The 57,671-nt window shown below is 72.9% G+C and carries 42 protein-coding genes (2 of these 42 cut by a window edge); 22 read left to right on the plus strand and 20 right to left on the minus strand.

The window, feature by feature from the left end; translation table 11 throughout:
* Positions 1-149, plus strand: the end of a protein-coding gene (locus AB0O07_RS08760; RefSeq protein WP_365629164.1) for an MFS transporter. It extends 1,063 nt beyond the left edge of the window; 149 of the gene's 1,212 nt are visible here — the last part of the coding sequence; its start codon lies off the left edge, out of view; its stop codon occupies positions 147-149.
* A 10-nt stretch (positions 150-159) separates the two neighbouring features.
* Here the strand turns inward: AB0O07_RS08760 and AB0O07_RS08765 are convergent, their stop codons facing one another.
* The 3 genes from AB0O07_RS08765 to AB0O07_RS08775 all read right to left on the minus strand — a co-directional run bounded on the left by AB0O07_RS08765 (position 160) and on the right by AB0O07_RS08775 (position 4,583).
* Positions 160-1,221, minus strand: coding sequence for a glutathione S-transferase C-terminal domain-containing protein (locus AB0O07_RS08765; RefSeq protein ID WP_365629167.1), 1,062 nt, complete (start codon positions 1,219-1,221; stop codon positions 160-162).
* Positions 1,222-1,321: 100 nt separating this feature from the next.
* Positions 1,322-2,836 (minus strand): MFS transporter, encoded by a 1,515-nt coding sequence (locus tag AB0O07_RS08770; RefSeq protein WP_365629170.1) that lies wholly within the window; start codon positions 2,834-2,836, stop codon positions 1,322-1,324.
* Between the two features lie 115 nt (positions 2,837-2,951).
* Positions 2,952-4,583: a M4 family metallopeptidase gene (locus AB0O07_RS08775; protein WP_365629173.1), complete on the minus strand. Its 1,632-nt coding sequence runs from the start codon at positions 4,581-4,583 to the stop codon at positions 2,952-2,954.
* A 344-nt stretch (positions 4,584-4,927) separates the two neighbouring features.
* Here AB0O07_RS08775 and AB0O07_RS08780 point away from each other — a divergent pair, with 344 nt between their 5' ends.
* Both AB0O07_RS08780 and AB0O07_RS08785 read left to right on the plus strand, forming a co-directional pair.
* Positions 4,928-7,654, plus strand: coding sequence for a LuxR family transcriptional regulator (locus AB0O07_RS08780; RefSeq protein ID WP_365629176.1), 2,727 nt, complete (start codon positions 4,928-4,930; stop codon positions 7,652-7,654).
* A gap of 106 nt (positions 7,655-7,760) precedes the next feature.
* On the plus strand, positions 7,761-8,198 hold the full coding sequence (locus AB0O07_RS08785; RefSeq protein WP_365629179.1) for a Dabb family protein: 438 nt from the start codon (positions 7,761-7,763) through the stop codon (positions 8,196-8,198).
* Between the two features lie 94 nt (positions 8,199-8,292).
* On the opposite strand, the gene AB0O07_RS08790 is transcribed toward AB0O07_RS08785, so the two are convergent.
* Positions 8,293-10,965, minus strand: a complete 2,673-nt coding sequence (locus AB0O07_RS08790; RefSeq protein WP_365629182.1) for a glycoside hydrolase family 48 protein — start codon at positions 10,963-10,965, stop codon at positions 8,293-8,295.
* A 259-nt stretch (positions 10,966-11,224) separates the two neighbouring features.
* Between AB0O07_RS08790 and AB0O07_RS08795 the strand changes: the two genes are divergently transcribed.
* The 6 genes from AB0O07_RS08795 to AB0O07_RS08820 all read left to right on the plus strand — a co-directional run bounded on the left by AB0O07_RS08795 (position 11,225) and on the right by AB0O07_RS08820 (position 21,065).
* Entirely contained in the window at positions 11,225-12,409 is a 1,185-nt protein-coding gene (locus tag AB0O07_RS08795; RefSeq protein ID WP_365629185.1) for a cellulase family glycosylhydrolase, read from the plus strand.
* A complete protein-coding gene (locus tag AB0O07_RS08800; protein WP_365629188.1) occupies positions 12,406-13,773 on the plus strand; it encodes a glycoside hydrolase family 6 protein in 1,368 nt (455 codons plus the stop codon). Before AB0O07_RS08795 ends, AB0O07_RS08800 begins: the two co-directional genes overlap by 4 nt.
* Before the next feature lie 213 nt (positions 13,774-13,986).
* Positions 13,987-16,731, plus strand: coding sequence for a class III lanthionine synthetase LanKC (gene lanKC / locus AB0O07_RS08805; RefSeq protein ID WP_365629191.1), 2,745 nt, complete (start codon positions 13,987-13,989; stop codon positions 16,729-16,731).
* Positions 16,728-16,856 (plus strand): SapB/AmfS family lanthipeptide, encoded by a 129-nt coding sequence (locus AB0O07_RS08810; RefSeq protein ID WP_365629194.1) that lies wholly within the window; start codon positions 16,728-16,730, stop codon positions 16,854-16,856. The genes lanKC and AB0O07_RS08810 overlap by 4 nt, the downstream gene beginning before the upstream one ends.
* 139 nt (positions 16,857-16,995) lie before the next feature.
* The gene (locus AB0O07_RS08815) at positions 16,996-18,822 is read left to right on the plus strand and encodes an ABC transporter ATP-binding protein (RefSeq protein WP_365629197.1); all 1,827 of its coding nucleotides are present in this window, start codon (positions 16,996-16,998) and stop codon (positions 18,820-18,822) included.
* A gap of 302 nt (positions 18,823-19,124) precedes the next feature.
* On the plus strand, positions 19,125-21,065 hold the full coding sequence (locus AB0O07_RS08820; RefSeq protein WP_365629200.1) for an ABC transporter ATP-binding protein: 1,941 nt from the start codon (positions 19,125-19,127) through the stop codon (positions 21,063-21,065).
* A gap of 43 nt (positions 21,066-21,108) precedes the next feature.
* Here AB0O07_RS08820 and AB0O07_RS08825 read toward each other — a convergent pair whose 3' ends face one another.
* On the minus strand, positions 21,109-21,714 hold the full coding sequence (locus AB0O07_RS08825) for a response regulator transcription factor (protein ID WP_365629202.1): 606 nt from the start codon (positions 21,712-21,714) through the stop codon (positions 21,109-21,111).
* Positions 21,715-21,977: 263 nt separating this feature from the next.
* On the opposite strand from AB0O07_RS08825, the gene htpX reads away from it, so the two are divergent.
* Positions 21,978-22,883 carry a zinc metalloprotease HtpX gene (htpX, locus tag AB0O07_RS08830; protein WP_365629205.1) on the plus strand — a complete coding sequence of 302 codons (906 nt, stop codon included), beginning with the start codon at positions 21,978-21,980 and terminating at the stop codon, positions 22,881-22,883.
* Positions 22,884-22,982: 99 nt separating this feature from the next.
* Positions 22,983-23,573 carry a hypothetical protein gene (locus tag AB0O07_RS08835; RefSeq protein WP_365629208.1) on the plus strand — a complete coding sequence of 197 codons (591 nt, stop codon included), beginning with the start codon at positions 22,983-22,985 and terminating at the stop codon, positions 23,571-23,573.
* A gap of 29 nt (positions 23,574-23,602) precedes the next feature.
* Here AB0O07_RS08835 and AB0O07_RS08840 read toward each other — a convergent pair whose 3' ends face one another.
* Positions 23,603-24,460, minus strand: coding sequence for an SMP-30/gluconolactonase/LRE family protein (locus AB0O07_RS08840; RefSeq protein WP_365629211.1), 858 nt, complete (start codon positions 24,458-24,460; stop codon positions 23,603-23,605).
* 176 nt (positions 24,461-24,636) lie between these two features.
* On the opposite strand from AB0O07_RS08840, the gene AB0O07_RS08845 reads away from it, so the two are divergent.
* The gene (locus AB0O07_RS08845; protein ID WP_365629214.1) at positions 24,637-25,140 is read left to right on the plus strand and encodes a levansucrase; all 504 of its coding nucleotides are present in this window, start codon (positions 24,637-24,639) and stop codon (positions 25,138-25,140) included.
* Positions 25,141-25,270: 130 nt separating this feature from the next.
* Here the strand turns inward: AB0O07_RS08845 and AB0O07_RS08850 are convergent, their stop codons facing one another.
* Entirely contained in the window at positions 25,271-26,263 is a 993-nt protein-coding gene (locus AB0O07_RS08850; protein ID WP_365630285.1) for a LacI family DNA-binding transcriptional regulator, read from the minus strand.
* A gap of 347 nt (positions 26,264-26,610) precedes the next feature.
* Here AB0O07_RS08850 and AB0O07_RS08855 point away from each other — a divergent pair, with 347 nt between their 5' ends.
* The 5 genes from AB0O07_RS08855 to AB0O07_RS08875 all read left to right on the plus strand — a co-directional run bounded on the left by AB0O07_RS08855 (position 26,611) and on the right by AB0O07_RS08875 (position 34,303).
* Positions 26,611-27,534, plus strand: a complete 924-nt coding sequence (locus AB0O07_RS08855) for a sugar ABC transporter permease (protein ID WP_365629217.1) — start codon at positions 26,611-26,613, stop codon at positions 27,532-27,534.
* A 2-nt stretch (positions 27,535-27,536) separates the two neighbouring features.
* Entirely contained in the window at positions 27,537-28,487 is a 951-nt protein-coding gene (locus tag AB0O07_RS08860; RefSeq protein ID WP_365629220.1) for a carbohydrate ABC transporter permease, read from the plus strand.
* Positions 28,488-28,572: 85 nt separating this feature from the next.
* On the plus strand, positions 28,573-29,910 hold the full coding sequence (locus AB0O07_RS08865) for a sugar ABC transporter substrate-binding protein (protein WP_365629223.1): 1,338 nt from the start codon (positions 28,573-28,575) through the stop codon (positions 29,908-29,910).
* A gap of 126 nt (positions 29,911-30,036) precedes the next feature.
* Positions 30,037-32,094, plus strand: a complete 2,058-nt coding sequence (locus AB0O07_RS08870; RefSeq protein WP_365629225.1) for a beta-galactosidase — start codon at positions 30,037-30,039, stop codon at positions 32,092-32,094.
* Between the two features lie 172 nt (positions 32,095-32,266).
* The gene (locus AB0O07_RS08875) at positions 32,267-34,303 is read left to right on the plus strand and encodes a glycoside hydrolase (RefSeq protein WP_365629228.1); all 2,037 of its coding nucleotides are present in this window, start codon (positions 32,267-32,269) and stop codon (positions 34,301-34,303) included.
* Positions 34,304-34,406: 103 nt separating this feature from the next.
* Here AB0O07_RS08875 and AB0O07_RS08880 read toward each other — a convergent pair whose 3' ends face one another.
* The 5 genes from AB0O07_RS08880 to AB0O07_RS08900 all read right to left on the minus strand — a co-directional run bounded on the left by AB0O07_RS08880 (position 34,407) and on the right by AB0O07_RS08900 (position 41,345).
* Positions 34,407-36,881, minus strand: a complete 2,475-nt coding sequence (locus AB0O07_RS08880) for a CBM35 domain-containing protein (protein WP_365630288.1) — start codon at positions 36,879-36,881, stop codon at positions 34,407-34,409.
* A 138-nt stretch (positions 36,882-37,019) separates the two neighbouring features.
* The gene (locus AB0O07_RS08885; RefSeq protein ID WP_365629231.1) at positions 37,020-37,859 is read right to left on the minus strand and encodes a carbohydrate ABC transporter permease; all 840 of its coding nucleotides are present in this window, start codon (positions 37,857-37,859) and stop codon (positions 37,020-37,022) included.
* The gene (locus tag AB0O07_RS08890; protein WP_365629234.1) at positions 37,856-38,782 is read right to left on the minus strand and encodes a sugar ABC transporter permease; all 927 of its coding nucleotides are present in this window, start codon (positions 38,780-38,782) and stop codon (positions 37,856-37,858) included. The genes AB0O07_RS08885 and AB0O07_RS08890 overlap by 4 nt, the downstream gene beginning before the upstream one ends.
* A gap of 102 nt (positions 38,783-38,884) precedes the next feature.
* A complete protein-coding gene (locus tag AB0O07_RS08895) occupies positions 38,885-40,234 on the minus strand; it encodes an ABC transporter substrate-binding protein (protein ID WP_365629237.1) in 1,350 nt (449 codons plus the stop codon).
* A 46-nt stretch (positions 40,235-40,280) separates the two neighbouring features.
* Positions 40,281-41,345 (minus strand): LacI family DNA-binding transcriptional regulator, encoded by a 1,065-nt coding sequence (locus AB0O07_RS08900; protein WP_365629240.1) that lies wholly within the window; start codon positions 41,343-41,345, stop codon positions 40,281-40,283.
* A gap of 115 nt (positions 41,346-41,460) precedes the next feature.
* Here AB0O07_RS08900 and AB0O07_RS08905 point away from each other — a divergent pair, with 115 nt between their 5' ends.
* Positions 41,461-43,620: a glycoside hydrolase family 36 protein gene (locus AB0O07_RS08905; protein ID WP_365629243.1), complete on the plus strand. Its 2,160-nt coding sequence runs from the start codon at positions 41,461-41,463 to the stop codon at positions 43,618-43,620.
* A 124-nt stretch (positions 43,621-43,744) separates the two neighbouring features.
* Here AB0O07_RS08905 and AB0O07_RS08910 read toward each other — a convergent pair whose 3' ends face one another.
* The 4 genes from AB0O07_RS08910 to AB0O07_RS08925 all read right to left on the minus strand — a co-directional run bounded on the left by AB0O07_RS08910 (position 43,745) and on the right by AB0O07_RS08925 (position 47,362).
* Complete coding sequence (locus tag AB0O07_RS08910; RefSeq protein WP_365629246.1) at positions 43,745-44,626, minus strand: serine protease; 882 nt, start codon at positions 44,624-44,626, stop codon at positions 43,745-43,747.
* A 174-nt stretch (positions 44,627-44,800) separates the two neighbouring features.
* Complete coding sequence (locus AB0O07_RS08915; RefSeq protein WP_365629249.1) at positions 44,801-45,058, minus strand: hypothetical protein; 258 nt, start codon at positions 45,056-45,058, stop codon at positions 44,801-44,803.
* Between the two features lie 73 nt (positions 45,059-45,131).
* The gene (locus AB0O07_RS08920) at positions 45,132-45,863 is read right to left on the minus strand and encodes a histidine phosphatase family protein (protein ID WP_365629252.1); all 732 of its coding nucleotides are present in this window, start codon (positions 45,861-45,863) and stop codon (positions 45,132-45,134) included.
* On the minus strand, positions 45,860-47,362 hold the full coding sequence (locus AB0O07_RS08925) for an FGGY family carbohydrate kinase (protein ID WP_365630291.1): 1,503 nt from the start codon (positions 47,360-47,362) through the stop codon (positions 45,860-45,862). The genes AB0O07_RS08920 and AB0O07_RS08925 overlap by 4 nt, the downstream gene beginning before the upstream one ends.
* Before the next feature lie 361 nt (positions 47,363-47,723).
* On the opposite strand from AB0O07_RS08925, the gene AB0O07_RS08930 reads away from it, so the two are divergent.
* The 3 genes from AB0O07_RS08930 (at position 47,724) to AB0O07_RS08940 (ending at position 51,219) form a co-directional block, all read left to right on the plus strand.
* Positions 47,724-48,518, plus strand: coding sequence for a DeoR/GlpR family DNA-binding transcription regulator (locus tag AB0O07_RS08930; protein ID WP_365629256.1), 795 nt, complete (start codon positions 47,724-47,726; stop codon positions 48,516-48,518).
* A gap of 68 nt (positions 48,519-48,586) precedes the next feature.
* Positions 48,587-49,603 carry a 2-hydroxyacid dehydrogenase gene (locus AB0O07_RS08935; RefSeq protein WP_365629259.1) on the plus strand — a complete coding sequence of 339 codons (1,017 nt, stop codon included), beginning with the start codon at positions 48,587-48,589 and terminating at the stop codon, positions 49,601-49,603.
* Between the two features lie 164 nt (positions 49,604-49,767).
* Positions 49,768-51,219, plus strand: coding sequence for an FGGY family carbohydrate kinase (locus AB0O07_RS08940; protein ID WP_365629262.1), 1,452 nt, complete (start codon positions 49,768-49,770; stop codon positions 51,217-51,219).
* A gap of 41 nt (positions 51,220-51,260) precedes the next feature.
* On the opposite strand, the gene AB0O07_RS08945 is transcribed toward AB0O07_RS08940, so the two are convergent.
* Genes AB0O07_RS08945 through AB0O07_RS08960 form a run of 4 tightly spaced genes read right to left on the minus strand, consistent with a single transcriptional unit; the run spans position 51,261 to position 57,158 of the window.
* Positions 51,261-52,115 carry a carbohydrate ABC transporter permease gene (locus AB0O07_RS08945; RefSeq protein WP_365629265.1) on the minus strand — a complete coding sequence of 285 codons (855 nt, stop codon included), beginning with the start codon at positions 52,113-52,115 and terminating at the stop codon, positions 51,261-51,263.
* Positions 52,112-52,999: a sugar ABC transporter permease gene (locus tag AB0O07_RS08950; RefSeq protein ID WP_365629268.1), complete on the minus strand. Its 888-nt coding sequence runs from the start codon at positions 52,997-52,999 to the stop codon at positions 52,112-52,114. Before AB0O07_RS08950 ends, AB0O07_RS08945 begins: the two co-directional genes overlap by 4 nt.
* Entirely contained in the window at positions 52,996-54,309 is a 1,314-nt protein-coding gene (locus tag AB0O07_RS08955; RefSeq protein WP_365629271.1) for an extracellular solute-binding protein, read from the minus strand. Before AB0O07_RS08955 ends, AB0O07_RS08950 begins: the two co-directional genes overlap by 4 nt.
* Positions 54,306-57,158, minus strand: a complete 2,853-nt coding sequence (locus AB0O07_RS08960) for a family 78 glycoside hydrolase catalytic domain (RefSeq protein WP_365629274.1) — start codon at positions 57,156-57,158, stop codon at positions 54,306-54,308. The genes AB0O07_RS08955 and AB0O07_RS08960 overlap by 4 nt, the downstream gene beginning before the upstream one ends.
* A gap of 394 nt (positions 57,159-57,552) precedes the next feature.
* On the opposite strand from AB0O07_RS08960, the gene AB0O07_RS08965 reads away from it, so the two are divergent.
* A protein-coding gene (locus tag AB0O07_RS08965) for an alkaline phosphatase D family protein (RefSeq protein ID WP_365629277.1) crosses the window boundary here: on the plus strand, positions 57,553-57,671 show its beginning. 1,480 nt of this gene lie beyond the right edge of the window; only the first 119 of its 1,599 coding nucleotides appear in the window; the start codon lies at positions 57,553-57,555; the stop codon falls past the right edge of the window.

Raw genomic sequence — 57,671 nt, forward strand, 5'->3', positions numbered from 1 at the left:
TGGGCGCGCTGACGCTGGTGCTGGGGCTCCGGGGCGCGGGGCTGATGTTCGCGGCGTGTGTGGTGGTGCTGTCGGGGTGCGTCGGGGCGTACGTACTGCGTCATCCGCCCGGCGCGGAGGGGTCCGGCGGGGAGGGGCGACGGGGCTGAGGGCGTACGGTCAGGGGCGGCCCGCCGGCGGGATCTCCTCGTCCGGGGGGACCGGGCCCGGCGGGGTGCCGTCGCCGAAGGGCCGGCCGCCCAGTTCCTCGCGGTGGTGCGGGGTCGTCCAGCCGGAGGGGTCGGGGCCGAGCGGGACGATCCCGGTCGGGTTGATCCCGGAGTGCACCAGGTAGTAGTGGCGTTTGATGTGGTCGAAGTCGACGGTGTCGCCGAAGCCGGGCGTCTGGTAGAGGTCCCTGGCGTAGGCCCAGAGCACCGGGGACTCGGTCAGTTTCGAGCGGTTGCACTTGAAGTGCCCGTGGTAGACGGCGTCGAAGCGGACGAGCGTGGTGAAGAGCCGGATGTCGGCCTCGGTGAGGGTCTCCCCCACCAGGTAGCGGCGGGCCGTGAGCCGCTCGGAGAGCAGGTCGAGCCGGTGGAAGAGGGTGCGGTACGCCTCGTCGTACTCGCTCTGCGAGGCGGCGAACCCGGCCCGGTAGACCCCGTTGTTGACGTCCCGGTAGACGCCCTCCATGACCTCGTCGATCTCCGCGCGCAGCGGTTCGGGGTAGAGGTCGGGGGCGCCGGGGCGGTGCAGCGCCGTCCACTCGGTGGCGAGGTCGAGGGTGATGCGCTGGAAGTCGTTGGTGACGAGCCGGCCGCTGGGGATGTCCACGACGGCGGGGACGCTGACGCCGCCCGGATAGCCGTGCTCGCGGGCGTCGTACGCCTCGGCGAGGTAGCGGATGCCGAGGACGGGGTCCCGGCCGCCGGGGTCGAGGGTGAAGCGCCAGCTCCGGTCGTCCTGGATCGGGTCGGCGACGGCGAGGGAGAGGGCGTCCTCCAGGCCGAGGAGGCGGCGCGCGACGAGGGCGCGGCTCGCCCAGGGGCAGGCGCGGCTGACGACGAGTCGGTAGCGGCCCGGTTCGACGGGCCAGCCGTCGGCGCCGTCCGCGGTGATCCGGTCGGCGAAGTGGCTCCGGGAGCGCTGGAAGGGCTTCTTGCCGTACGCGGCGTTCCCCTCGGGGCGTGCGGGGCCTTCCGGTCCCTCGGATCCCTGGGGCTCGGTGGGCGGCGTCATCGCTGGTTCCTCTCTCCGGTCGGCGGCGGGGGTACGGGGGCGAGGGCGCCCACGGGTCCGGGCATACCGGCGTGCGGGCGGTACGGCCGTAGGGGCCCGGCTACGGCGGGGCGGGGGGCACGGGGGCGCGCCGGCGCTCGTCGTGGCGGGCCACCGCGATGTCGGCGAGCGCGACCACCAGCGCGGCGAGGGTGAACCCGGCGGCGACCACCAGTCCGTGGTCGAAGGCCCTGGCCCAGCCGTCCTCCGTCACCTGGGCGAAGAAGACGTCGCCGACGACGGCGATGCCGAGCGCGGACCCCACCCGCTGGGCGGTCTGGAGGGTGCCGCCCGCGCTGCCCGCCATGGGCACCGGGACACAGGCGAGGGTGAGGGTCTGGTTGGGCGAGATGACCAGGCCGCTGCCGATCCCGGCGAGCAGCAGCGGCGCCGCCATCGCCCAGCCGGCGTTCCGCCCCGGCACCAGGTGGACGGCGACGGCGGTGAGGACGAGTCCGGCGGTCACCAGGGTCAGCCCGACGGCCACGAGGGGCCGGCCGAAGCGCCCCACCAGCCGTCCGCCGAGGGCGGCCGCCGCCCCCGAGCCGAGGGCGAAGGAGGTGATGGCGAGGCCCGCCTGGAGGGCGGTGTAGTGGAGTCCGCTCTGGAGGTAGAGCGTGCTGATGAAGAAGACGGTGGTGAACCCGGCGAAGTAGAGCAGGATCAGCGCGCAGCCGAGCCGGAAGGAGCGGATCCGGAAGAGCGAGAGGTCCAGGACCGGTTGGGTGCCGCGGCGCGGGCAGCGCGCCTCCCACCGTACGAAACCGGCGAGGAGCGCCGCGGCGGCCACCATCAGCAGCCACTTCGTGCCGCCGTGCCACTGCTCCGACTGGACGAGGGGCAGCAGCAGGGCGAGGATCCCGGAGCCGAGCAGCAGGACGCCGACGGGGTCGAGGTCGCGGAGGGTCACCGGACCGGCCGACGGGGTGTCGGGGAGCAGCCGGTGGGCGAGGACCAGGCAGACGGCGCCGATCGGGAGGTTGACGTAGAAGACCCACCGCCAGCCCTCCTCGGCTCCGGCCGCCTGGATGATCAGGCCGCCCAGCAGGGGCCCGACGGCGGTGGAGATACCCACGACGGTGCCGAACATGCCGAAGGCCCGGCCGCGTTCCCGGCCGGAGAAGAGCTGCTGGATGAGGGCGGAGATCTGGGGCGAGAGCACCCCGCCGCCGATCCCCTGCACCAGCCGTCCGAGGACCAGCCAGAGGCTGGACTGGGCGGCTCCGCAGAGCGCGGAGGCGAGGATGAAGAGGGCGAGCCCCCAGAGGAACACCAGGCGTCTGCCCCGGGCGTCGCCGAGCCGGCCGCCGGGGATCAGCAGCAGGCCGAAGGAGAGGGCGTAACCGGAGACCACCCACTGGAGGTCGGAGACCGGGGTGCGCAGCCCCTCGCGGATGGAGGGCAGCGCGACGTTGACGATGGAGACGTCCAGCAGCACGATGAACCCGGCCACCAGGCAGACCGCCAGCGCCTGCCACCGCCGGGGGTCCGGCGCGGCGGGACCGGGCGGCGCGGCGGGCGCGGCGGGGTGCCCCGCACCCTGTTCCCCCGGTCCGGGTCCCTTTTGTCCGGCCATGGTCCGCACCCTACGGCGAAGGGGCACGGTCCGCGCGCGCGAAGTGCGCGGACCGTGCCCCGGGTGGTGGACGCGACCGTACGGGTGTACGCCCGTACGGGCTAAGGCCGGGCCGTCAGTTGACGTTGATGGCGGACCAGGTGGCGGCGACCGCCTGGTACTCGGTGCTGCTCGTGCCGTACAGGTCGCCTGCGGCGCTGAGGGTGGCGGTGCGCGCCCGCGCGTAGTTGGTGGTGGACGTCATGTAGGTGGTGAGGGCCTTGTACCAGATCTTGATGGCCTTGTCGCGGCCGATGCCGGCGAGGGTGGCGCCGTTGTAGGTGGGGCTGTTGTAGCTCACCCCGTTGATGGTCTTCGCGCCGCTGCCCTCGGCGAGCAGGTAGAAGAAGTGGTTGGCGGGGCCCGACGAGTAGTGGACGTCGACGCTGCCGAGCGAGGAGGACCAGTAGTCCTTGGAGGCGCCGTCCTTGCTCGGCTTGTCCATGTAGCGGAGCGGGGTGCCGTTGCCGTTGATGTTGATCTGCTCGCCGACCAGGTAGTTGCCGGGGACGCTCGGGTTGGCGGCGTAGAACTCGACGGCGGCGGCGAAGATGTCGGAGGTGGCCTCGTTGAGGCCGCCGGACTCACCGCTGTAGTTGAGGTTGGCCGTGGCCGAGGTGACGCCGTGGGTCATCTCGTGGGCGGCGACGTCGAGGGAGGTGAGCGGGTTGCTGTTGCCGGAGCCGTCACCGTACGTCATGCAGAAGCAGGAGTCGCTCCAGAACGCGTTGACGTAGCTGTTGCCGTAGTGGGCGCGGGAGTACGAGGCGACGCCGTTGTTCTTGATGCCGTTGCGGCCCAGGACGTTCTTGTAGAAGTCCCAGGTGGTGGCGGCGCCGTAGTGGACGTCGACCCCGGCGGTGAGCCGGCCGCCCGCCCAGGTGTCGCTGGAGTTGGTGAAGAGGGTGCCGGTGCCGGAGGTGCCCTGGTTCAGGTCGTACGTCTTGTGGCCGCCGCGCCCGGCGTCGGTGAGGTTGTAGCTGCTGCCGCTCTGGGTGGTGCCGAGGGTGACGGTGCCGTTGTACTTGCCGGTGCCGGTGCCGGTCTCGATGGCCTCGTCGCGGAAGAGCTCGGCGCCGGTGGCCGCGTCGGTGACGACGTGCAGCTCGCTCGGGGTGCCGTCGGGCTGGAAGCCGTGGACGACGGTCTCCCAGGCGAGCACGGGGGTGCCGGAGGCCGCCCAGATCACCTTGCGGGGCGCGCTCTCGGCCGCCGCCTCGGTGGTCTTCTCGGCGGAGGCGGCCTTCAGGGCCTTGGTCCTGGCGGCGGATGCGGCCACGGCGGCGTCGGTGGTGGCCACGGCTATCCGGGCCGAGGTGGCCTTGGTGACCTGCTGCTTCCCGGAGGGGGCCGCGTGGACGACGAGGTCGCCGCCGAGCACGGGCAGCCCCTCGTAGGTCCGCTCGTACCGGGTGTGGACGGTGCCGTCGGCGTCCTTGACGACGTCCTTGACGATCAGCTTCTCGGCGGCACCGAGCCCCAGGGACCTGGCCTGGCCGGCGGTCTCCGCCTGCGCGGTCTTGATGGCCTCGACGCGCTGGGCGGGCGTCAGCTCCAGGGCGAGGGCGCCGCGCTCCCGGGTGGGGTCGGTCTTGGCGGCGGCGGTGCCGGACTGGAAGGCGACGGCGACCATGGCGGCGGAGGCGACGAGCGCGGTGACGCGCAGGGCCTTGCGGGAGGTGCGGGGGGTGGACGCTACGAGTCTCACTCAGTCTCCAAGGGTGGCGGACCGCCGCGTGGGCGGCCCTCTGGGGGGAAGCGGCGGCCCGGGTGCGGCCGACGCCCGAAGAAGGTGCTGAGAGGCGTACGGGTGTCACGGAACGACCCACCGCCGGGTCTACGCGCGGTGAGCCGTCCAGAGAGTGACATCGACAGGACTCGTTCCGACAGATCAGAAACCAGGATTTGACCTTCTGTTGTCAAAACAGAGCGCCATAAATACATCAAACGGTCCTAAAACAAAGCGACTTGAGGGGCGCAAGGAGGGAAGTCCCTGGCCGGAAGGTGCGGTCGCGGTGCCGGCCACCCCTGTCGGTCACTTACCGTTAGCGTATGCCGACACCTGTTAGTCCGACCGAACCGCTCGTCGGCAGAGACGAGTTGCTGCGGCGCGTCGACGAGCTGACCGGCGCCGCGTCGGCGGGGCGGGGCGGCGCGCTGGTGCTGGAAGGCGAGGCGGGCATCGGCAAGAGCGCCCTGCTGGACCACGCCCACCACGCGGCGCGCGGGTTCCGGGTGGTCCGGGCGTCCGGGGCGGAGTTCGAGCAGGAACTGCCGTACTCCGCGCTGCACCAGCTCTGCGTGCCCCTGCTGGAGCACCTCGCCGAGCTGCCGGCCCGGCAGCGTGACGCCCTGCGGGTGGCCTTCGGGCTGGCCGAGGGCGGACCCGACCCGTTCCTCATCGGGCTGGCGGCCCTGGGACTGGCGACGGCGGCGGCCCGGGAGCGGCCCTTGCTCTGTCTGGTCGATGACGCGCAGTGGGTCGACACCGCTTCCGCGCGGGCGATGGTCTTCCTGGCCCGCCGGGTCGCCGTCGACCCGGTGGCGATGCTCTTCGCGGCGCGGCCGGCGTATCCGGCGACCGGACTCGGCGAGCTGCCGACGGCGGCGGTCCGCGGGCTGAGCGACGAGGACGCCAGGGTGCTGCTGGCGCGGCGGAGCCCGTTCCCCCTCGACGACCAGGTCAGGGAGCGGCTGGTGGCCGAGGCCCAGGGGAACCCGCTGGCGCTGCTGGAGCTGGACCGCGCCGGTGGCTTCGTCCCGCCGGACCTGGCCTCGGTGCCGACCCGGATCGAGCACGGCTTCCGGTCCTGCCTGACCGGTCTCTCCGCCGGGGCGCGGTCCCTGCTGACCTTGGCGAGCGCCGACCCGACCGGCGACCCCGGCCTGCTCTGGCCGGCCGCGCGCCGGCTGAACCTCACCGTGGTACCGGCCGGCGCGGAGGCGGAGGCGACGGGGCTGGTCGCGTTCGGTACCCGTATCCGGTTCTGTCACCCGTTGGCGCGTTCGGCGGTCTACCGGGCCGCCGACCCGGCCCAGCGCCGCGCGGCGCACGCCGCTCTGGAGCAGGTCACCGACCCGGTCACGGCGCCCGACCGGCGGGCCTGGCACCGCGCCCAGGCCTGCTCAGGACCGGACGACGAGGTCGCGGGCGAGTTGGAGCGGTGCGCGGAGCGGGCCCGGGCGCGCGGGGGTGTGGCAGCCGCGGCGGCCTTCCTCGAACGCTCGGTGGCGCTGTCGCTGGATCCCGCACGCCGGGTCGAACGGACGCTGCGCGCCGCCGAGGCCGGTTTCGAAGCGGGGGCGTCCGGCAAGGCGGCCACGCTGCTCGCGGCCCTGGACACCGCCCTGCTGGACGAGGTCCAGCGGGCCGATGCCGACCTGCTGCGGGGCCGCATCGCCTTCACCCGGCCCGGCGACGGCTCGGGACCGGCGCTGATGGTGCGCGCCGCCGGGCGGCTGGCGGCGCCGCATCCGGGCCGGGCGCGTGACTCCTTCCTCGATGCCGTCGAGATGAGCCTGGTGGTCGGGCGCGGCGGTGCCGTCATCGACCAGGTGCTCACCGCCGCCCGGTCCACGGCGCCGGCGGCCGGCCCGCCGGATGTCCTCGACGGTTTGATGGTGCTGGCCACCGGCGCGTACGAGACCGCGCTCCCGCTGCTGCGCCACGCCCTCCACGACAGCGGCACCGCGTTCTGGACGCGGCGTCCCGCGCTCGCCACGATGATCGCCTTCGAGCTGTGGTCCATGGACACCAATGCCGAGATCGCCGCCTGGCTGGTGAAGGCGGGCCGCGCGTCGGGCTCGCCGCTGCTGCTCCGGCTCGGCCTCGCGCAGAAGGCGGTCGACGCCACCCTCACCGGTGACCTCGGGGAGGCGATCGCGGCCACCGCGGAGGAGGAGGCGATCGCCGACGCGGCCGGCGCGCCCCCGCTGCTCCATCACCGGCTCCATCTCGCCGCGCACCGCGGCCGAGGCGACGAGTTCCGCCGGCTGCGCGAGGCGGCCGGACGCGAGGCGGCCGGAGAGGACCCGGCCACCGGAGATCCGGGGCAGGTGATGAACCTGCACTGGACGACGGCGTTGCTCAACAACGGGCTGGCCGACTACCCGGCGGCGCTCGCGGCGGCTCGCGGCGCCACCGAGCACGGCGATCTGTTCCTCACCGGAGCGGCCCTGCCGGAGCTGGTCGAAGCCGCGGTCCGCTGCGGCGACCGCGTCACCGCGGCGCGGGCGGCGGACTCCCTGGCCGAGCGCACCTCGGCCGCCGGAACCGTCGCCGGCCGAGGCGTCGCGGCCTACTCACGGGGGCTGGTGACCGGCGTCGAGGACCATTACCGGGAAGCCGTCGATCTGCTCGCCGAGAGCTCGCTCCTCCCCTATCTGGCCCGGGCGCACCTCCTGTACGGCGAATGGCTGCGGCGCGAAGGCCGCCGGCGTGACTGCCGTGAGCACCTGCGTACCGCCCACGACATGCTGTCCAGGACGGGGGCGGAGGCCTTTGCCCGGCGGGCCGCCGGTGAGCTGCGCGCCACCGGGGAGAAGGTCCGGGCCCCGTCCGGGCAGACGTACGACAAGCTGACCATGCAGGAGGTCGCGGTGGCCCGCCTGGTGGCCTCGGGCGCCACCTCGAACGAAGTCGCCGTCCAGCTCCATGTCAGCAAACGCACCGTCGACGCCCACCTGCGCCACATCTTCCGCAAGCTCGCCATCACCTCGCGCAGGCAGCTCAAGGACCACCCCGGCCTCGTCGCGCGGGAACGGCCCGACAGCCCCTGAGCCTGCTGCCCGCCCAGGGGCCAGGGGGTGTGCCGAGATGCCGTCGGCGGCGGATAGGCACCTCATGCCGATGCGGCGGGAGACCGGTCCGGGGCACAGTCGGCTCATGACCGCGCTCGGCACCATGCCGCCGGCATACCTGTCACCACCTGCGAAGGGGAGCACGATGATCTACCACGGCATCCGTCTGAAGGCCCGGGAGGGCGTGACGCAGGAGCAGTTGGAGGAGGCTGTGGAGAGCATGCGCAACCAGGGCCGGGTCATCCCCGCCGTGAAGCAGTTCGTCGTCGGCCGCGACTTCGGAGGCGACTACGACTATGCCGCCATGTTCGTCATCGAGGACCTCGACAGCTACTGGGAGTACCTGACGCACCCGGCGCACGCCCACACCGACCGGATCGGTATGCCCCTGGTCGCGAAGTACGACTCGTACGACATCACCGACGACGAGGACCCGGAGATGGGCGCGAAGATCGCCGACCTGCACCGGCGGCGGTACGAGAACGACCCGGAGCTGGCCGCGCTCGTGGGTCAGCAGCAGTAGACCCGTCCTGCCCTGGTCCCCGGCGCGTGGGCCGGGGACCAGGGCAGGGTGAGGGAGCGTCACGCCCCGCGGGGCCCGCGGGGCGCCCGGGGTCTCATTCGAAGAGGTCCCCGTAGGCGCCCAGGGCCAGCGCTATGTCGGCCTCGGCCCAGAAGCGGTGGTAGGTGAAGACCGGGGCGGCGCCGCCGCGCAGATACGCCTCCACCTTCGGCCAGTCGGGGTCGTTCCGGTAGAAGGAGCGGAGCGAGGTGAAGGTGGCCGAGGAGTCGATCCGGTCGCCGTTGGGCATGGCGCCGGTCCAGCCGCTCGGGACGTACACCGGGTCGGCGAAGCGGCTGTAGTCCGCGCGGGTCTCGGGGACGGCGATGCCCAGGGCGTCCTGGTGGTGGTCCCACATGCCGTCCAGAAGCGCCTTGGCGGTGGTGCGCGCCGCCGTGTGGCCGGACTTCGCCGCGTAGTACGAGAGGGTCTTGGCGTACGCGGCGGCCACGCCCACGTCGTCCGTGTAGTCGGCGACGGTGACATGGAGCCCGGAGTTGGCGCCGGGGGAGGCGGAGTTCCAGGTGTCCGGCTTGCCGGACCACTGGAGCGTGGAGGGGATCCGGTACGTTCCGTCGGCGTTGACGGTGGTCCGGGAGAGCGCCCAGGTGACCCACTTGTCGAGGACCGTCTTGGCCGCGCTGTCGCCCGTACGGTGGTAGTACTCGGCGACCCGCTCCATGGACCAGGCCTGGAAGCCGAACCACTGGTTGGACGGCGGATCGTGGTAGACGGGGGCCTCGTCGTAGTACATGCCGTAGAACGTCGGGGTGCCGGCCGGCGGTGTCGCGTACCGGCCCTGCCAGCTGTTGGTGGCGCCGCCCGCGATGCCGCCCTCGGCGGACTGGAGCCAGCGGTAGAACTCCACCTGGCGGCGGAGGCTGGTGGCCCAGTCCTGCTGCCCGGTGGCCGACTTGGGCCGGAGGTCGGCGTACGAGCTGAGCGCCCAGGCCGCCATCGGGTTCTGGTAGCCGCTGTGGCTGAAGCTGGAGCCGATCCGCCAGGCCCAGCCGGCCGAGGCGTCGGTGGCGCCGCCCCAGGCGTAGTACCAGGAGAGCAGGTAGTGCGAGCTGTCCTTGCCGCTGCCGCCCGGGCAGGTGGTCTCCCCCACGCAATTGCCGACGCGCTTGAAGTACTTGTCGTACATGGCGTAGCGGAGGTAGTCGCCCATCTTCGCGGCCTTGGCGACATTGGCCGCGACCTCGCCGCCCTTGCCCTGCTCCTTGGCCCACTCCGAGGCCCAGTAGGCGGCCTGGACGACGCGGGCGTCCGCGTCGGGGGCGTTGGTGAACTTCCACTGCTTCGCGTAGGAGGCGTCCTTGGTGAAGAGGTCCAGATAGCCGTTGGGGCCGCCATAGGTGAAGGCGTCGCAGGTGGGCTGCGGGACCGTCTCCCAGACCGACTCCTGGGGGCCGCGCTGGAAGGTGTTGATGTACGAGGGGCCCGGTGTCCCGGGGCCCGCCTCGCACCTGCCGGGGGCGTTGCCGTAGCCGTAGACGTTGTCGACGTCCTGGAGCCAGTGCATGCCGTAGAGGTCGTCGGTGCCGTACGCGCTCTTCAGCTCGCCCGCGATCGGGTCGCTGCCGACCGGGACGCCCCCGTTGAGCTGGGAGGGGTACTGCGCGGGCTCGTCGTGCTCGGGCGCGTAGGTGGCGGGCTTCGACGCGGAGTAGAAGCTGTTGGTCGGCTGGTCGGCGTGGGTGGGGATCATGTACTTCTCCATGATGTCCCACGCGCCGTTGAACCTGGACCAGTCGCCGGTGACCTTGCCGTACATCGCCTGGAGCCAGATGAGATAGCTGTACGCCTCGGAGGTGGTCTCATGGCCGTGGTCGGGCGCCTCGACGATCAGGGTCTCGACCGAGTGGTACGGGATGCCCTGGGGCGAGAAGTACCCGGCGGAGGGTGCGGTGATCTTGGCGTACAGCTCCAGGAACCGGTCGTCGTACGTGGCCGCCGCGCCGAGCCGGGCCACGGTCACCTCCGCCGGGGCCTGTCCTGCGGCGCGCGCGGTGAAGGTGGTGACGCCGGTGCCGCTGGGCCCGGCGGTGAGGGTCACCCGCTGCGGGATGGCCCAGTCGGCCGGGGTGAAGGTGAGGGCGGCGCCCGAGGTGACGCTCAGTCCGGAGCTGCCCCCGGTACGGGCCACGGTGACCCGGACGTCGGTGCTCGGCCGGGTGGCGAGCCGGACCGCGAGGGTGCCGGTACGCCCCTGGCGCACCCCGGCCTGGCCGGGCGTGGCGATGACCGTGGGTCCTTCGGTGACCCGTACCCCGACCGGGGTGGACTCGGCGGTGGCGCCCTTCGCGTCGTACACCTTGGCGTAGAGCGAGAGGTCGCCGGCGTGGATGTCCCGGAGGTCGAGGGTGTACGGCGCCGAGGTGGCGGTGCCCAGCAGTCTGGTGTCGTCGTAGAACTCGACCTTGCCGACGCGGGCGCCGTCGGCGGCCACCGCGGTGGCGGCGAGCGGCACCGTGTCGCCCTCGGCGAAGACCGCGCCGGGGGCCGGACTGGTCAGTACGGCGAGGGGCGGGTGGTGGGCTGCGGCGCGGGCGGGGGCGGTGTCGACCGCGGTCAGGCTCAGCGGCAGGAGGAGGGCGGCGGTCAGGGCGATGACGGTCCTGCGGAGGCCGCGCGGCCCCCGGACGGGGCGGCGGGGGCCGGGGGCCCTGCCGGGTGGGGCGGACGCGCCTGGTGGTGAGCCTCGTGAGCCGAGCATGCGGAGCATGGAGGGATCCTCCTCGCGGTCCGTGCGGGTGGGGGGTTGAGGTACGAACCAGTGGGAGCGCTCCCATAGCGTCAAGGCGGAGCGTGGACCTGTCAAGACTTTGAACACGACATGGGTTTAAGCGAGTTGACGGATAAAAGAATCCAACGGAGCTGTTGACTCACGCCACTTCGGCGCTACCGTCGAACAGAACCAGTGGGAGCGCTTCCATCAGTCATACGCCGTGTCAGGCGGCGTATGGGCAGCGAGGAGTCGCTCCATGCGAGCACCACCGCGCCTCTGCGCACTGCTGGCCGCCGCGGCCCTGGTCGTCGCGGGGACAGCTTTCGCTCCGCGGTCGACCGCGTCGGGAGCCGCGGCCGACTGCGCCGTCGAGTACCGCACCACCCCGTCACAGGCCGAGGAGTGTCCGGCGGAGCCGCTCGCCGCCGCGCCGCCGGAGCTCAAGGTCTCGGGGAACAAGCTCGTCGATCAGAACGGCACGACACGCCGGATGCTCGGTGTGAACCGCTCGGGCGGCGAGTTCGCGTGCATCCAGGGCTACGGCATCTTCGACGGGCCCGTGGACGACGCGTCCGTCCAGGCGATCGCCGACTGGAAGGTGAACACCGTACGGGTGCCGCTGAACGAGGAGTGCTGGCTCGGGCTGCCGCATGTGAACCCGGCGTACTCCGGGGCCACCTACATCGCGGCGGTCCGGGCGTTCGTCTCCCGTCTGGAGGCGCACGGCATCACCCCCGTCGTCGAACTGCACTGGAGCCACGGCCGGTACACGGGCGGCGACAGCCACTGCCCGGACACCGCGTACGCGACCTGCCAGAAGCCGATGCCGAACGCCCAGTACACCCCGGCGTTCTGGTCCTCGGTCGCGGACACCTTCAAGAACGACCGGGCGGTGGTCTTCGACCTCTTCAACGAGCCGTTCCCGGACCGCGCCACCGGTGATCTCACCGCGGCGTGGCGGTGCTGGCGCGACGGCGGCACCTGCCCCGGGATCGACTACCCGGTGGCGGGGATGCAGACGCTGCTGGACTCCGTACGGGCGACGGGCGCCCGGAACCTGGTGCTGGTCCCCGGGCTCGCGTACGCCAACGACCTCCGCCAGTGGCTGACGTACCGGCCGAGCGACCCGGCGGGCAACACGGCCGCCGCGTGGCACACGTACAACTTCAACACCTGTTCGAACGTGAGCTGCTGGGACGAGCAGCTCGCGCCGGTCCTGGCCCAGGTGCCCCTGGTGGCGGGCGAGATCGGCGAGAACACCTGTGCGCACGGGTTCATCGACCAGGTCATGGCCTGGCTCGACGCCCGGGGCGCCTCGTACCTCGGCTGGACCTGGAACACCTGGGACTGTTCCTCGGGTCCGGCTCTGATCAGCGACTACACCGGCACGCCGACCTCCTTCGGCGTGGGACTCCGTGACCATCTGAAAGGACTCTCATGAGCCGCACCCACACCCCCCGCCGCCGGGCGCGCTTGGCGCTGCTCGCCGCGCTGGCGCTGGTCGCCTCGGCGGCCGGCACGGCGACCGCGCTGGAGGGCCCCTCCGCCGCCCTGGCCAAGGTCGACAACCCGTACGCGGGCGCCGGGGTCTATGTGAACCCCGAGTGGTCCGCGAAGGCCGCCGCCGAGCCGGGCGGCTCCCGGGTCGCCAACCAGCCGACCGGCGTCTGGCTGGACCGGATCGCCGCCATCAACGGCGTGAACGGCGGGATGGGGCTGCGCGCCCATCTCGACGAGGCGCTGCGGCAGTCCGGGGGCAACCCGTTCGTCATCCAGCTCGTGATCTACAACCTGCCGGGGCGGGACTGTGCCGCGCTCGCCTCCAACGGGGAGCTGGGCCCGACGGAGATCGGCCGCTACCAGTCGCAGTACATCGACCCGATCGCCGCGATCCTCGCCGACTCCAAGTACGCCAGTCTGCGGATCGTGACGACGGTCGAGATCGACTCGCTGCCCAACCTCGTCACCAACGTCCAGCCCCGGCCGACCGCCACCCCCCAGTGCGATGTGATGAAGGCGAACGGCAACTACATCAAGGGCGTCGGCTACGCGCTCAACAAGCTGGGCGCCATCGACAACGTCTACAACTACGTGGACGCCGGGCACCACGGCTGGATCGGCTGGGACGACAACTTCGGCGCCTCCGCGCAGATCTTCAAGCAGGCCGCGACCGCCGAGGGGAGCACGGTCGACAAGGTCGCCGGTTTCATCGTCAACACCGCCAACTACGGGGCGACGACGGAGACCCACTTCTCCATCAACGACAACATCGCCGGCAAGTCGGTCCGCGAGTCGGCGTGGGTGGACTGGAACCGCTATGTCGACGAGCAGTCGTTCGCCCAGTCGTTCCGGCAGGAGCTGATCAACCAGGGCTTCCCGTCGAACATCGGCATGCTGATCGACACCTCGCGCAACGGCTGGGGCGGCACGGCGCGCCCCTCCGGACCGGGGCCGCAGACCACGGTGGACACCTATGTGGACGGCGGGCGGTACGACCGCAGGATCCACCTGGGCAACTGGTGCAACCAGTCCGGGGCGGGCCTCGGCGAGCGGCCGAAGGCGTCCCCGGCGGCCGGGATCGACGCGTACGTCTGGATGAAGCCCCCGGGGGAGTCGGACGGGGCGAGCCGGGAGATCCCGAACGACCAGGGCAAGGGGTTCGACCGGATGTGCGACCCGACGTACGGCGGCAACCCGCGCAACAACAACCACATGTCGGGCGCCCTGCCGAACGCGCCGCTCTCGGGTGACTGGTTCTCCGCGCAGTTCCAGGAGCTGCTGAAGAACGCGTACCCGGCGCTGTAACTCCCGCGATTCCCGGGTGTGTTCACGGGAGGACCGGCGGCCCCGAGGAGGGGCCGCCGGTCCTCTGGCGTGCCTGCCGCCGCGCTCCCGCCGCTCCCTCGTTTCCGCCGGTAACACCATGCGGATCCCACACCGTGAAGGTGACATCGGTGACTGTCTCGGCTTTCGTCCGCCGTGACACGGTGGGCGCTGTCGCCGTCCGAGGGAGTCCGTGTGAATCAGGGGTACGCCGTGTTCTGCGATGCGGACCGGCAGTTCTACGACGCACCGCACCGGCTCGCCACGTCGGCCCCCGAGAGCGCGTACGCGGCGGCGCTGCGCCCCGTCCCGGCCGGGTGGCAGCGCCACCGCAGCGGGGACTGGCTGGCGCTGCGCCCGCTCGACGCCCGGCTCCCCGCCCAGGGGTGGAAGATCCATGTGTCGGCCTGTCTCGCCAACGCCGAGTCCGTTCTCGACCGGGTCGCCGACTACTGCCTCGCCCGGCGTATCGCCTTCAAGTTCGTGCCGAGCCGGTATCTGCTGCACACCCGCAACGCCAAGTACGCGGACCGCTCGGCCAGCGGCAAGTTCATCACCGTCTACCCGGCCGACGACGACCAGTGCCGTACCCTCGCCGAGGAACTGGACACGCTGCTGGCCGGCGAGCCGGGCCCGTACATCCTGAGCGACCTGCGCTGGGGCGCCGGGCCGGTCCATCTGCGGTACGGCAGCTTCACCCAGCGGCACTGCTACGACGCGGAGGGCGTGCTGCGCCCCGCCGTCGAGAACGCCGAGGGCAGACTTGTCCCGGACCCGCGCGGCCCCGCCTTCCGGGTCCCCGAGTGGGTCACGCCGCCCGCGTTCCTGGCGCCCCATCTGGCGGCGCGCGCCGCGACGACCGTCACCGACCTCCCGTACACCGTGGAGCGGGCGCTGCACTTCTCCAACGGCGGCGGCGTGTACGTGGGGAGGGAGCGCGCCACCGGTGAGCGGGTGGTCCTGAAGGAGGCGAGACCGCACGCGGGTCTGGCGGCCGACGGGGCGGACGCCGTCACCCGGCTCCGGCGCGAACAGGAGGCCCTGGAGCGGCTCTCGGGGCTCGGGTGCGTCCCCGGGGTGCGCGGCGGCTTCGTCGCCGGCGACCACCACTTCCTCGTCCTCGACCATGTCGAGGGCAAGCCCCTCAACACCTTCTTCGCCCGCAGACACCCGCTGATCGACGCCGACCCGGGACCGGAGCGGCTCGCCGAGTACACCGCGTGGGCGGTGCGGATGTACGGCCTGGTCGAGGCGGCCGTGGCGGCGGTGCACGGCCGCGGGGTGGTCTTCAACGACCTGCACCTCTTCAACATCATGGTCTCCGAGGACGAGAACTCGGTGGTCCTGCTGGACTTCGAGGCCGCGGCGCCGGCCGCCGACGGTGCCCGCCAGACCGTGGCCAACCCCGGTTTCGTCGCCCCCGCCGACCGGCGCGGCTTCGATGTGGACCGGTATGCGCTGGCCTGTCTGCGGCTGGCTCTCTTCACCCCGCTGACCAGCCTCTTCGCCCTGGACCGTGGCAAGGCGCGCCATCTGGCGGAGGTGGTGGCCCGTCAGTTCCCGGTGGAGCGGGCGTTCCTGGACGAGGCGGTGGCGGAGATCGTGCGCGATCCGGGGGGTGGCGGTACGGGGGTCGGTGTCCCGGAGGCGGGTGTACCGGAGGCGGGTGGTCCGGAGGCGGGTGCTCCGGTGCGGCCCGGGGGCGCCTCGCTGCCGTACCGTCCGGGCACCGGGGGCGCGCCGGAGCCGTATCTTCCGGTGGAGCCGGGCGACTGGCCGCGCAGCCGGGACTCGATGGTGCGGGCCGTGCTCGCCTCCGCGACCCCGGAGCGCGAGGACCGGTGCTTCCCCGGCGACATCGCGCAGTTCGCCACGGCGGGCGGCGGACTCTCCTTCGGCTACGGCACGGCCGGGGTGCTCTACGCGCTCGACGCCGCCGGGGCCGGGCGGTGCGCGATGGCCGAGGAGTGGCTGCTGGCCCGGACCAAGGAGCCCGCCTCGGGCACCCCGCTCGGCTTCTACGACGGGCTGGCCGGGCTCGCCTGGACGCTGGAGCGCCTGGGCCACCGCGACCGGGCCATGGAGCTGGCCGAGCGGGTGCTCGACCAGCCGTGGCACGAACTCCCCGCCGATCTGCACGGCGGCGCCGCCGGGGTGGGCCTCGCCTTCGACGCGCTGGCGGCGGCCACCGGCGAGCCGAGGCTGCGCGAGGCCGCCCTGCGGTGCGCGGAGGTGTCGGCGCGTACGGTGTCGGGCGGGCTCTCCCGGGCCGGGCTGCTGTACGGAGCCTCCGGCCCCGCCCTGCTCTTCGTACGGCTCCATGAACGCACCGGCGACCCGGCCCTGCTCGACCTGGCGGCGGACGCGCTCCGCCGCGATCTCGCCCGGTGCACCCACGGCGCGGGCGGCACGCTCCAGGTCGACGAGGGATGGCGCACCATGCCGTATCTCGGCGCGGGCAGTGTCGGCATCGGGATGGTGCTCGACGACTGTCTGGCCCACCGGCCCGACGAGGCGTTCGCGCGGGCGCGCGACGAGATCGTACGGGCGGCGCAGGCGCTGTTCTACGCGCAGCCCGGGCTCTTCCGGGGCGCCGCCGGGATGGTGCTGCACCTCAGCCGTACCCCCGCGGCCGGGCCGGGGACCGGGCCCGCCGCCGTACGGCGCCAGGTCGGCGCGCTGGCCTGGCACGCCCTCACCTACCAGGGTCATCTGGCCTTTCCCGGCGAGCAGATGATGCGGCTCTCCATGGACCTGGCGACCGGCACCGCCGGCTGCCTCCTGGCGCTGGCCGCCGCCTTCTCGCCCACCCCCGACGGAGCGGCGCACCTGCCGTTCCTCCCGCCCCTTCGGGCGGCCCCTCAGCCGGCTCCTCCCGGAGCCGTACCCAGCACGACGTCCTCAGGACGACGTCCCCATGAAGGAGAGGAACGACCATGAACCTGTTCGACTTGCAGTCGCTGGAGATCCCCAAGGAAGAGGCGACCGGCGACGTGGCCACGGGCAGCCGGGCCAGCCTGCTGCTCTGCGGTGACAGCAGCCTGAGCGTCACCACCTGTAACTGACGTCCCGTCCCGTGGACGTCTCCCTTCCGGCCCGGCCACGCACGGCCGGGCCGGAAGGCCCCAGGGTCCCGGGCGGTCCGCCGCCCGGGACCCGCCCCATGTGCCGCGCCGGGCCGCCGGCGGTGAGGAGGACGCCGCTGTGCGGCAGACCGGCTCCGTACCCCCGACGCCCCCGACGCCCCCGACTTCACCGACACCCCCGGCATCACCGACACGCCCGGCGCCCGCGACGGCGCTGACCGGTTCCGCGCTGCTGTGGGGCGCCGCGCGGCACTGCGCGGGCGGTACGGCGGCGGTCCTGGTCTGCTCGGCCGCTTCCGCCGGTGCCGCGCTCGCGCTGCCCGCCGTCGTCGGCGCCACCCTCGACGTCCTGCTCTCGGGCGAGCCCAGGGCCGGTCACGGGCCCGGCGGCTGGCTCGCCCTCTGCGCGCTGGTGGTCGCCGCCGAGGTGGTCCTCGACGCCCTGGTCGCCCTGGCCGGCGGCGCCACGAGCGCCCGGGCGACCGGCTGGCTCCGCGGGCGCGCGCTGACCGGGCTGCTCGCCGCCTCGCCGGAGGAGGGCGGGCGGCTGCCGCCGGGCGATGTGGCGACCCGGCTCTCCGCCAACGCGACCGAGGCCGGTACGGCGCCGGTGAGCGCGGCGGGCCTCGCCGCCTCGCTGCTCGCGCCGGCCGGTGCGCTCGGCGCGCTCTTCCTGATCGACCGGTGGACCGCGCTGGCCTTTCTGGCGGGCGTCCCCCTGCTTCTGCTGCTGCTGCGCGCCTTCGCCCGGGGCTCCTCCGACAGCGTGGCGCGGTACCAGCGGGTCCAGGCGGACATCGCGTCCCGGCTGCTGGAGGCGCTGGGCGGGGCGCGCACCATCGCCGCCGCCGGGACAACCGCCGCCGAGCGCGCCCGGATCCTCGCGCCTCTGCCCGAACTCGGCGTGCAGGGGCGGCGGATGTGGGCGGTGCACGGCCGGGCGGTCGCCCACAGCGGGGTGCTGCTGCCGCTGCTGACCACCGGGGTGGTGGCGGTCGGCGGGGTCCGGCTCGCCTCGGGCGCGCTGAGCGTCGGGGAGCTGCTGGCGGTGTCGCGGTACGCGGCGCTCGCCGCCGGGGTGGGCGCGGCGGCCGGGGTGCTGGGCGCGCTGGTACGGGCCGGGGCGGCGGCCCGGCGGACGGCCGGCCTGGTGGCGCTCCCCGCCCTGGAGCACGGTACGGAGCGGCTGCCGGAGGGCGGGCCCGGCGCGCTCGCCCTGCGCGGGGTCCGGGTCGTACGGGACGGCAGGGCGCTGCTGGACGGGGTGGACCTGGAGCTGCCCGGCGGGGTCTCGGCCGCCGTGGTGGGGCGGTCCGGGGCGGGCAAGTCGACGCTGGCCGCGGTGGCGGGCCGGCTCACCGCGCCGGACGCGGGCGTGGTCCTGCTGGACGGGGTACGGCTGGAGCGCGTCGACCGTACGGAGCTGCGCCGCGAGGTCGGCTACGCCTTCGAACGTCCCGTCCTCTCCGGCGCGACCATCGGCGAGGCGCTGGCCCGGGGCGTCGACCGGGCCCCGGCGGACGCGGTGCTGGCGGCGGCGCGGGCGGCGGGCGCGGACGCCTTCGTACGGCTGCTGCCGCACGGCTACGACACCCCGCGCACGGAGGCGCCGCTCTCCGGCGGGGAGCTCCAGCGGCTGGGCCTGGCCCGGGCGTTCGCGCACGCGGGCCGGCTGCTGATCCTGGACGACGCGACCTCCAGCCTGGACACGGTGACCGAGCACCAGGTGGCGCGGGCGCTGGCCACGGAGGTACGGGCGTCCACCCGGCTGATCGTCGCCCACCGCCTCTCCTCGGCGGCCCGCGCCGACCTGGTGGTCTGGCTGGAGTCGGGCCGGGTCCGCGCGGTCGCCCCCCACCCGGAGCTGTGGCGCTCCCCGGAGTACCGCGCCCTCTTCACCACCCCGCCGCCCACCGAGGGCACCGGGTCCGGGGCACGGGGGTGACGGCCACGGGGGTACGGGAGGACGGCCCCCCGGCGCGGGGCTCGGGCGGGGGGCGGCACGCGCGGCGCGACGGCCGGCGCCGGGGGCTGCGCCTCGCCCCGCGCCTGCGGGGCCGCCGGGCCGGGTCCGGACGGGGCCCCGGGAGCCGGGGCGGGCGGAAGGCCGTGGCGGTACGGGGCTCCGGGGACCGGGAGGGGCAGACGGGCCGGGAGGGACAGACGAGCCGGAAGAGACAGACGAGCCGGGAGAGCCGGGCGCGGCGAGAGGAACGAGCGAAGGCGCGGGGACGGGGGCGGGGGGCCGTGCGACGGGTGGTGCCGCTGGGGTGGCGCTTCCTGACGGCCAGGAAGGGGGTGCTGGTCCGGCTGGCCGGCTGGTCGGTGCTGGAGTCCGCGGGGACCTTTCTCGGCGGTTACTGTCTGGCGCGCGGACTCGACCAGGGGTTCCTCGCGGGACGCACCGGTACCGGGCTGGGGTGGCTGGCCGTCGCCGGGGTGGCGATCCTGCTCGGGGGGCCGGTGGTGCGGGGCGTGTTCGCCCAGCTCGCCTCGTTGGTGGAGCCGTTGCGGGACGGGCTGGTCCGCCGGGCGGTGGGCCGTTCGCTCGAAGCGGCGGTGGCGGGTCCGGCCCGGGTGGACGGCACCGCGGTCTCCCGGCTCACCCATCAGACCGAGATCGTCCGGGACAGCTTCGCCGGGCTGGTGCTCACCGCCCGGTCGTTCGTCTTCACCGCGGTGGGCGCGCTCGCCGGACTCCTCGCCCTCGCCCCGGAGTTCCTGCTGATCGTGGTCCCCCCGCTGGCGCTGGGGCTCGGTCTCTTTCTCGCCACCCTGGTCCCGATGGCCGGCGCCCAGCGGGCCTTCCTCGACCTGGACGAGGCGGTCGCGGACCGGGCGGGCGCCCTCGGCGCGGGGCTGCGGGACATCACCGCGTGCGGTACGCGGGCGGCGGAGGCCGAGCGTACGGAGCGGCTGATCGAGGCCGCCGCCCGGGCCTCCCGGGTCCTGGCCCGCTGGGCGGCCTTCCGCACCCTGGCGCTGGGCGTGGCCGGGCAGGTCCCGGTGTTCCTGCTGCTGGCGGCCACGCCCTGGCTGGTCGGCCGGGGGGTGACGGCGGGGGCGCTGATGGGCGCGCTGGCCTATCTGGTCCAGTCGCTGCTGCCCGCGCTGCACACGCTGATGACGGCGCTCGGCGCGGCGGGCACCCGGCTGCTGGTGGTGCTGGACCGGTTCGTGGCGGACCCGGACCCGGATACCCGGCCGAATGCGGGTACGGGCACGGGCACGGAGGGGCCCGGGGCGCCTCGGATCTCGGATGGCGCGCGGGGCGGGGGCGACGCGCGGGACGCGGGAGATGTGCGGGGCGCGGGAGTCCGTGCCGGAGGGCCAGGTGCCGCCACGCCCGCGCCCGGCGCGGCTCCCGGCGCGGCTCCCGGCGGCGCGCCCCGCCCCGTACCCCTGCCGCGCCGCACTCCCCCGGCACCCTCGGCGTCTCCCCCGCGCCCCGCGCCCCCCGCGCCCGCCGCCGAGGTGCGGGGGGTGACCGTCGCGTACGGGCCCGGCGCGCCGCCCGTGCTGGACGGGCTCGACCTCACCGTCGGGGCGGGCGAGCACCTCGCCGTCGTGGGGCCGAGCGGGATCGGCAAGTCGACGCTGGCCGGGGTGGTCGCGGGCATGCTCACGCCCGGGCGGGGGGCCGTGGCGCTCTCCGGGGTGCCCGTGGCGGGGCGCGGGGCGCGGGAGCTCGCCGCGCTGCGGGTGCTGGTCCCGCAGGAGGCGTACGTGTTCACCGGGACCGTCCGGGAGAACCTGCGCCAGGCCCGCCCCGACGTGTCGCCGTACGCACTCGTCCGCGCGGTGGAGGCGCTGGGCGCGGACGCGCTGGTCGGCCGGCTCGGCGGACTGGACGCGACGGTGCGGCCCGGCGGGCTCTCCCAGGGGGAGCGTCAGTTGCTCGCCCTCTGCCGGGCGTATGTCTCCGCGGCCCCGCTGCTGATCCTGGACGAGGCGACCTGCCATCTGGATCCGGCGGCCGAGGCGCGGGCCGAGGAGGCGCTGGCGGCGCGGCCCGGCGCGCTGGTCGTGGTCGCGCACCGGCTGTCGTCGGCGCGCCGCGCCGACCGGGTCCTCGTGCTGGACGGTACGCGGCCGGAGTGCGGGACCCATGAGGAGCTGCTCTCCCGGTCGGCCCTCTACCGCGATCTCACGGGCCACTGGGCGACGGACGGAGCGGCGGGCCCCTGACGGAAGCCCGGGGGCCTCCGGGGGGGCGGAGGGCCCCTGAGTCTCAGAGCCACCCGGCGCCCTGGGAAATCCGGACCGCGTCCATCCGGTTTCTGCCGCCGGTCTTCCGTATCGCGGCGGCCAGATAGTTCCGTATCGTGCCCTGGGAGAGATGGAGCGATCTCGCGATGTCCTCGATCGGGGCTCCTTCCGCCGCCATCGACAGAACGCTGAGTTCCCTCGGGGTGAGCGGTATCTTCCCGGCCTGGAGAAAATCGAAGGCGAGCGATTCGTCGATGAATCGCTCACCGCGTGCGACGTTGTGGATGGCATCCATCAAAAGTCCCGGCTCCCCGTCCTTGTTGACGTATCCCAGCGCTCCCGCGTCGAAAGCCTTGCGGAGAGATCCGGGTCTCCGGACCGCGGCGAGAACCAGGAGCGCCGGTTCATACCCCAGGTCATCGCGGGTGGCGCCGGCTCTCTCCCGGTACTCCGAGGAATCCAGGGAGTCGATATCGGCCACATAGACATGCGGGGGAACACCGTACGGACCCCGTAATGCGGTACGTCCGGACGCCGCCGAAACATCGAACATTTTTTCGGTGCGCAACAACGCCACCAGCGCCGAACGGAACAACCCCACCCCGTGCACCACATGAACCCGGATCATGGCGCCACCTCCCTAGTCCCACCGTCTACCCAATGAAATGATGGTCATTTATTAGCGCCGCATACAGGCCATTGCGCAGATCAATCCCGTGAGAAGGACTCGACTCGTAGCACGGGGGGCACTTTCCCTCGCGGCACGAGCCCCCCTCGTACCGCAGTGCGCCACCGCGCGCCCCCCTCGGTCGAACATCCATACACCCCCCTTACTCCGTTTCACGACGATGGGAGGAAAATGGCAGGAGAGCAGAGAGAGTGGAGGCGACGATGGCACGTAACCGTTACGCCCCGGACCGCGGTCTGACCACACGCATGGTGACCACCATGTTCCTGATCGGGCTGCTCTACGTGGTCCTGGTCGGCGTGCTGGTCGGCGCGGCGAGCAACGCCTGGCCGGTCATCCTGATCTTCGTCGGCGGCCTCTTCGTCGTCCAGTTCTGGTTCAGCGACAAGATCGCCGCGTTCAGCATGGGCGCCCGCGAGGTCACCCCGGAGGAGGCGCCGGAGCTGCACGGCGCCATCGACCGGATCTGCGCGCTGGCCGACATGGAGAAGCCGCGGGTCGCGATCGCCGACAGCGACATCCCCAACGCCTTCGCCACCGGCAGGAACGAGAAGACCGCACTGGTCTGCGCCACCACCGGGCTGCTCCGCCGGCTGGAGCCCGAGGAGCTGGAGGGCGTCCTCGCGCACGAGATGTCCCATGTCGCGCACCGCGATGTCGCCGTCATGACCATCGCCTCGTTCATCGGCGTGCTGGCCGGCCTCATCACCCGGATGGCGCTCTACAGCGGACTGAGCAGAAACGCCCGCAACGCCGGTCCCGCCGGGCTGCTGATCCTGATCGTCCCGCTGGTCAGCGCGGTCGTCTATGTGATCGGCTTCCTGCTGACCCGGCTTCTCTCCCGCTACCGCGAGCTCTCCGCCGACCGCGCCGCCGCGCTGCTCACCGGCCGCCCCTCGGCGCTCGCCTCCGCGCTGACCAAGGTGAGCGGCCAGATGTCCCGGATCCCGACCGAGGACCTGCGCAAGGCCCAGCCGTTCAACGCCTTCTTCTTCGTCCCCGCCCTCGCCTCGAAGGAGAGCCTGGGACAGCTCCTCTCCTCGCACCCGACGCTCGAACAGCGGCTGGAGCAGCTCGCCCGGATCTCCGCCGACCTCGCCCGCCCGTAACGCAGCTCCGGCGTCCCCTCGCTCTGCCCCCTTCCGTACGGAACCGATCCTTCCGTACGGAACCGACCCCTCTACCCCCTCTGTGAGGAACCGAACCCCGTGGGCCTTCTCGACACCATCCTCGGCCGCTCCAAGCCCGTACGCCCCGACCTCGACCAGCTCTTCTCCCTGCCGTCAGCGGCCCTCACCCTCCAGGCCGGTGCCGGGTTCACCCCCACGGGACGGGGCTCCGTCTGCTTCGCGGGCGTCGAGGGCGGCGGCTTCAGCCGGATCCGGAGCGAGGTGGCGGAGCTGCTCGACGCGGACAGCGAGCGCGCGCGGGCCGGTACGCCGGTGACCTTCAGCGAGGACACGTACGGCTACACCTGGCTGCTCGCCCAGCGCCCGCCGGAGGACACCGCCGGGCTCGTCAACGACCTGCACGCGGTCAACACCCTGCTCCAGGACGGCGGGTTCGGCCCCCATCTGCTCTGCTCGCTGCTCGGCTTCGAGGACGCCGAGCACCGCCCGCTCGCCCTCGTCTACCTCTACAAGCGCGGCACCTTCTACCCCTTCGCCCCGCTGCCCGGCGCCGGCGAGAAGCGCGACAACCAGCGCGAGCTCCAGGTCAGGGCGGTTCTCGGGGACGATCTGCGGATCGAGCGGGATCTCGCCCGCTGGTTCCCGGTCTGGGGCGCCCCCGGCCTCTGAGCGCCCCGTACGGTACGGCTCCGGCCGGGTCAGCCCGCGTACGGCAGCGGGGCGCGCCCGGCGACCCCCGGCTCCACGGTGAAGACCGCGCCCGCCGCCGGGTCCGCGCCCTCCGGGAGGTCCTGACGGGAGGTGGTGATGTAGAGCCGCCGGTAGTCGTCCCCGCCGAAGGCACAGGCGCTGACCTGGCGCGCGTCGACCTCGACCACCGCGTCCAGGGTGCCGTCGGCCGCGTACCGGCGGACCGCCGAGCCGCCCCAGAGCGCCACCCAGACGCCGCCCTCCGCGTCGAGCGCGATGCCGTCGGGCGCGCCGTCGGCCGGATCGACGGTGACCCAGGGCTCGGGGGTGGTGAAGCGGCCGGTCTCCGGGTCGAGGCGGATCTTCGCCACGCACTGGGTGGGTGTGTCGACGTAGTACGCGAAGGTGCCGTCCGCCGCCCAGACCAGCCCGTTGGAGATGGTCACCCCGGAGTGGACGACGGAGACCTCGCCGCCGGGGGCGAGCCGGTACACGGTGCCGGCGCCGGGGCGGGTGTCGTACGCCATCGAGCCGCAGTAGAAGTTGCCGGCCGGGTCGCAGCCGCCCTCGTTCATCCGGATCCCGGCGTCCTGCCACAGCTCCTCGCCCCGGGTGACGGTGCCGTCCGCCGCGATCAGCGCGAAGCCGCGCTCGACCGCAGCGACCACTCCCCCGGCGCGCCGGGGGCGCCAGGCGGCGGCGACCTCGCCGAGGTGCTGGCGCGCGTAGCCGCCCGCGCCGTCGGTGTCGAAGGTGAGCAGGTCACCCGCGAGCATGTCGACCACTCTGAGCTGCCCGGTGTACGGGTCCCAGCCGGGCCCCTCACCGTGGTACGTCACGACCCCGGTCCACTGCCGCGCGCGCATGCCCGCCCCTCTCGCCGTCGGCCCGCCGGAAGTCGGTCTCCCGGTGGATCTCCGCATGCTAGAGCTTCCGGGCGGGACGCCGCTCCGGATCCGGGGACCCCTCGGGGGGCCGGGGACCGGGGGCCCCAAGGGGACCCCCGAGCGGGGGGCCGTCGCGGACCTGACAAGATCCCGGGATGACCACCGAACAGGCTTCGGCCTATCTGAACGGCCTCGCCGAGCGGCTGGCCGCGGACGGGTGCACCACCTACCAGGACAACTGGTCGGGCGCGCCCGTGCTCGTCGGGCGGCGCGCGGACTTCCGGCTCCGCTGGATGGCCACCAAACTCCATCTCTTCACCATCGCCACGGCGGTCCCGGTGGTCGGCATCTCGACCATCGCCGGGTTCACCACCCAGAGCCTGCGGTACGCGCGGGAGAAGAAGGGCGGGCTCCCGGTCGGCCTCCAGAACGGGGTGGGCGTCTTCCCCGTCCTCGTCGCCGAGCAGGTCGATCCGGCCGCGCTCGCCTGGGCCGAGGAGAAGCAGCGCAACGACTTCGCCTGTATGGCGCGGCCGGTGGTGGTGGACCTGTCGACCGGCCGGACCGCGACCTTCCGCCGGCGGAACTTCATCGGCGGCGGGTACGCGGGCCACTTCATCAGGAAGGGCAGCGCCTACTTCCCCGAACTCGGGGGCTGAACGCCCGGGGCCCGGCGCCCTGTCGGGGCCGGATGGTCCCCGTACGGCGGTACGGGGACCATCCGGTCGCAAGGGGACCCTTCCCGGTCGTACGGGACCCTTCCCGCCCGTACGGGAGGCCCCGGCCCCGTCAGACGCCCGCCGGTGGGGCCGCCGTGCTGTGGCGGACCACCAGGCGGGTGGGGACCAGGGTGGTCCCGCGCTCCTCCCCCTGACCGCTGATCTGGCGGAGCGCGCCCTCCACGCACCGCCGGCCCACTTCCGCGAAGTCCTGGCGGACGGTGGTCAGCGGCGGTACGTACGAGCCCGCGTCCGGGATGTCGTCGAAGCCGACCACGCTGACCTGCCCGGGGACCGCGCGGCCCGCCTCGTGCAGCGCGCGCAGCAGGCCCAGCGCCATCTGGTCGTTGGCCGCGAAGACCGCCGTGCACCCGGGCTCCCGGGCCAGCCGCTGCCCGGCGCGGTACCCCGACTCGGCCGACCAGTCGCCGCGGAGCAGCGGGGGGACCTCGCGGCCCGCCGCGCGCAGGGTGGCCCGCCAGGCGTCGGCGCGGTGCTGGGCGGCGTACGACTCCTCGGGTCCTGCGAGGTGCCAGACCGTACGGTGGCCGAGGTCCAGGAGATGGCGCACCGCCTCCCGGGCGCCGCCCGCCTGGTCGGTGTCGACCACGCTGTACCGGTCGCCCGCGTTGGAGTCGACCACCACGACCCCGACATCGGGCGGGAGCGAGATGGTGGCCGCGTCCAGCAGATGGACCTCCATGATCACGATGATGGCGTCCACCGCCAGCTCGCCGAGGCGGGTGAAGGCGCCCCGCACCTGATCCTGGGTGGGGATGGCGACCGGCAGGAGCGTCGTGGCGTACCCCTGCTGCGCCGCCGAGGTGGCGATCGCCTCCAGCGTACGGACGTTGCCGGTGGTGGAGAGGGTGAACAGGATGATGCCGATGGTGCGGAACTCGCCCCGTTTCAGTGCGCGGGCCGCGCTGTTGGGCCGGTAGCCCAGCTCCTTCATCGCGGCGAGAACCTGCTCCCGCGTCGTGTCCACCACGCCGGGGTGGCCGTTGGCGACCCGCGACACGGTCTGTGAGGAGACCCCGGCGCGCCGGGCGACATCCGCCATGGACACTCTGCGACGGCGCGGCGCGCCGACCGCCGGGCGGCTCGTCCCGGCCGCCGCCGGGCGAACCGCCCCGGCCTGCGGCGACCGGTCGTCCGTCGCCGCGCTGTCCACGCTGTCAGCGATCTCCTTCACCCTGCCCTCACCCCGTGTAGTCGGCGCCCCCTTCGGCGAAAACTGGTTCCGCCGGGAATCTTGACGCCCTCCAGCACCCAATGTAAGCATCCCATCAACAGATGTTTACGTAAACATGTCGGCCGGAGGGGCTTCCGGCGGTGGCTTGTTTACGCGCGTTTCCCCTCCGGCTGCCGGGTGCCGGATGGCAGTGGACGACCAGCGAGGAACCAGTCATGACGGCTTTGTCACCGCCCTCCGCGGCGGGGCGTCCCGCCCCTCCCCAGGGCATCAAGCACCGGCGGTCCTGGATCGGCTGGGGTTTCATCGGCCCGTTCATGGCGGTGTTCGCCCTGGTCTTCCTGGCGCCGATCGCGTACTCGCTCTATCTGAGCCTGTTCCGGAACCAGTTGGTCGGCGGCAATGCCTTCGTCGGTCTGGACAACTACCGGCGGGCGATGGAGGACCCGCAGTTCTGGTCCGCGCTCGGCCGGGTGACCGCCTTCCTCGCGGTGCAGGTGCCGGTGATGCTGGGGATCGCCCTGCTGGTCGCGCTGGCCATCGACAGCGGGCGGCTCTTCGGCCGGGACTTCTTCCGGATCGCGATCTTCCTGCCGTACGCGGTGCCCGCCGTGGTCGCCGCGCTGATGTGGGGCTTCATGTACGGGCCCAGGTTCGGCCTGATCGGCGACATCAACGAGACGTTCGGCGTCGACCTGCCGAACCCGCTCTCCGCCGATCTGGTGCTCGCCTCCATCGGCAACATCGTGACCTGGGAGTTCGTCGGCTACAACATGCTGATCTTCTACTCCGCGCTGCGGGTCATCCCGCACTCGCTCTACGAGGCGGCCGAGATCGACGGCGCGGGGCAGTTCCGGGTCATCCGCTCGATCAAACTCCCCGCGATCCGGGGCGCGCTGGTCATCGCCACCATCTTCTCGATCATCGGCAGCTTCCAGCTCTTCAACGAGCCGAGCATCCTCCAGAAGCTGGCGCCGAACGCCATCACGACGTACTTCACGCCCAACTACTACACGTACTCGCTGGCCTTCTCCGGCCAGCAGCACAACTACGCGGCCACGGTGGCGATCATCATGGGGCTCTTCACCATGGTCATCGCCTATGTCGTGCAGCTCCGCGGCATGCGAAAGGAAGCGTGACGATGGGAGCCACCGCCCCGACCGCCGCGGCACCCGGCGAGCGGACCGCCGCCCCCGCCCGGAGGTCCGCCGCCACGCTCCGGGCCCCGCGCCGCCGGCACAGTGTCAACCACCCGCGCCGCAGTGTGCTGCTCACCGTGCTCACCGGCCTGGTGCTGCTCTACGCGCTGGTGCCGCTCGCCTGGCTGCTCATCAACTCCACCAAGACCCAGAAGGGTCTGCTGACCTCGCCGGGCCTCTGGTTCGACTCTGACTTCGCGTTCTTCGGGAACATCGCCGACACACTGACGTACGACGACGGTGTGTTCGTGCGGTGGCTGCTGAACACGCTGCTGTACGTGGTGGTGGGCGCGGGGGGTGCCACCTTCCTCGCCGTCCTCGGCGGCTACGCGCTGGCCAAGTTCGACTTCCCCGGCAAGCGGGGCATCTTCGCGATCGTCATCGGGGCGGTGGCGGTCCCGGGGACGGCGCTGGCGGTGCCGACCTTCCTGATGTTCAGCCAGATGGGGCTCACCAACACGCCCTGGGCGGTGATCATCCCTTCGCTGATCTCGCCGTTCGGCCTCTATCTGATGTGGGTCTTCGCCGCCGACGCGGTCCCCGGGGAGCTGCTGGAGGCCGCCCGGATCGACGGGGCGAGCGAGATCCGTACGTTCTTCACGGTGAGCCTGCCGCTGCTGGCCCCCGGGATCGTCACCGTGCTGCTCTTCACCATGGTCGCGACCTGGAACAACTACTTCCTGCCGCTGATCATGATCAAGGACCCGGACTGGTATCCGCTCACCCTGGGGCTCGACGCCTGGAACAAACAGGCCGCCACCAACGGCGGCCAGGCCATCTTCAACCTGGTCATCACCGGCTCGCTGCTCACCATCGTGCCGCTGATCGCCGCGTTCCTGCTGCTCCAGAGGTACTGGCAGTCGGGGCTCGCGGCGGGCAGCGTCAAGGAGTGACCTTCGCACCACCACCCCCCGCCCTCACCGCCTTCACCGCCTTCACCGCCTTCAGCAGATCTGACAACGAAGTGAGATGACTCTGATGTTCAACACAGCGCGCCGCACCGTGCGCGGCGCCGGACTGGCCTCCGTCCTGGCGCTCGCGCTCACCCTGACGGCCTGTGGCGGCTCCTCCGACGACAGCGCGGACACGGGCCCCGGCGATGTCAAGGCCGCCCTCGACCAGGGCGGTACCCTCACCGTCTGGACCTGGGACCTCACCATGAAGAAGGTGGCGAAGGACTTCCAGGCCGCCCACCCCAAGGTGAAGGTCAACGTCGTCAACGCGGGGACCGGCAAGGACCAGTACACGGCGCTCCAGAACGCGATATCGGCGGGCAAGGGCGTCCCCGACGTCGCGCAGATCGAGTACTTCGCGCTCGGTCAGTTCTCGCTCGCCAAGTCGGTCACCGACCTCTCCAAGTTCGGCGCGGACAAGCTGGGCGACGCGTACTCCCCCGGCCCCTGGAACGCGGTCACCTCCGGCGGCGGGGTGCACGGGCTGCCGCTCGACTCGGGCCCGATGGCGCTGTACTACAACAAGAAGGTCTTCGACCAGCACAAGATCGAGGTGCCGAAGACCTGGGACGAGTACGTCACGGCCGCCGAGAAGCTCCACAAGGCCGACCCGAAGGTGTACATCGGCGCGGACACCGGCGAGGCCGGTTTCGCGACCAGCATGATCTGGCAGGCCGGCGGTCACCCGTACTCGGTGGACGGCACCAAGGTGGGCGTCGACTTCACCGACGCGGGCTCCGCGCTCTACGCGAAGACCTGGCAGAAGCTGATCGACGGCAAGCTGCTGGCGCCCGTCACCTCCTGGACCGACGAGTGGTTCAAGGGCCTGGGCGACGGCACCATCGCCACCCTGCCCACCGGCGCCTGGATGCCGACCAACCTGTCGACCGGCGCGGCGGCGGCGAAGGGTGACTGGCGGGTCGCCCCGCTGCCGCAGTGGAAGGCGGGCGACAAGGTGAGCGCCGAGAACGGCGGCAGCTCCCTCGCGGTCCCCTCGGCGGGGAAGAACCAGGCGCTCGCCTACGCCTTCACCGAGTACGCGGCCAACGGCGCGGGCGTCAAGTCCCGCGTGGACGAAGGGGCGTTCCCCGCCACCACGGCCGAGCTGAACTCCCCGGAGTTCCTGAACAAGAAGTTCGACTACTTCGGCGGCCAGGAGGCCAACAAGATCTTCTCCGCCTCCGCCGCCGAGGTCGCGCCGGACTGGACGTACCTGCCCTTCCAGGTCTACGCCAACTCCATCTTCAACGACACGGTGGGCAAGGCGTACGCGTCCGGCACCACGCTCACCGAGGGACTGGCCCAGTGGCAGAAGCAGTCCCGTGACTACGGAGCCGAGCAGGGCTTCACCATCGCCAAGTAACACCCCGGCCGTGCGGTACGGCGGCGGTCCCGGCCCGGTCGGAACGGCGGGGCCGGCCCGGCGCCGTACCGCGCGCGCGGTCCGCCCGGACCGCGCGTACCCGGCCCGATCTTCCCGAGGAGCAAGATGACCCGCGCCCCGTCGCCCCGCTGGCTGCGCCGGCCGCACGGCGCCCCCGCCGCCCCGCGGTTCGCCTACGGAGCCGACTACAACCCGGAGCAGTGGCCACGTGAGGTGTGGCCGGAAGACGTCCGGCTGATGCGCGAGGCCGGGGTGAACATCGTCTCCCTCGCCATCTTCTCCTGGGCCAGGATCCAGCCCGCCCCCGACGTCTGGGACTTCGGCTGGCTGGACGAGATCATGGAGCTGCTCCACGAGGGCGGTATCTCCGTCGACCTGGCCACGGCGACCGCGTCCCCGCCGCCGTGGCTCACCACCCTGCACCCCGAGATCCTGCCGGTCGGGCCGCGCGGCGAGACGATCTGGCCCGGCGCCCGCCAGCACTGGCGGCCCACCTCGCCGGTGTTCCGGAAGTACGCGCTGGAGCTCACCACCCGGATGGCCGAGCGGTACGCGGACCACCCCGCGCTGGTCGCCTGGCATGTCTCCAACGAGCTGGGGTGCCACAACGTCCACGACTACTCGGAGGACGCGGCGCGCGCCTTCCGGCTCTGGCTGGCCGGCCGGTACGGCACGGTGGACGCCCTCAACCACGCCTGGGGCACGGCCTTCTGGTCCCAGCGGTACACGGAGTGGGAGCAGATCCTGCCGCCCCGGCTCGCCGCCTCGCACCCCAATCCGGGCCAGCAGCTCGACTTCAAGCGGTTCTCCTCCGACGCCCTCAAGGAGCACCTGCGCGCCGAGCGCGACGTGCTCTACCGGATCACCCCCGATGTCCCGGTCACCACCAACTTCATGGTGATGGGCGAGACCAAGGGCATGCACTACGCGGAGTGGGCCCGCGAGGTGGACTTCGTCTCCAACGACCACTACGTGCACCCGGGACCACAGGCCCTGGACGAGCTGTCGTTCTCCGCCAACCTCACCGGCTCGCTGGCGGACGGGCATCCGTGGTTCCTGATGGAGCACTCCACCAGCGCGGTCAACTGGCAGCATGTCAACCTGCCGAAGCGGAAGGGCGAGTTGGCTCGGGACGCGCTGGTCCATGTGGCGCACGGCGCCGACGCCGTCTGCTACTTCCAGTGGCGGCAGTCGGCGGCGGGCGCCGAGAAGTACCACTCGGCGATGGTGCCGCACGCGGGCCCCGACAGCGAGGTGTTCCGCTCGGTCAGCCGGCTCGGCGCGCTCCTCGGCGACCTGGCCGAGGTGGCGGGGTCGACCCGGCATCCGGCGCGGGCCGCGATCCTCTTCGACTGGGAGTCGTGGTGGGCGAGCGAGCAGGATTCCCACCCGACCGCGCTGCTCCGCTACCGGCAGGAGGCGCTGGACTGGTACTCGGCCTTCCTCGCCCTGGGGGTACGGGCCGATGTGGTCCCCGCCGGGAGCGCGCTGGACGGCTACGACCTGGTGGTGGCGCCGGTGCTCCATGTGGTGCCGCGCGCGCTCGGCAAGGAGCTGAGCGGGTACGTGGAGAGCGGCGGCCATCTGGTCACCACCTACTTCTCCGGGGTGGTCGACGAGAACGACCACGCCTGGCTGGGCGGTTACCCGGGCGCGCTCCGGGAGCTGCTGGGCATCCGGATCGAGGAGTTCGCGCCGCTGCCCGAGGGCGCCTCGGTCACCCTGGACGACGGCTCCACCGGCACACTGTGGACCGACCCGGTCACGGTCACCGATGACACGGTGGAGGTGCTCGCCTCGTACACCAGTGGCGAGCAGGCGGGCCGCCCCGCGGTCACCCGGCGGCCGGTGGGCCGGGGCTCCGCCGCGTACGTCTCCACCCGGCTCGGCGCCGAGGGGGTGCGCGGGGTGCTCGCCCGGCTCCTCGACGGCGCCGGGGTCGCCCCCGAGCTGCCCCCGGCGGCCTGCGGCCGGGTCGAGCTGGTGGTCCGCGGACAGGGCGAGGCCGAGTACCGGTTCCTGGTCAACCGTACCGACGAACCTGTCGAACTCCCCGGCGCCGAGGGCACCTTGCTGGCGCTGACGGACGGCACCCGGCCGGACCCGTCGGGGCAGGGGCCCCTGGTGCTCGGGCCGCGCGCGGTCGCGGTGGTACGCCGCTGAGCGCCGCCCCCGACGAGACCACGGATCCGGGGCCCGGGGCCTGACCAGGCGCCGGGCCCCGGCCCGGGATCCCCCCGTGAACGGAGGTGTGACCCACCGCGACCCACTCGCTCCCCAGGGCACGTGCGCAGTTCTCCCCGATGACGCGACGAGGACAAGGGAAGACCCCACGATGAAGCGACCCCGTACCATCCGGTATCTGCCGGCGGCGCTGGCCGTCGTCCTGGCCACCGGCGGTGTGCTGGCCGGCGGACCGCTGCCGGCCGCCGCGGCGGCGGATTCCGGCCCGGCCGTCACGGTCCGGCCCGACCCCTCCTACCAGGGGCAGGAGTTCGAGGGCTGGGGCACCAGCCTGGTCTGGTTCGCCAACGCGACCGGCGGCTATCCGCCGGAGATCCGCGAGAAGCTGGCCCGGCTCGTCTTCGGCGACGACGGACTGGCGCTGAACATCGCCCGGTACAACATCGGCGGTGGCAACGCGCCGGACGTCAAGGACTATCTGCGCGCGGGCGGCGCGGTGCAGGGGTGGTGGAAGGCCCCGGAGGGCACCACCCGCCACGACACCGCGTGGTGGTCGGCGGAGAACCCGGACCACTGGAACGCCGACGCCGACGCCACCCAGCGCTGGTGGGTGAAGCGGATCGCCCGGGACATCACCCACTGGGAGGCGTTCTCCAACTCTCCGCCGTGGTTCATGACCGAGAGCGGCTACGTCTCCGGCAACTTCCAGGCCGGCCAGGACCAGTTGAAGCCCGGCTCGGTGGACGACTTCGCGGCGTATCTCACCGGCGCGGTGGAGCGGCTGGAGAAGTCGAGCGGGATCGAGGTCGACACCCTCGACCCGTTCAACGAGCCCAACACCTCCTACTGGGGCACCACCCTGGGCCCGGACGGCGAGCCCGTCGGCGGCCGGCAGGAGGGCGCCCATGTCGGCCCGGAGCGCCAGCAGGAGGTCATCAAGGCGCTCGCGGCGAAGCTCGCCACCTCCCGTACGGACGCGGTGATCTCGGCGATGGACGAGACCAACCCGACGACGTTCGCCCGCAATTGGGGCTCCTACCCGCAGGACGTACGGGACCTGGTCGCCCAGCTCAATGTGCACACGTACGGCACCGGCGGGCGGACCACGGTCCGCGATCTCGCCAAGGCGGCGGAGAAGCCGCTGTGGATGAGCGAGGTCGACGGCGACTGGGGCGACGGGCAGGACTTCACCAGCATGCGGCCGGGGCTCGGACTGGCCCGGCACATCGTGGACGACCTGCGCGAACTGGAGCCCACCGCCTGGCTGTTCTGGCAGCCGGTGGAGGACTACGACAACATGAAGCCGGGCGGCGAGTCCGCGAAGGGCGGCAACTGGGGCTCCATCCAGGTGCCGTTCAGCTGCACCGCCCAGGACACCCTGAAGAGCTGCCCGGTACGGACCAACACCAAGTTCGACACGGCCCGTAACTTCACCCACTTCATCAGGCCGGGCGACCGGCTGGTGAAGACGGACGACACCACGAGCGCGGCGGCGGTCTCCGCTTCGGGCCGGGGCGCCACCGTCGTCCATGTCAACGACACCGCGGCCCCGCGCGCCGTGACGGTGGACCTCTCCGGCTTCGGCCGGATCGCCAAGGACGCCACGGTCACCCCGGTCGTCACGGACGCGGGCGGCGCCCTGGTCAAGCGGGCCCCGGTGGCGGTGCGCGGCGGTACGGCGACGGTGACCGTACCGGCCGAGTCGGTGACCAGTCTGCTGGTCAAGGGCGTATCGGGGGTGGCGAAGGGCGCCGCGGAGATACGTCCAGGACACACCTACACCCTGACCGGGGTGGGCAGTGGCAAGTCCCTCGGGGTCGCTGACGACGCCACCGGCACCGTCATCCGTACCACCGACACGGCCGACACCGGCCAGCGGTGGCGGGTGGAGAAGGTGTCCGGGTCGACCGGCAACCGGGACCGCTATGTCGTACGGAACGCCGAGCGGAAGACGCGGCTGGCGGTGCGGGACGGCGCCGCCGTGCTGGAGCCCGACCGGGGCCGGGCGCCGGCCGCCGCCCAGTGGATCCTGTCGACCACGGGGGACGGCACGTACACCCTGGTCGGCGCGGAGAGCGGGCAGCTCCTCGAAGTCGCCGGCCAGGCCACGGCGGACGGTTCGAAGGTCTCGGTGTGGACGCCCAACTCCGGGACGAACCAGCGCTGGAAGGTCACCGAGGTGAAGTAGCGCGGGCGGACCGTACGGCTCCGCACGGAACACCGAGGACCGGCCGCGACGGCCGGTCCTCGGTGCGTGTGTAGGGGTGAACGGATATGCGTACGGGGGAAGTTCAGCCCCGGACCGGGGCGAGTTCGATCCTGTCGATGTCCGGTGCCCACGCGGACGGGTTGCCCAGGGTCAGGGTGTTGGCGCCCTGCCGGAGGGTGACCGGCACGCCGAGGGTCCAGAAGTCGCCCCAGCTCCAGGTGTTCTTGAAGGTGACCTGCTGGGCCGTGCCGTTGACGGTCACCGTCGCGGTGCGCGACAGGATGTCGGTGTTGTACGCGTGGCCGTTGTCCCGCCGGTCGTTGTGCGCGTACGAGAGGACCAGGACATAGGCGCCGGCGCGGGGCGCGTCCACGGTGAAGGTGGCGGTGGACGCCGTACTGTTGCCGAGCCAGCCGATATACGTACCGCCCGAGGCGTAGGCGCTCTCCACCAGCCGTGCCCCGCCCGCGAGTCGGGCCCGCTCGCCCTCGTAGGTGAGCACCCCGGAGGTGGATCCGGCGCCGGTGACATCGAGGGTGCGCAGGGCCGTGGTGGCGGTGGTGCCGGTGGCGGTGATCCGGTTGTTGCCCGCGACGAGGTAGAGCGTCAGCGCCTGCCCGTCGGCGGCGGTCGAACTCTCCCCGTGCAGGGCGAGCCTGACAGGTCCGGAGGAGCGCGGGGTGACGGTGTAGTAGCCGTCGGCCGGGGCGTAGACGTCGAGGACCGCCGCGCCGCCGGTGCCCAGCACCACGGCGCCGGTCCCGGTCCCCGTGGAGTCGCGGTAGTCGTATGTCACCGGGCCGGACAGGTCGGCGAAGGCGGCCTCGTAGCGGGCCGAGGGGGTGGTGGCGGCGGTCAGGTCGATCCGGTCGAGGGTGACCTCGCCGTCGCCCTTGGCCAGGGTGAGGGTGTGGGTTCCCGCGGTGAGCCGGACGGGGAGTTCGCGCTTGCCCCGGTAGGTCCAGTTCTGGGTGGAGGGGTAGGAGACGGTGGCGGTCTCCGCGCCGTCGACCAGGAGTCGCTGGGTGGTCGGGGTGCCGTGCTGGTTGCCGTAGAGGATCGCGAGGTCGTAGCTGCCGGTGGCGGGCACGGAGACGGTGAACTCCACCTTGCTGGCGGCGGTGTTGAGCGATCCGACGTCCTTGGTGCCGGAGGTGGCGTAGCCGTTGGCGTTGGAGACGGTGCCCTGGGTGTAGACCTGTCCGCCGGTGATGGCCGCGTCCTCCGCCTCGTACGACGCGCTCCACGGGACGGCGGCGGCGTCGGGGGTGCCGGTGCCGGCCGGGGTGAGCAGCACCCGGTAGGCGGACATCTGGCGCAGGGAGCGCACCGGTACGGTCACGGTGCCGTCGGCGGCGACGGTGAGCTTCGTACGGCTGAGGACGCGCGGCGCGGCGTGCCGGCCCTCGTATCCGGACCAGGCGGCCTCGGCGACGGTGGCGGTGACGGAGGTGCCGAAGACCGCCGGGTCGACCCCGCGTACGGCCACCTCGGTGTCGCCCGCCGCGCCGCCGAGCAGGACCTGGGCCTGGCGGCGTCCGGTGTCGAGGGAGGCGAGCCCCTGGAGGGTGTCGACGGTGTTGGCGGCGGGCGGGGTGACCCGGACGGTCTGTCCGGTCAGCCCGGCGTACCAGCGGAAGAACCACCAGCCGCCGTTGGGGATGTTGGTGCGGACGACATTGCCGTCGAGGTTGCCGGCCGCGTCCCAGTACGCCTGGTTGGCGTAGACCTTGTTCCGCTCGAACATCGAGACCCACTGGACGAGTTGGCCGGGTACGGAGAGGTCGCGGCGGTTGGCGTACTCGTCGATGTTGACGGGGATCGGCGCGATGCCGAGGCTCCGTTCGATGGCGCGGTAGTTGTCGTGGTGGCCCTGGAAGTCGCGGAGCGAGCCCGGGCCGAGTTCATGCCAGGTGGTGACGTCCGGCAGTACGTTCTCGCGCTGGGCGAAGGTGAGGAAGTCGGTCAACAGGCGGGTGTGGTACGAGGATTCGTTGGGCCCCGCGATCCTGGCCTTCGGGTCGGCGGCGCGGATGCGCTGGTGAACGGTCTTCCAGTCCTTGAGGAACCGGTCGCGGTTGGTCTCGTACGTGCTCTGGTCGGCGACGCCCAGGTTGTACCAGATCTGGTCGGGCTCGTTGAACGGCACATAGATGAAGTGTTCGCTGTTGGGGGCCTTGGCGATGTCCTTGGCGATCGCGTCGACCTTGGTGAGGTAGTCGTCGATGCCGAGGTCCTCGTACGGCCACTGGGCGTACATGTCCTGCATCAGGACGAGGATGTCGCCGCCGCCGTTGCGGAAGAAGGACTTCGAGACGGAGATGGCGTCGCCGTTGGGGTGCTGGGCGCCGCCCTCCGGCTTCTGGGAGACGGAGGTGAGCTTGAGCGGGGCGAGTGCGGCGTCGCTCGGGACGCCGTCGTCGCCGAGCCCGTAGAGCGCGCCGTTGGCGCCGCGCAGGACCGGGCCCTCGGTGGTGGCGAGGTCGACGGTGAGGGTCTGGGTGGCCGCTGCGGCGGGCGGCGCTGCGAGTGGGGAGACGGGCGGGGAGGCGGCCATGATCGCGGCTCCGAACAGGGTGGCGGCGAGGGCGACGGGCAGCCGTCGTCTCCTCTTGCGGACGGTGCGGATGGTGCGGCTGGTGCGGGCGGTGCGGCTGGTGCGGGTCGTACGGGGGACCTCCATGGTGACCTCCGGTTATTTGACGGCTCCGCTGGTGATTCCGGACACGATGGTGCGCTGGGCGACCAGGAAGACGGCGACCATCGGCAGGCTCATCACGGCCACATAGGCGAAGATGAGATGCCAGTTGTTGAGGTAGAGCTGGGCTCCGGCGACCTGGAAGAGATTGAGGGGCAGGGTCGCCGCCGCGGAGCCGCCGAGCACGAAGAAGGCGTAGAAGATGTCGCTCCAGGCGTAGAGCATCACCATGATCGTCGCGGTGGCGATGACCGGGCGGAGCAGCGGCAGGATGATCCGGAGGAAGATCCGCAGCGGCCGGGCGCCGTCGATCCGGGCGGCCTCCTCCAGCTCCAGGGGGATGGTGCGGATGAAGCCGGTCATGAAGAAGACCGAGGTGGAGAGGTACATCCCGGTGTAGACGGCGATCATCCCGGGCCGGGTGCTGGCGAGGCCGAGCAGGCGCAGCTCCATGACGATGGTGATCACGGCGGGCGGCAGCAGGAGTCCGCTGATGGTGAGGGCGTACGCGGCGGAGACCAGCCGGGAGGAGCGGCGGGCGAAGACCCAGGCGGCGCCCGCGCCGAGGATGAGCACCAGGGCCACCGAAGGGACCACCACGAGCAGGGAGTTGACGAACCCCTTGACCATGTCGCCCTGGCCGACGGCGGCGGCGTAGTTGTCGGCGGGCTGCCAGTGGCGCGGCAGGTCGAGGCGGGGGCGTACGGCCTCGCCCCGCGGTTTGGCCGAGGTGACCAGGACCAGCCAGAGGGGGATGCCGACGGCGACGGCGGCGAGCGCCGCCACCAGCACGGGGCGCCCGTACCGCCAGGCGCGGGAGGGTCGTACGGCGGTCACAGCATCCGCTCCCTTCGGCGCAGCCCGCTGACGAGGGGGACGGCGAGGGCGACGACGACCAGGAAGAGGACCAGGCTCATGGCGGATGCCTGGGCGTACAGGCCCTGTCCGAAGACCCGGAACATATAGATGTTGAAGACCTCGGTGGAGGCGGCCGGGCCGCCCCCGGTGGTGGCCTGGACGATGTCGAAGGTGTTCATGGAGCCGATCAGCGCGGTGGTCACATTGAAGGTGAGGGCGGGCGCGAGCAGCGGCCAGCGCACGGAGCGGAAGGTGCGCCAGGGCCCGGCGCCGTCGGCCTTCGCGGCCTCCAGCAACTCGCCGGGGATGCCCTTGAGCCCGGCGAGGTAGATCAGCATGGCGAGGCCCATCCACTTCCAGCCGTGGACCGCGGAGACCAGGACCAGCGTCCAGGTGGGCGAGCCCAGCCAGGGGATGTCCGTGCCGAGCAGGGAGTTGACGGCGCCGTCCTGGTCGAACAGGGCCTGGAAGACATAGCCGACGGCGAGCGCGGAGATCAGGACGGGCAGGAAGAACACCGCGCGGAAGAAGCGGTTGAAGCGGGAGTCGGCCTCCAGCAGCAGGGCGAGACCGAGGCCGAGGCCGTTCTGGAAGAGGGCGGCGAGCGCCGCGTAGAGGAGCGTGGTCCTGAGGGCTCTGAGGAGGGAGCCGTCGTCGGCGATCGTCGCGAAGTTGTCGAGCCCGGTGAAGGCGATGCCCGCGTGGTACGAGGACCAGTCGGTGAACGGGTAGACGAAGTTGAGCAGGTTCGGCAGGAGGAAGAAGGCGGCGAAGAACAGGACCGCCGGAAGCGCGAACCACCACGGGTGGTGGACGGCGGCGCGGGGCAGCCGGCCCACGGGACGCGGCTCGGCGCTCCCCGGCGGGGCCGTCCCGCGCGTGCGCGGTGCAGTCTCCGTCACGGCTGGCCTCCCTCGATCGGTGTGCGGGGCCTGTTCGGCGGGTCGGGGTCATGCGGTAGGTGGCGCTCGTACGGTGTGTCCTGCGGCGGGTGCGTCCGTACGTCAGAAGCCGGGGGCGCCCTGCGCCTTGGCCACCTGGGCGAACTGGTCCTGGATGGCCTGGGCGACCTCGCGCGGGGTCTTCTTGCCGTAGATCATGTCGGCGAGCCAGAGGTGGGTGTCGGGGGCGACGATCGCCTTGGCCTGGAAGACCCCGTCGGCCGTCGGCAACGCCTTGAGCTGGGCCAGCGAGGTCTCCGGCAGCCCGTCGGGGCTGGGGACGGCGGGCTGGACGGACGGGATCTTCATCGCCTCGATGTACGCCGGGTAGTCCGGGCCGAGCCAGAAGGCGAGGAACTGGCGGGCGGCGTTCTGCCGTTTCTCGTCGCCGGTCCTGAAGGCGACGACGCCGTTGGTCTGGTCGGGCGAGTAGAGGCCGTCGGCGTCGGAGTTGGAGACGGGGAACCAGCCGATGCGGCGGTCGATCTCCGCGGTGGTGTGCTGGGCCTGCAACTGGGTCTGGAAGGAGGTGACGTTGAGGACCATGGCGGCCTCGCCGTTCCACAGCGCGTCGGCGGAGCCGGTGAAGGTGCCGGTGCGGTAGTTCTTCTGGGCGAGCCCGGCGCCGAGGAGTTGGTCCTTGTAGGTGGTGATGGCCCGGACGACGGCCGGGTCGGTCCACTTCTCCTTGTTGGTGTTGAGGCCGTCCCACCACCGCTGGTCGAGATCGGTGAGCTGGACCTGGGTATGCCACTGGAGGGGCCACTTGTCACCGCCGGACTCGTAGAACGCGGCGACCCCGGCCCGGTCCTTGACGGTGTGGCCGAGCTTCAGCAACTCGGCGTAGCCATGCGGGAATTGCGCCTCGGTGAGGCCGGCCTTCCGGAAGACGTCCTTGTTGTAGTAGACGCCGAGCACGGCGGGGCTGGTGACGATGGCGGCGTACCGGGTGCCGTCGACGACCCCGAGGGACTTCTCGGTGTCGCCGAGCTTCGCCGCCCACGGTTCGCCGTCGAGCGGCAGGAGGTTCCGGTGGGGCTGGACGAAGGGGAGGGTGGAGACGGACGGCTGCCAGAACATCAGGTCGGGGCGGTCGCCGGAGGCGAGTTTGGTCGGCACGTTCTGCTCGTACAGGTCGGGGACGGCCTGGGCCTCGACGGTGGCGCCGGTGGCCTTCTCGAAGGCGTCGATGACCTGCCGGGGCGCGCCCAGTGTGTTCTGCGCCGTCCACATCGTCAGTTTCACCCCGTCGAGCCGGGCCGTGGGGTCCACCCGGGCGGCGGGCGAGGAGCCCGCGCCCCCGCCACCGCCGTCCCCGGCCGTGGGGTCGCTGCACGCGGTGGCGGCGAGGGCGGTCGCGCATATCAGGGCGAGGGCACGGAGGACGGGGAGTGCGGGGCGGACTCTCTGCATCGTTTGCTCTGCCTCACTGCGGGGAGGGACATGGCACGTGCGACGCTCAGGGTGCGGGGTGCGGGGGCGGCCCCGAGCTCTCCCGTACCACCAGTTCCGGTACGGAGAGCGGGTGCGGGGCCACCGGCGCCGACTCCTCGACCGCCCCGTGCAGCAGCCCGAAGGCGGCCCGGCCCAGGCCGGTGAAGTCCAGCCGTACGGAGGTGAGCGACGGGGTGAGATAGGCGGAGCCCGGCGCGTCGTCGAAGCCGGCCACGCTCACCTCGCCGGGGACCGACCGGCCCGCCTCGTGCAGCGCCCTGAGCACCCCGAGCGCCAGGTCGTCGTTGCCGCAGAGGATCGCGGTGACCGCCGGGTCGGCGGCGAGCTTCCGCCCCGCCGCGTATCCGCCGGCCGGTCCCCAGCCGCCCTGGAGCGGGCGCGGGATCTCCGCGCCCCGCTCCCGCAGCGCGGCCCGCCAGCCGGCCATACGGGGCGCGGTGCGCCGGGTGCTCGACGGGATCGCCACGTACTGCACGGTCCGGTGGCCGAGGGCGAGCAGATGGCGGGTGGCCTCGTGGGCTGCCCTGCGGTCGTCGGTCCACACCCAGGGCAGCCCCTCCCCCGGCGGGCGCGCGGGGGTCTCGACCACACCGACGTGAGGGAGCCCGGCGGGGACCGCGTTCAGGGCGGCGACCCCGGCCGGATCGTAGGCGATGACGACCAGACCGCCGCCGGTGTCGGCGGCGCGCTGGACCTCGGCCCGGACGGCGCCCGGTTCCGCCGACTCCAGCACCCGGATGCCCAGGGCGTACGAGGCGCCGCGGGCCGCCTCCTCGACGCCCTGGAGGATCGCCGCGTACCCGAAGTGCGTGGTGTTGGCGGTGAGTACGGTGACGGCCCGGGACCGGCCGCTGGCCAGCGCGAGCGCGGTGGCGCTGCGCCGGAACCCCAGCTCCTCGATGGTGGCGAGGACCCGCTCGCGGGTGGAGTGGCGGACGCTCGGATGGCCGTTGATCACACGGGAGACGGTCTGGTGGGAGACGCCGGCCCGGGCGGCGACATCCCGGATGCTCGGCCCGGCCTTCGTGCCCGCCTTGGCCGGCTTCCTTGTGTGACCGGTCACATTCATGCCAGGATTGTGACCGGTCACACACGGCCCGTCAAGAGACCGTAACCAACGATTCACACGACGACGCACGCATCGGACCCACACCGCCGTGACGGCGGGATCGGGAGGGGGCACGTTGACCGGTCAGCCGGCGAACAGCACGGGAGAGACCTTCACGTGGGGTCACGCGGCGCTCCGCGCCGAGTTCACCGCCGCGCCCGGCGGGGAGGTGCGGATGACCGGGCTCACCGGGCCCGGCGCCCCCTCCCCCGGGCCGGTGGACCCCTCGGCCCCGCTGCCCCTGGTCGAGGTGACCGCGCTCGGGCACGGCAGCGGATGGTCGGGGCAGCGCTTCCTGGACGGGGCGCTCGGCTCGCGGCTGCGGTACCGCGCGCACCGCTCCGCGCGGGACGGCCGGTGGCACCGGCTCACCGTCGAACTCCACGACCCCGGGAGCGGGTTGACGGCCGAGGTGCGGCTCTCCTCTCCGGACGGGGTGGCGGTGGTACGCGGCGAGGTGAGCCTCCGCAACGAGGGGACCGAGCCGCTGCTCGTCCAGTCGGTCAGCAGTCTGCTGGTCGGCGGACTCCCCTCGCCGGATGTGCTCGATGTGCACCGGGCGCGGAACGACTGGCTCGCGGAGTGCCGTTGGTACGCCGAGCCGCTGCGGGCGTCGGTCGCGGGGCTCAACCGCGCGGCCCACGAGCACGACAGCCGCGCCGCGCTCACCCTCACCGGGCGCGGGAGCTGGCCCAGCGACGGCCATCTGCCGATGGGCGGGCTGACCGACCGGCGGGGCGGCTGGGCGGCGCTCTGGCAGATCGAGTCGGCGGCGGGGTGGCGCTGGGACACCGGGGAGCGGTCGGGCGCGGCGTATCTGGCGCTGAACGGGCCCACCGACGAGGGCCACCAGTGGTGCGAACGGCTGGCGCCCGGCGGGGAGTTCACCACGGTCCCGGCGGCGCTGGCGCTGGGCGCGGGGTTCGACGAGGCGCTGGCCCACCTCACCGCGTACCGGCGCGCCGTGCGCCGCCCGCACCCGGACCACACCGCGCTGCCGGTGGTCTTCAACGACTACATGAACACCCTGATGGGCGACCCGACCACGGAGCGGCTGCTGCCCCTGGTCGACGCCGCCGCCGAGGCGGGCGCGGAGTACTTCTGCATCGACTCCGGGTGGTACGACGACCGGGCGGAGGGGTGGTGGGACAGTGTCGGGGAGTGGCGGCCCTCGGAGCTCCGCTTCCCGGACGGCGGTATCCAGGTGGTGCTGGACCATATCCGTGGCCGGGGGATGGTCCCGGGCCTCTGGCTGGAGCCGGAGGTGGTGGGGGTACGGAGCCCGGTCGCCGGGGCGCTGCCACCCGAGGCGTTCTTCCGCCGCGACGGTGTCCGGATCACGGAGCACGGCCGCCACCAGCTCGATCTGCGCCATCCGGCGGCCCGCGCGCATCTCGACGCCACGGTCGACCGGATCGTCGGGGAGTGGGGCGTCGGCTATCTGAAGCTGGACTACAACATCCGGGTGGCGCCGGGCACGGTGGGCGAAGGGGACAGTTCACCGGGGGGCGGGCTGCTCGGCCACACCCGGGCCCATCTGGCCTGGCTGAACGGGGTGCTGGACCGGCACCCCGGGCTGGTGGTGGAGAACTGCGCCTCGGGCGGGATGCGGATGGACGGCGCGTCGCTCGCGGTCAGCCAGCTCCAGTCCACCAGCGACCAGCAGGACGCCCGGTACTACCCGCCGATCGCCGCCTCGGCGCCCACGGCCGTACCGCCGGAGCAGGGCGCGGTCTGGGCGTACCCGCAGCCGGAGTTCACCCCGGAGGAGATCACCTTCACCCTGGGCTCCGCGCTGCTGGGCCGGATCCATCTCTCCGGCCATCTCGACCATATGGCGCCCGCCCAACTCGCCCTGGTCCAGCAGGCGGTGGCGGCGTACAAGCGGCTGCGCGGCGATCTGCCCACCGCCGTACCGTTCTGGCCGCTGGGTCTGCCGGGGTGGGCCGACCCCTGGCTCGCGCTCGGCCTGCGGCCTGGCGGGCCCGCGGTGGCCGGGGAGGCTCCGCCGGCCGGGGGCACCACCACGTATCTCTCGCTCTGGCGCCGGGAGGGCGAGGCCGCCCGCACCCTCTCCGTGCCCCATCTGGCGGGCCGGGCCGTACGGGTGGAGATCCTCCACCCCCTGGCCTCGCCGGGCCGGGCGCGGTGGCGGGCGGAGGGTGCGGAGCTGACGGTGGAGCTGCCGCCCGCCCCGGCCTGTCTGCTCCTCGGCCTCACTCCGCTGACCCCCTGACAGGTACGGCGGCTTCCCGGCCTGTCGGCCCGTCCGCCCGTGCGGCCGTACCGGCGCCTTCCCGACCCGGCCGCCCGCCCGTGCGGCCGTACCGGCGGGTGCCCGGTACGGCCGCACACCACGCCTACGGCTTGGGCAGGGTGCAGCCTGCGGCGTTGAGGTCGATCACGCTGCCGGTGGTGAGACAGGCGACGAGGGGGTACGTCTGCTGGGCGTAGTTGATGCCCTGGCGGACGGTGACCGTGCCGTTCTCGTCCACCTCGCAGGGGTTGTTGAGGGTGCAGCGGGCGCCGTCCTCGTTGCCGGTGTTGTTGACGGCGACGACCTTCCCGGTGGCGTCGTCGATCACGGGCGAGCCCGATGTACCGCCGATGGTGTTGCAGGAGGACGTGTAGCGCACCGAGTCCTTCCAGGTCCAGCTCGCCTCCTTGAGCTGGTAGGCGAAGCCGTCGACGGAGCAGCTGTAGATGCGCTTCCAGTACCCCGAGACGACCTTGATCGCGCTGCCCTGGGCGGGGCGGGCCGCGTTCAGCTCCAGGGCCGTGATGCCGTACGCGCTCTGGATCTGGGCGTAGGTGGTGGTGAGCTGGTAGAGCGAGATGTCGGTGTCGGTCATCGTGGCGTACGCGACCTTGGAGGCCCGCAGGGTGGCCACGCCGGTACCGGCCGAGTTGAGCAGGGTGAAGGAGCGGGTGGACGCCTGGTTGACGATGACCTGCCCGGCGGCGGGGAAGCCGCTCTCCAGGCAGTGTCCGTTGGAGAGCACCAGGGCGGGGTCGGACGGCTGTGACTGGGGTGTCCTGACGACCGAGCCCGAGCAGTTGCTGAGTGCGACCGTACCGGCGAAGTCGACCGCGGCGAGCCGGGGTTCGGGTGCGGCGGTGTCGGTGTCGGTGATGGTGCCGACGGCGCCGGGCGCCGGGGCGACCGGCGCGGCGAGCGCGGGCGCCGCGCCGCCGCCGAGGAGCAGGACGGCGAGCAGCGCGCCGATGAGAGGTCTTCTCATGTGGGGTCCCCTCTGTGACCGAAGTTCCTTCGGTGATTTGTCATGGGCATTGTTGACCCGGGGATCCCAACGGGCAACCACGCATGGGGTGTTCGGGACAGCGCCCCGCCGCACGACGCGGGGCGGGGCGGTGCCCTCCGGCACCGCCCCGCCCCATCTGTTCTGTCGTCGGGATCAGTTGATCAGTTCGTTGCCCGCCTGGACCGCGTCCGCTCCGGCCTGGACGGCCTTCTTCACGGCGCCGACCTTCTTGCCCACCTTGTCGCCGACGGCGCCCTGGACGACCGGCTTGGCCTGCTCGCCGACGGCGGTGGCGGTCTGCGCCGTACTGTTCAGCGTGGAGCCGAGGTCGAGGGCGTGGGCCGAGGGGGCGACGGCGGCGAGGAGCGCGGAACCGGCGGCGGCCGCGGTGAGAATCCGTTGCACGTTCATGCCCGCTCCAACGACGGGACGCCGTGGAGGGCACGTTCCCGGGGCCGTTGGGGTGATGGCCGGGGCGACGGCGTCAGAACGGGCGCTCCGCGGACACGTTCTCCGTCGGCATGTTCTCCGTGGGCACGTTGTAGGACAGGAGCGCGGCCTGCCCGCCGGTCACCCGCACCTCGGTGACCGCGCAGTTCCGCAGCCCCGGCAGGACCCGGCGGTAGGAGCTCTCCGGGATGCCGAGCAGCCGGCACAGGACCAGCCGGAAAAGGGTGTTGTGCGCGACGACCAGCACCCGCCGGCCGGGCGCCGCCGCCGCGATCCGGAGCAGCGCGGCGGCGCCCCGCCCGGCGGCGGCCCCCGGGTCCTCGCCGCCGGGGAGCGGATGGGCGGCCGGGTCGCGGAGGAAGGCGGCGGTCTCGCGGGGGTGCGAGAGCCGGAGTTCGGCGAGCGTACGCCCCTCGGCGACGCCGAAGTCGAGCTCGGTCAGCTCCGGTTCGACGGCGGCCGTCAGACCGGTGGTCCGCGCGGCGGGCTCGGCGGTGCGCCGGGCCCGGCTCAGCGGGGAGGTGACCAGGGCGTCGAGCCGGGCGCCGCCCGCCCAGACGCCGAGTTCCCCGGCCTGTTCGAGACCGCGCGGGGTCAGCCCGATATCGCTGACGCCGGTGTAGCGGTTCTCCGCGTGCCAGACGGTCTCGCCGTGGCGCGCGAGGAAGAGCGTCGCGGCGGCCGGGGCCTGGGGCGCGGACCGGGCCGTCGGCTCCGGCGAAGGGGAAGGGGAAGGGTGCGGATGCGGATCCGATACGGGGTTCAACCGTGCTCCCGTGCGTAGGTGGCGGTCGGCGCGGGCAGCCAGCCGCGCTCTTCCAGGGCGTCGACCAGGGTGACGAAGGCGTCCTGGAAGCGCGCGCCGACCCGGGGGCGCGGCTCCAGCACCGTACGGACGCGGACCATCCCCCGCAGAGCGGAGAGGGACCCGCGCGCGCCGCCCGTACCGGCTTCCCCGCCCGCCCCGGCGCCCCCGCTCCGTACCCCGTACGCGGCGAGCACCGCCATGCCGAGGGCCGAGTCGGTGAGCGCGGGGACGGTGGCGCGGCGGCCCAGGATGTCGGCGCGGAGCTGGTTCCAGTACGTGCTGCGGGTGGCGCCCCCGGTGAAGGTGACCGCCCGGTCGACGGGGGCGCCGAGCAGCCCGAGGTAGGCGAGGCAGAGCCGTTCGGCGAGCGCGACCCCTTGGAGCAGCGCGGCGTACCGGTCGGCGTCGTCGCGGGGCGCCCCGAGGACGAAGGGTTCGGCGTCGGCGGCGAGGAAGGGGAACCGCTCGCCGCGCGAGACCAGGGGGTACGCGACGGCGCCGGCCGGTTCGCGGTGGGCGGCGAGCCGGTCGAGGTGGCCGAGGTCGGCCCCGGGGAACGCCCGGGTGAGGGAGCCGGCGCCGACGCTGGAGGCGCCGCCGGGGAGCCAGTGGCCCTCGGGCGAGAGATGGCTGTAGAGCACGCCGGCCGGGTCGTGGAGCGGTTCGGCGGTGACGCCCTTGAGGACCAGGGTGGTGCCGAGGACGGTGTTCCACTGGCCGATGTCCCAGGCGCCGGAGCCGAGTTGGGCGGCGCAGCCGTCGGTCATCCCGGCGAGGACGGGGGTGGCCTCGGCGAGCCCGGTCGCCTCGGCCGCCTCGGCGCAGACGGTGCCGAGCGGGGTGCCGGGGAGGACCGCCTCGGGGAAGTCCAGCTCCGCGAGGCCGAGCCGGTCGTGGACGGCGGTGGGCCAGGAGCGGGTGGTCAGGTCGTACCCGGTCTTCAGCGCGTGGCTGGTGTCGGTGGGCACGGGGTGGCCGACGAGCCGCGCGGTGACGAAGTCCGCCTGATGGCAGACGCGCGCGCCCCTCCGGACTCCCCCGCCCGGACCGCCCGTCAGCCAGAGGAGTTTGGCCAGCGCCCAGCTCGGCTGGATCCGGTGCCCCATCGCCTCCCAGACCTCGGCGCCCGCCTCCTGGGCGCGTACCGCCTCCGCTCCGGCGCGCCCGTCGTCGTACATCAGCGCGGGGGTGAGCGGCGCCCCGTCGGCCCCGGTGAGCAGGACCGTTCCCGAGGTGGAGCAGACGGAGAGGCCGCGCACCCGGGCGGCGGCGACGGTGCGGAGGGTGGCGCGGAGCGCGGTGCACACCCCCGACCACCAGTCGGCGGGGGACTGTTCGTGGCGGTCGCCCTCGCGGTCGCCGGTGAGCGGGGCGGAGCCGCGTCCGGCCACCTGGCCGTCGTCGGTGACGGCGAGCGCGCGGACGCTCTGGGTGCCGAGGTCGACCCCGATCCACACATCCCCCCGGCGGGTGTCCCCGCCGCGTACGTTCCCGCCATCCGCGTCCGTCCGGCGTGCCTCCGTCACAAGCTCCCGCCTTCCCGTCGCCGCCCGCGCCGACCACCGCCGGCCGCCGATCCCGGGCGCGTGACTCCGCGCCGCTTTTCACACCCGCTCCGGCGCCCCGGGGCCGCCGCCCCGGCAGCCGGCCGTCACTCCGGTCGCCGGTGTCCTGCCTGGTGAGGAACGCTCCGCCGACTCCGCCGACGGGTTGACCTGCCGGCCGTCCGTGGGGAACACTGCCGACGGTACATCATCAAACGATGTTATATCCTCAGAGCTTGATGTTATTGCGGCATCGCTGGAACAGGACCGAGGAATGTCACAGGACACGAGCCGGCGGGGCCCCCTCCAGCGCCGCCGCGAGATCTCCGACCATGTGCTGACCGAGGGTTCGGTCTCCGCCTCGGATCTGGCGGAGCGGTTCGGCGTGAGCGTCATGACGATCTACCGCGACATCGACGAGCTCGAACGCGAGGGCGTGCTGCGGAAGTTCCGGGGCGGGGTCACCGGCCAGCCCTCCGGGGTCTTCGAGTCCAACGTGGCGTTCCGCAAGAAGTCCATGCGGCGCGAGAAGGCGGCGATCGCGGCGCGCGCGGCGGCGCTGATCGAGCCGGGCATGTCGGTGATGCTGGACGACTCCACCACCGCCCTGGAGCTGGCCCGGCTGCTCCCCAGGATCGAGCCGCTGACCGTCGTCACCAACTTCCTGGAGGTGCTGAACCTCCTCGCCGACGAGCGCGGTCTCCATCTCATGGCGCTGGGCGGCGACTACGACCCGCTGCACGACTCGTTCCTCGGGGTGCCGTGTGTGGAGGCGGTCGAGGCGCTCCGGGTCGATCTCTGCTTCGTCTCCACCTCGTCCGTCCACGGCGACTACGCCTTCCACCAGGAGCAGCGCATCGTCGCGGTCAAGCGGGCGATGCTCAAGGCGGCCGGGCGCTCCGTGCTGATGATCGACCATTCGAAGCTCGACCGCACCGCGCTGCACCGGCTGACCCCGCTCACCACCTTCGATCTGATATTGATCGACGACCGCACCCCGCCCGAAGCGCTGCGCTCGCTGGACGAGCGCGGTGTCCCGTACGAGATCGCCGGGACCTCCGCCGTCTGACCCACCGTCCGAGCGCCGTCGACCCGCTGTCCGCCCCGCCTTCCGACCCACCGAAGGAGACCGCGCCGATGAGAATCCTCGCCGCGGGCGACCACTTCGTCGCCCCCGACCTGTTCGCCCGGGAGCTGGCGGCCGAGATCGGCCGGGACCATACGGTCGACCCGCTGATGCTGGAGTGGCCGCTGACCCCGTTCGGCCCGGTCGGCGAGGTCGAGGAGGCGTCGGGGGACGAGCGGACGCTGCTCGCCGCGTTGGAGGGGGCGGCGATCTGCGTCACCCAGATGGCCCCGTTCACCCGTAAGGTCCTCGAAGCCTCCCCGGAGCTGCGGCTGGTGGTGGTCGGCCGGGGCGGTCCCGTCAACGTCAACCTCGACGCGGCGCGGGAGTGCGGTGTCCAGGTCTGCAACACCCCGGGGCGGAACGCCGCCGCCACCGCCGAGTACACGGTGGGGCTGATGCTCGCCGCGATGCGCCGGATCCCGGAGACCTCGGCCGCGCTGGCTGCGGGGCGCTGGGCGGGCGAGTTCTACACGTACGACAACTGCGGGCCGGGGCTGGACGGGGCGACGGTCGGGCTGGTCGGCTGCGGCGCGGTCGGCAGCCGGGTGGCGCGCGCGCTGACCGCGTTCGGCGCGCGGGTCCTGCTGTACGACCCGTACGCGGACCAGGAGGCGCTGCGCGCGGTGGGCACGCCCGTCGCCGGACTGGACGAAGTGCTGCGCCGCTCGGACGTGGTGTCGCTGCACGCGCGGCTGACGCCGGAGACCCGGGGGCTGCTCGGCGCCCGGGAGCTGGCGCTGCTGCCCCCGGGCGCGGTCGTGGTGAACTGCGCGCGCGGCGCCCTGCTGGACGAGGCGGCGCTCTGCGACGCGCTGGAGTCGGGGCGGCTCGGCGCCGCGGGGCTCGATGTCTTCGCCGTGGAGCCGCCCCCGGCCGGGTCGCGGCTGCGCTCGGCGCCCCGGCTGGTGATGACGCCGCATCTGGCGGGGGCGAACACGGCGGTGGCGCACAACGCGGCGCGGATCGCGGCGGCCGAGGTGGGCCGCTTCCTGCGCGGCGAGCCGCCCCGCCACCGCGTCGCCTGACCCGGCACGCCACACCGGCACGGCACGTCGGCACGGCACGCCCCTGCGCCACACCAGTACGCCACACCAGTACGGCACGTCGGCACGGCACGTCGGTACGGAGCACGTCTCAGCGGGATCGCGCCGGCAGAACCGGCACGTTCGGATCGGCAGGAGGAGACACGGTGTTCGTCGGAGTGGACATGGGTACCTCGGTCGCCAAGGCGGTCGCCTTCGGGGAGGACGGCGCCGCGCTGGGGGTGGAGTCGGTCCCGATCTCGCTGGGCGGGCGGGGCGACCAGGTGGAGCAGGACATCGAGGAGGTGGTACGCGCCGCCACCTCCGTCATCGGCGCGGTGACCGGGGGCCGTACCCCCGCCCTGGTCGCGCTCACCGGCCAGGGCGACGGGCTCTGGCTGGCCGACGCGCGGGGCGGGGTGGTGCGGCCCGCGCTCTCCTGGATGGACGGGCGCGCGGGCGGCCTGGTCGCCGGGTGGATGGCGGACGGTACGGCGCGGGAGATGTACCGGCGGACCGGCAATGTGCTCTTCCCCGGCTCCCCCGGGCCGCTGCTCGCCTGGCTCGACCGGTACGAACCGGCCGCCCTGGACGCCGCCGCGACCGCCGCGAGTTGCAAGGACATCATCCATCTGCGGCTGACCGGCGAGCGCGCCACCGATCTCTCCGACGCCTCCGTCCCCTTCCTCGACCCGCGCACCCGCGGCTACGCGCCCGAGGCGCTGGCCGCGCTCGGTGTCGGCCACCGGGCCGGGCTGCTGCCGCCGATCTCCCCGACCCTGCCCTACGGGCGGGCGCGCGGCGGGGTTGCCGGGCTGCCGGACGGCACTCCGGTGACCTCGGGCCCGTACGACCTGCCCGCGTGCGCGATCGGCTCGGGGGTGACCGAGCCGGGGGACGGGCTGCTGATCGTCGGGACGACGCTGGCCTGTCAGGTGGTGGTGGAGCGGGTCGCGTTCGACGCGGATCCGGTGGGCTTCCATCTGGCGCTGGCCCGGCCCGACCGCCATATGCGGGCGCTGCCGGCGATGACCGGGACGGTCGCGCTGGACTGGGTGCTCGGGATCACCGGCACCTCGCACGACCAGCTCTCCGGGGTGCTCGACGCCACCCCGCGCGGGGCCAGGGGGGTGGCGGCGCTGCCGTATCTCTCGCCCTCCGGGGAGCGCGTCCCGTTCGTCGACCCCACGGCGCGCGCCGAGTTCACCGGGCTCGATCTGCGGTCCTCACGGGCCGATCTGGTACGCGGGATGTGCGAGGCGATCGCCTTCGCGGCCCGGCACTGTCTGGAGGCGGCGGGCCTCACCGGCGAACTCGCGGTCTGCGGCGGCGGGGCGCGCACCCTGGCCTGGCTGCGGCTGTTCGCCGATGTGATCGGCCGGCCGCTGCGGGTGGCGCGCGGCCCGGAGCCGGGCGCGCGGGGCGCCGTCCTGGCGGGGGTGGCGGCGCGCGGCGCGGAGCTGGGCCGGGAGGTGGACGCGGCGGCGTGGACGGCGCCGGAGGCGGTGGTGGACCCGGATCCGGCGGGGGTGGCGTTCTACGAGGAGGCGTACGCGGAGTACCTGTTCCGGGTGGAGAGCGCGCGGGCCCGGTGGCGGGGCCCCGACCCCGCCCCCTGAGCCCGCGCCCCGAGCCCGCGCCCCCACGGGGACACCGCCGGTCACCCCTTGAGGCCGCCCTCGAACCCCTTGATGACGTACCGCTGGAGGAAGAGGAAGACGATCAGGACCGGCAGCGCGGCCAGCACCAGACCCGCGAAGACCAGGCCGTAGTCGGAGACGTACTGGCCGACGAAGGAGAACACGCCCACGGGCACGGTCTCCCGGCCGGAGCCGCCGAGGTAGAGCAGCGGGGTGAAGAAGTCGTTCCAGATGAAGACCGCGTTCAGGATGATCACGGTGCCGGTGACGGGCCGCAGCAGCGGGAAGACCACCCGGGTGAACGCCTGCCGGTGGTCGCAGCCGTCGATCAGCGCCGCCTGCGCGTAGTCGGGGGGCAGGGCGCGGATGAAGCCGGTGTAGAGGAAGACGGTGAACGGGAGCTGGATGCCCGTGTAGAAGAGGACCATGCCCTGGTACGTGCCGAGCCAGCCCAGGTCGTCGACGAGTTTGTAGAGCGGGATCATGCCGAGCTGGAAGGGGAGCACGATGCCGAGCAGGAAGAGGATGTAGAGCCCGTAGCCGAGTCCGGTGGCCCGGCGGGCCAGGGCGTAGGCGGCGGTCGAGCCGAGGACGATCAGCAGGAGCAGGCTGACGGTGGTGATGACCGCGCTGTTGACCAGGGCCGGGCCGAGCGAGGCGGAGTTCCAGGCGGAGCCGAAGTTGGCGAAGGTCGGCGGCAGGGGCGGGGCGAGCGGCGACTCCGCGACCTGTCGCGGGTCCTTGAGCGCCAGGGTGACCAGGGCGTACACGGGGAAGAGAAAGGCCACGGCGACGGCGGCCATCACCAGTTCGAGCAGGTAACTGCCGTACCGGCCGGGCGCCTTGGGCTGTCGGGGGCCGGTGGTGGTCTTCACGCGGTGACCTCCCGGGCGCGCAGATAGCGGAGTTGGACCAGGGAGACGGCGGCCACGAAGAGCGCGAGGACCAGGGCGACGGCGGTGCTGTAGCCGAACTTGCCGTAGACGAAAGCCTCTTTGTAGAGCACGGTCGACAGGGTCTCGCTGGCGGTGCCGGGGCCGCCGTTGGTGGCCGCGTACACCTGGTCGAAGAGTTTCAGGCCGCCGATGGTCGACAGCATCAGATTGACGGTGAGGGCGGGGGCCAGCAGCGGCCAGGTGACGAAGCGGAAGCGCTGCCAGGTTCCGGCGCCGTCGATCCGGGCCGCCTCGTGGAGTTCGGCCGGGACGCCCTGGAGCCCGGCGAGGAAGATGACCATGGAGTAGCCGGCGTACTGCCACACCACCATCGCGGCGACGGACCAGAGGGCGAGCGAGGGGTCGCCGAGCCAGTCCTGCCGGAGTCCGCCGAGGCCGAGCGCGCCGAGGATCCCGTTGAGCCCGGCGCCGTTGTCCGGGTTGTAGACGTACTTCCAGAGGAAGGCGACCATGACCGGGCTGACCACGGCGGGCGCGAAGAAGATCACCCGGAGCAGGGAGCGGGAGCGGACGGTGGTGTGCACACCGAGTGCGAGGAGCAGCCCCACCCCGTTCTGGACGACGACCACGGCGAGGGTGAGCAGCAGGGTGTTGCCGACGGACTCCAGGGCGCGGTGGTCGTCGAGCAGGGTACGGAAGTTGTCGGTGCCGACGAAGGAGAAGCCGCCGACGCCGGACCAGTCGGTGAAGGCGTAGACGACCCCGGCGAGGCTCGGGTAGAGCACGACGACGGCGTAGACCAGCAGCGCGGGGGCGACGAAGTACCACGGCGGTACGGTGGAGCCGCGCCGCGAGGGCTTCACGACTTCTTTCCGTAGGCCGTGTCCATCTGGCCGAGCGCCCCCTTGACGTCCGTCTTCCCCGCGAGGAGGTCCTGTACGGCGGCGAAGTGGGCGGGCTGCACCTCGGCGTTGGGCCAGGCCTGGTCCATGAAGGGGACGGCGCGGTTGTCGTCGATGACCGGCAGGAAGCCGTCGAGGACGGGGTCGATGGTGGTGGAGGCGTCGCGCCGGAAGGGGATGGCGGAGACGGCGGTCGCCCAGGTGTTGACGTTCTCCTGGCGGGCCAGGAACTCCACGAACTCCTTGGCCTTCTCCTGGTTCCTGCCGTGGGCGGCGACGCCGAGGCCGACGACGATACCGGCCGGGATCCACAGCTTCCCGGCCTCCTCGCCGCCGGGGAAGGGGAACATGCCCAGGTCGTCCGGGGTTCTGGCAGCTTCGCGGAAGAGGCCGAGGACGGCGGAGACCTGGACGGCCATGGCCGCCTTGCCGCTCGCGACGAGGGAGGTCTGCTGTTCGAAGGTGGTGCCGTTGGGGTTGTCGTTGAAGAATCCCCGGGTCTGGAGTTCCTTGTACTTGCCGAGGGCGTCGGCCCAGCCGGAGTCCGCGAAGGTGGTGCGTCCGGCGGCCATGTCGGCGTCGAAGCTCGAGTTCTCGGCGTAGACCGCGTTGGGGACCAGGGCGTACGTGATGAGCTGGGTGACCCAGGGGGTCTGCGCGCCCAGCGCGATCGGCACGATGCCCTTGGCCTTCAACTTCGCGCAGACGTCGAGGAGTTCGCTCCAGGTGGTCGGCGGCTCGACCCCGGCCCTGGCGAACGCCTTCTTGTTGTGGATGGCGCCGATGACGGTGGACCCCGCCGAGTAGAGATAGGTCTTGCCCTCGTACCGGTAGGCGGCGTCGAAGTTCCTGGGTATGGACGCGGTCCACTTCTGGTCCGAGAGGTCGGTGAGCAGCCCCGCCTTGGCGAGTTCGACCATCGACATGGCGCTGCCGCTGCCCGGGTACAGGACGTGGACATCGGGCGCGTTGCCGCCGGCGAGCTGGGTGCGGACGGCGGTCTGGGCCTGGTCGGTGGGGGCGAAGGAGGTGGTGAAGGCGGTGTCGGGGTGGCTCTGGCGGTAGCGGGCGACGAGTTCCTCGACGGGTTTCTGCTGGTCGGTGACGCCGACGATACGTATCTTCCCGTCGCCGGAGCCGCTCGATCCGGAGCAGGCGGTGAGGGCCGGGGGCAGTGCGGTGAGCGCCGCCGCCGCGCCGGCCGTGCGGAGCAGGCCCCGGCGGCTGACCGGGGAGCGGAGCGCGGAGGGTATGCCGGAACCCGTGGTCATGTCATGTCCTCCTCGTGGGGTACGTAGGCCGCGGTGAAGCGGTAGACGCCGGAGGCCACCCGGTAGACGGCGTGTCCCGGGGCGGTGCCGGCGCGGGTGAGGTGGGCGCCGTCCGCGGGGATCCCGCCGGACTCGCGGACCGAGCCGGGGTCGGTGGTGGGGACGTGGATCTCGGCGGTGGCGCCCGGCGGGACCTGGACGCGGAGGGCGAGGGTCCTCCCCGTACGTTCCCAGTGGACGGCGACGGTGCCGCGTACCGACTCGTAGCGGGCGCCCGCGTGGGCGAGGCCGCCGGGGGCGGGCCGGACGAGAAGGTGGCGGTAGCCGGTGGAGCCGGGGCTCTGGTCGAGTCCGGCGACGCCCCGGTAGAGCCATTCGCCGATGGAGCCGAGCGCGTAGTGGTTGAAGGAGTTCATGGCGGCGGCGCGGAAGCCGGTGTCGGGGTGCCAGCCGTCCCAGCGCTCCCAGATGGTGGTGGCGCCGTGGCGGAGCGGGAAGAGCCAGGACGGTGCCTCGGTGCGGCGGAGCAGGGCGTGGGCGAGGTCGGCGCGGCCGTACGCGTCGAGGACGGGGGCGGCGAGCGCGACCCCGAGGAAGCCGGTGACGAGCCCGGGGCCCGCGGCCTCGACCAGGTGGGCGAGGCGGCGGGCGGCGGCTTCCCGCCACTCCTCGGGGAGGAGGCCGAAGGCGAGGGCGAGGAGGTAGCCGGTCTGGGTGTCGCCCTCGATCCGGAGGCTGCCGGTGGGCTCCTCAGCGGCGCCGTCGGCGCGCCCGTCGGGCTCCGTACCGGCACCGTCGGCAGGCGTGTAGGTGACGAAGCGGTCGGTGAAGGTGTCCCGTACGGCGGCGGCGAGCTTGTGGTGGTCGCGGGCGGGGTCGTGGTGGCCGAGCACCTCGGCGGCGCGCGCGGTGAGGTGGGCGCTGTGGGCGAAGTAGGCGGTGGCGACCACGTCGCGCGGGGTGGGGGTGCCGGGGGCGAGCCAGTCGGAGAAGTGCGGGCCGACCCGGTGGCGCCAGACGAGGTCGGGGTTGTGGAGCTGGACGAGGCTCACCCAGGCGCGCATGCCGGGGAGCGCGCGGGCGAGGAAGCGCGGGTCGTCGTAGGTCCGGTAGAGGTGCCAGGGGATGAGGACGCCCGCGTCGCCCCAGCCGGGGGCGCCCTCGTCGGCGACGCCCGCCAGCCGGGGGGCGACATTGGTGAAGCCGCCGTCGGGGGTACGGGCGTCGTCCACGTCGCGGAGCCATTTGGTGAAGAAGGCGGCGACATCGGCGTTGAGCGCGGCGGTGGGGAGGAAGACCTGGGCGTCGGCGAGCCAGCCGAGGCGTTCGTCGCGCTGCGGGCAGTCGGTGGGCACGCTGACGAAGTTGGAGCGCTGGCCCCAGGTGATACAGGAGTGGAGGCGCCGGAGGCCGGGGTCGGAGCAGTCGAAGGAGCCGGTCCAGGGGGTGTCGCTGTGCAGGGCGACGGCGGCGATGTCGGTGGCGGCCAGTTCGGGGAGGCCGGTGACCTCGGCGTAGCGGAAGCCGTGGTAGGTGAAGCGGGGCTCGAAGACATGGTCCGGGCGGCCGTCGCCGATGAGCAGGTCGGTGGCGGCGGCGGTGCGCAGGTTGGCGGTGTACAGCGCGCCGTCCTCGTCGAGCGCCTCGGCGTGACGGAGCGTCACCCGGGCGCCGGCGGGGAGGGCGTGGACGCGGAGCCGTACCCGTCCGGCGAGGTTCTGGCCGAAGTCGACGAGGTGGACGCCGTCGCGGAGCCGGGTGACGGTACGGGGGGCGAGTTCGGCGGTGGCGCGTACGGGTTCGTCGGGCGCGGCGACCAGGAGGCGGTGGTCGGTGCCGGTGACCCGGGCGGGCGACCAGTCGCGGTCGTCGTGGCCCGGCAGCTCCCAGCCGTCGGTGTGGTGGCGCAGGTCGTGGCACTCGCCCATGAGCAGGTCGGCGTGGCGGATGACGCCGGTGCGGGTGCGCCAGGAGTCGTCGGTGAGGATTCTGGTGGTGCGGCCCTCGCCGTCCAGCAGATGGAGTTCGGCGAAGAGGTGGGGTTCGGTGCCGTAGTGGGCGCCGGCCCTGCGGGGTTCGAAGCCGACGAACCCGCTCCACCAGCCGTCGGCGAGGGTGGCGGCGAGGACGTTCTCGCCGGTGCGAAGCAGCTCCGTCACGTCGTACGTCTGGTACTGGATCCGCCGGTGGTAGTCGGTCCAGCCGGGGGCGAGTTCCGCGTCGCCGACCCGGGTGCCGTTGAGCCGGATCTCGTAGAGGCCGCGCGCGCTGGCGTAGAGCCGGGCGCGGACGACGGGGGCGGGCGGGGCGTCGAAGGCGCGGCGGAGCTGGGGGCAGGGGGCGAGTCCGTGGTGGTTCAGCGCGCTGGCGCCCTCGGTGGGCGCGTCCATGACGTCGATCCGGCCGGGGGCGTGGGTGATCCACGCGGCGCGGGGGCCTTCCCCGGAGGCGTCCTGTCCCCCGGGCCCCACGGTGAGGCCGGTCTCGAACCAGGAGGCGGCCGGGGCGGGCTCCTGGTCCCGTGCGGAGGCGACGGTGACCTGCCAGTGGTAGCGGGTACGGGGCTCCAGCGCGGGCCCGGTGTAGGGGACGCCGGTGGCGCCCGGGTCGGTCAGTTCCCCGCTGTCCCAGAGGGGCCGGCCGCCGGGGGCCAGTTCCCCGGGGTGGCGGGCGAGGCGTACCCGGTGGGCGGTGGGGTCGTCGCCCCGGTGGTCCGAGGCGAGCCGCCAGGAGAGCAGGGGGGCGGGTTCGTCGATGCCCAGCGGGGTGACGCGGTGGTCGCAGCGGAGTCCGTAGGGGCGCAGGGGCCCGGTGGCGGACGGCGGCGCGGACATGGACGGAGCGGACATGGACACGTCCTTCCTGAGCGCCGCGGCCGACGGCGCGTCACGATCCCTCGTACGCCGTCGTTCACCACCTGCCCGGCGTGAAGACGACACGTCTCCATGTGAAATCTAACGTGAATTCTGTGGCGTGGACACTATGAGCAGCCCGCGAGAGGTGTCAAGGGTGTTACACAGGTGCTGACCGGACACCCCATCAGGTGCCCGGATTCCGTCGCGACGCGGCCGTACAGTCGCCTCCGACAGGCGTTGTCGACCGGGCGGCGGGTGGTCTTGTGACGGGTGAATACGTGTGATATTCAGCGTGTGATTACCACATGAACTGACGTTAAATCACGTGCCGTTTCCGCCCCGGCTCGCTCGGGGATCGCTCACGACGAACGGACCAGGATTCATGCGTGTGAACAGTGGAATCAACTCCGTCACCGGTTTCGGCAGACGGGCCATGCTCGGCGCCACCGGAACGGTCGCGCTGGCGGTCGCGGCGGGCACCCTCTCGGCCGGCCGGGCGGGCGCCGC

Origin of the sequence: Streptomyces sp. NPDC093085 (genome assembly GCF_040683935.1) — a bacterium.
GTDB lineage: Bacteria > Actinomycetota > Actinomycetes > Streptomycetales > Streptomycetaceae > Streptomyces.

Bases quoted from the DNA above. Each gene is read 5' to 3' on its own strand.
- AB0O07_RS08895 (WP_365629237.1), bottom strand. From the start codon at position 40,234: ATGCAGAGAGTCCGCCCCGCACTCCCCGTCCTCCGTGCCCTCGCCCTG.
- AB0O07_RS08825 (WP_365629202.1), bottom strand. From the start codon at position 21,714: ATGATCCGGGTTCATGTGGTGCACGGGGTGGGGTTGTTCCGTTCGGCG.
- AB0O07_RS08860 (WP_365629220.1), top strand. From the start codon at position 27,537: ATGGGAGCCACCGCCCCGACCGCCGCGGCACCCGGCGAGCGGACCGCC.
- AB0O07_RS08850 (WP_365630285.1), bottom strand. From the start codon at position 26,263: ATGGCGGATGTCGCCCGGCGCGCCGGGGTCTCCTCACAGACCGTGTCG.
- AB0O07_RS08870 (WP_365629225.1), top strand. From the start codon at position 30,037: ATGACCCGCGCCCCGTCGCCCCGCTGGCTGCGCCGGCCGCACGGCGCC.
- AB0O07_RS08770 (WP_365629170.1), bottom strand. From the start codon at position 2,836: ATGGCCGGACAAAAGGGACCCGGACCGGGGGAACAGGGTGCGGGGCAC.
- AB0O07_RS08875 (WP_365629228.1), top strand. From the start codon at position 32,267: ATGAAGCGACCCCGTACCATCCGGTATCTGCCGGCGGCGCTGGCCGTC.
- AB0O07_RS08765 (WP_365629167.1), bottom strand. From the start codon at position 1,221: ATGACGCCGCCCACCGAGCCCCAGGGATCCGAGGGACCGGAAGGCCCC.
- AB0O07_RS08955 (WP_365629271.1), bottom strand. From the start codon at position 54,309: ATGACCACGGGTTCCGGCATACCCTCCGCGCTCCGCTCCCCGGTCAGC.
- AB0O07_RS08810 (WP_365629194.1), top strand. From the start codon at position 16,728: ATGAACCTGTTCGACTTGCAGTCGCTGGAGATCCCCAAGGAAGAGGCG.
- AB0O07_RS08880 (WP_365630288.1), bottom strand. From the start codon at position 36,881: ATGGCCGCCTCCCCGCCCGTCTCCCCACTCGCAGCGCCGCCCGCCGCA.
- AB0O07_RS08800 (WP_365629188.1), top strand. From the start codon at position 12,406: ATGAGCCGCACCCACACCCCCCGCCGCCGGGCGCGCTTGGCGCTGCTC.
- AB0O07_RS08845 (WP_365629214.1), top strand. From the start codon at position 24,637: ATGACCACCGAACAGGCTTCGGCCTATCTGAACGGCCTCGCCGAGCGG.
- AB0O07_RS08960 (WP_365629274.1), bottom strand. From the start codon at position 57,158: ATGTCCGCTCCGTCCATGTCCGCGCCGCCGTCCGCCACCGGGCCCCTG.
- AB0O07_RS08840 (WP_365629211.1), bottom strand. From the start codon at position 24,460: ATGCGCGCGCGGCAGTGGACCGGGGTCGTGACGTACCACGGTGAGGGG.
- AB0O07_RS08910 (WP_365629246.1), bottom strand. From the start codon at position 44,626: ATGAGAAGACCTCTCATCGGCGCGCTGCTCGCCGTCCTGCTCCTCGGC.
- AB0O07_RS08865 (WP_365629223.1), top strand. From the start codon at position 28,573: ATGTTCAACACAGCGCGCCGCACCGTGCGCGGCGCCGGACTGGCCTCC.
- AB0O07_RS08790 (WP_365629182.1), bottom strand. From the start codon at position 10,965: ATGCTCCGCATGCTCGGCTCACGAGGCTCACCACCAGGCGCGTCCGCC.
- AB0O07_RS08935 (WP_365629259.1), top strand. From the start codon at position 48,587: ATGAGAATCCTCGCCGCGGGCGACCACTTCGTCGCCCCCGACCTGTTC.
- htpX (WP_365629205.1), top strand. From the start codon at position 21,978: ATGGCACGTAACCGTTACGCCCCGGACCGCGGTCTGACCACACGCATG.
- AB0O07_RS08780 (WP_365629176.1), top strand. From the start codon at position 4,928: ATGCCGACACCTGTTAGTCCGACCGAACCGCTCGTCGGCAGAGACGAG.
- AB0O07_RS08785 (WP_365629179.1), top strand. From the start codon at position 7,761: ATGACCGCGCTCGGCACCATGCCGCCGGCATACCTGTCACCACCTGCG.
- AB0O07_RS08915 (WP_365629249.1), bottom strand. From the start codon at position 45,058: ATGAACGTGCAACGGATTCTCACCGCGGCCGCCGCCGGTTCCGCGCTC.
- AB0O07_RS08795 (WP_365629185.1), top strand. From the start codon at position 11,225: ATGCGAGCACCACCGCGCCTCTGCGCACTGCTGGCCGCCGCGGCCCTG.
- AB0O07_RS08855 (WP_365629217.1), top strand. From the start codon at position 26,611: ATGACGGCTTTGTCACCGCCCTCCGCGGCGGGGCGTCCCGCCCCTCCC.
- AB0O07_RS08930 (WP_365629256.1), top strand. From the start codon at position 47,724: ATGTCACAGGACACGAGCCGGCGGGGCCCCCTCCAGCGCCGCCGCGAG.
- AB0O07_RS08900 (WP_365629240.1), bottom strand. From the start codon at position 41,345: ATGAATGTGACCGGTCACACAAGGAAGCCGGCCAAGGCGGGCACGAAG.